Annotated in this window: 51 protein-coding genes and 1 tRNA gene (2 of these 52 only partly in view); 33 read left to right on the top strand and 19 right to left on the bottom strand. The window is 71.3% G+C overall.

Annotated features, from left to right (window positions below; genetic code table 11):
• The 5 genes from ACGFI7_RS34340 to ACGFI7_RS34360 all read right to left on the bottom strand — a co-directional run.
• A protein-coding gene (locus ACGFI7_RS34340; protein WP_393412050.1) for a DUF3107 domain-containing protein crosses the window boundary here: on the bottom strand, positions 1–171 show its 5' portion. It extends 63 nt beyond the left edge of the window; 171 of the gene's 234 nt are visible here — the first part of the coding sequence; it begins with the start codon at positions 169–171; its stop codon lies off the left edge, out of view.
• A gap of 83 nt (positions 172–254) precedes the next feature.
• Complete coding sequence (locus ACGFI7_RS34345; RefSeq protein ID WP_393412052.1) at positions 255–875, bottom strand: TetR/AcrR family transcriptional regulator; 621 nt, start codon at positions 873–875, stop codon at positions 255–257.
• A gap of 61 nt (positions 876–936) precedes the next feature.
• Positions 937–1,149: a hypothetical protein gene (locus ACGFI7_RS34350; RefSeq protein WP_393412054.1), complete on the bottom strand. Its 213-nt coding sequence runs from the start codon at positions 1,147–1,149 to the stop codon at positions 937–939.
• Between the two features lie 33 nt (positions 1,150–1,182).
• Positions 1,183–2,067, bottom strand: a complete 885-nt coding sequence (ligD, locus tag ACGFI7_RS34355) for a non-homologous end-joining DNA ligase (protein ID WP_393412056.1) — start codon at positions 2,065–2,067, stop codon at positions 1,183–1,185.
• Complete coding sequence (locus ACGFI7_RS34360; RefSeq protein WP_393412058.1) at positions 2,064–2,981, bottom strand: ATP-dependent DNA ligase; 918 nt, start codon at positions 2,979–2,981, stop codon at positions 2,064–2,066. Before ACGFI7_RS34360 ends, ligD begins: the two co-directional genes overlap by 4 nt.
• Positions 2,982–3,032: 51 nt before the next feature.
• On the opposite strand from ACGFI7_RS34360, the gene ACGFI7_RS34365 reads away from it, so the two are divergent.
• The gene (locus ACGFI7_RS34365) at positions 3,033–3,974 is read left to right on the top strand and encodes a Ku protein (RefSeq protein WP_393412060.1); all 942 of its coding nucleotides are present in this window, start codon (positions 3,033–3,035) and stop codon (positions 3,972–3,974) included.
• 328 nt (positions 3,975–4,302) lie between these two features.
• Complete coding sequence (locus ACGFI7_RS34370) at positions 4,303–4,557, top strand: hypothetical protein (RefSeq protein WP_393412062.1); 255 nt, start codon at positions 4,303–4,305, stop codon at positions 4,555–4,557.
• Between the two features lie 580 nt (positions 4,558–5,137).
• On the opposite strand, the gene ACGFI7_RS34375 is transcribed toward ACGFI7_RS34370, so the two are convergent.
• Positions 5,138–5,446: a hypothetical protein gene (locus ACGFI7_RS34375; protein WP_393412064.1), complete on the bottom strand. Its 309-nt coding sequence runs from the start codon at positions 5,444–5,446 to the stop codon at positions 5,138–5,140.
• A 613-nt stretch (positions 5,447–6,059) separates the two neighbouring features.
• On the opposite strand from ACGFI7_RS34375, the gene ACGFI7_RS34380 reads away from it, so the two are divergent.
• The 11 genes from ACGFI7_RS34380 (at position 6,060) to ACGFI7_RS34430 (ending at position 22,528) form a co-directional block, all read left to right on the top strand.
• Entirely contained in the window at positions 6,060–6,956 is an 897-nt protein-coding gene (locus ACGFI7_RS34380) for an alpha/beta fold hydrolase (protein ID WP_393412066.1), read from the top strand.
• A 42-nt stretch (positions 6,957–6,998) separates the two neighbouring features.
• The gene (gene moeZ / locus ACGFI7_RS34385) at positions 6,999–8,180 is read left to right on the top strand and encodes an adenylyltransferase/sulfurtransferase MoeZ (RefSeq protein WP_393412068.1); all 1,182 of its coding nucleotides are present in this window, start codon (positions 6,999–7,001) and stop codon (positions 8,178–8,180) included.
• Between the two features lie 56 nt (positions 8,181–8,236).
• Positions 8,237–8,953, top strand: a complete 717-nt coding sequence (locus ACGFI7_RS34390; protein ID WP_393412069.1) for a hypothetical protein — start codon at positions 8,237–8,239, stop codon at positions 8,951–8,953.
• Entirely contained in the window at positions 8,947–10,194 is a 1,248-nt protein-coding gene (locus ACGFI7_RS34395; protein ID WP_393412071.1) for a S8 family serine peptidase, read from the top strand. The genes ACGFI7_RS34390 and ACGFI7_RS34395 overlap by 7 nt, the downstream gene beginning before the upstream one ends.
• 57 nt (positions 10,195–10,251) lie before the next feature.
• Positions 10,252–11,175, top strand: a complete 924-nt coding sequence (locus tag ACGFI7_RS34400; protein ID WP_393412073.1) for a hypothetical protein — start codon at positions 10,252–10,254, stop codon at positions 11,173–11,175.
• 5 nt (positions 11,176–11,180) lie between these two features.
• Positions 11,181–12,329 carry a S8 family serine peptidase gene (locus tag ACGFI7_RS34405; RefSeq protein ID WP_393412075.1) on the top strand — a complete coding sequence of 383 codons (1,149 nt, stop codon included), beginning with the start codon at positions 11,181–11,183 and terminating at the stop codon, positions 12,327–12,329.
• 22 nt (positions 12,330–12,351) lie between these two features.
• The gene (locus tag ACGFI7_RS34410) at positions 12,352–12,711 is read left to right on the top strand and encodes a hypothetical protein (RefSeq protein ID WP_393412077.1); all 360 of its coding nucleotides are present in this window, start codon (positions 12,352–12,354) and stop codon (positions 12,709–12,711) included.
• Complete coding sequence (locus ACGFI7_RS34415; RefSeq protein ID WP_393412079.1) at positions 12,699–13,019, top strand: MGMT family protein; 321 nt, start codon at positions 12,699–12,701, stop codon at positions 13,017–13,019. Before ACGFI7_RS34410 ends, ACGFI7_RS34415 begins: the two co-directional genes overlap by 13 nt.
• Before the next feature lie 94 nt (positions 13,020–13,113).
• Entirely contained in the window at positions 13,114–15,966 is a 2,853-nt protein-coding gene (locus ACGFI7_RS34420; RefSeq protein ID WP_393412081.1) for a CDP-glycerol glycerophosphotransferase family protein, read from the top strand.
• A 185-nt stretch (positions 15,967–16,151) separates the two neighbouring features.
• On the top strand, positions 16,152–19,277 hold the full coding sequence (locus ACGFI7_RS34425) for an ATP-dependent helicase (RefSeq protein ID WP_393412083.1): 3,126 nt from the start codon (positions 16,152–16,154) through the stop codon (positions 19,275–19,277).
• Entirely contained in the window at positions 19,271–22,528 is a 3,258-nt protein-coding gene (locus tag ACGFI7_RS34430) for an ATP-dependent helicase (protein ID WP_393412085.1), read from the top strand. Before ACGFI7_RS34425 ends, ACGFI7_RS34430 begins: the two co-directional genes overlap by 7 nt.
• Before the next feature lie 3 nt (positions 22,529–22,531).
• On the opposite strand, the gene ACGFI7_RS34435 is transcribed toward ACGFI7_RS34430, so the two are convergent.
• On the bottom strand, positions 22,532–24,004 hold the full coding sequence (locus ACGFI7_RS34435) for an IucA/IucC family protein (RefSeq protein WP_393412087.1): 1,473 nt from the start codon (positions 24,002–24,004) through the stop codon (positions 22,532–22,534).
• A 115-nt stretch (positions 24,005–24,119) separates the two neighbouring features.
• Between ACGFI7_RS34435 and nudC the strand changes: the two genes are divergently transcribed.
• A complete protein-coding gene (gene nudC / locus ACGFI7_RS34440) occupies positions 24,120–25,094 on the top strand; it encodes an NAD(+) diphosphatase (RefSeq protein WP_393412089.1) in 975 nt (324 codons plus the stop codon).
• 53 nt (positions 25,095–25,147) lie between these two features.
• Here the strand turns inward: nudC and ACGFI7_RS34445 are convergent, their stop codons facing one another.
• Positions 25,148–25,396 (bottom strand): glutaredoxin domain-containing protein, encoded by a 249-nt coding sequence (locus ACGFI7_RS34445; RefSeq protein WP_393412091.1) that lies wholly within the window; start codon positions 25,394–25,396, stop codon positions 25,148–25,150.
• 75 nt (positions 25,397–25,471) lie between these two features.
• Positions 25,472–26,374 (bottom strand): alpha/beta hydrolase, encoded by a 903-nt coding sequence (locus tag ACGFI7_RS34450; RefSeq protein ID WP_393412093.1) that lies wholly within the window; start codon positions 26,372–26,374, stop codon positions 25,472–25,474.
• A gap of 152 nt (positions 26,375–26,526) precedes the next feature.
• On the opposite strand from ACGFI7_RS34450, the gene ACGFI7_RS34455 reads away from it, so the two are divergent.
• From ACGFI7_RS34455 to ACGFI7_RS34470, 4 genes are all read left to right on the top strand, one after another.
• The gene (locus tag ACGFI7_RS34455) at positions 26,527–28,572 is read left to right on the top strand and encodes an ATP-dependent DNA helicase UvrD2 (protein ID WP_393412175.1); all 2,046 of its coding nucleotides are present in this window, start codon (positions 26,527–26,529) and stop codon (positions 28,570–28,572) included.
• Between the two features lie 150 nt (positions 28,573–28,722).
• Positions 28,723–29,607: an acyl-CoA thioesterase II gene (gene tesB, locus ACGFI7_RS34460; protein ID WP_393412095.1), complete on the top strand. Its 885-nt coding sequence runs from the start codon at positions 28,723–28,725 to the stop codon at positions 29,605–29,607.
• Between the two features lie 517 nt (positions 29,608–30,124).
• Positions 30,125–30,394 (top strand): WhiB family transcriptional regulator, encoded by a 270-nt coding sequence (locus tag ACGFI7_RS34465; protein ID WP_393412097.1) that lies wholly within the window; start codon positions 30,125–30,127, stop codon positions 30,392–30,394.
• Between the two features lie 40 nt (positions 30,395–30,434).
• Positions 30,435–30,632 (top strand): hypothetical protein, encoded by a 198-nt coding sequence (locus tag ACGFI7_RS34470; RefSeq protein ID WP_393412099.1) that lies wholly within the window; start codon positions 30,435–30,437, stop codon positions 30,630–30,632.
• Between the two features lie 224 nt (positions 30,633–30,856).
• On the opposite strand, the gene ACGFI7_RS34475 is transcribed toward ACGFI7_RS34470, so the two are convergent.
• From ACGFI7_RS34475 to ACGFI7_RS34485, 3 genes are all read right to left on the bottom strand, one after another.
• Positions 30,857–31,447 (bottom strand): hypothetical protein, encoded by a 591-nt coding sequence (locus ACGFI7_RS34475; RefSeq protein ID WP_393412101.1) that lies wholly within the window; start codon positions 31,445–31,447, stop codon positions 30,857–30,859.
• A gap of 812 nt (positions 31,448–32,259) precedes the next feature.
• Positions 32,260–33,597, bottom strand: a complete 1,338-nt coding sequence (locus tag ACGFI7_RS34480; protein ID WP_393412103.1) for an ABC1 kinase family protein — start codon at positions 33,595–33,597, stop codon at positions 32,260–32,262.
• Between the two features lie 64 nt (positions 33,598–33,661).
• Positions 33,662–35,197, bottom strand: coding sequence for a ThiF family adenylyltransferase (locus ACGFI7_RS34485; protein WP_393412105.1), 1,536 nt, complete (start codon positions 35,195–35,197; stop codon positions 33,662–33,664).
• A 337-nt stretch (positions 35,198–35,534) separates the two neighbouring features.
• On the opposite strand from ACGFI7_RS34485, the gene ACGFI7_RS34490 reads away from it, so the two are divergent.
• Positions 35,535–36,050: a M48 family metallopeptidase gene (locus tag ACGFI7_RS34490; RefSeq protein ID WP_393412107.1), complete on the top strand. Its 516-nt coding sequence runs from the start codon at positions 35,535–35,537 to the stop codon at positions 36,048–36,050.
• On the top strand, positions 36,047–36,631 hold the full coding sequence (locus tag ACGFI7_RS34495; RefSeq protein ID WP_393412109.1) for a hypothetical protein: 585 nt from the start codon (positions 36,047–36,049) through the stop codon (positions 36,629–36,631). Before ACGFI7_RS34490 ends, ACGFI7_RS34495 begins: the two co-directional genes overlap by 4 nt.
• A 35-nt stretch (positions 36,632–36,666) precedes the next feature.
• Here ACGFI7_RS34495 and ACGFI7_RS34500 read toward each other — a convergent pair whose 3' ends face one another.
• From ACGFI7_RS34500 to ACGFI7_RS34510, 3 genes are all read right to left on the bottom strand, one after another.
• Positions 36,667–37,668, bottom strand: a complete 1,002-nt coding sequence (locus ACGFI7_RS34500) for an endonuclease/exonuclease/phosphatase family protein (protein ID WP_393412111.1) — start codon at positions 37,666–37,668, stop codon at positions 36,667–36,669.
• A gap of 107 nt (positions 37,669–37,775) precedes the next feature.
• The gene (locus tag ACGFI7_RS34505; RefSeq protein WP_393412113.1) at positions 37,776–38,354 is read right to left on the bottom strand and encodes an NUDIX hydrolase; all 579 of its coding nucleotides are present in this window, start codon (positions 38,352–38,354) and stop codon (positions 37,776–37,778) included.
• The gene (locus ACGFI7_RS34510; RefSeq protein ID WP_393412177.1) at positions 38,351–39,556 is read right to left on the bottom strand and encodes a zinc-dependent metalloprotease; all 1,206 of its coding nucleotides are present in this window, start codon (positions 39,554–39,556) and stop codon (positions 38,351–38,353) included. The genes ACGFI7_RS34505 and ACGFI7_RS34510 overlap by 4 nt, the downstream gene beginning before the upstream one ends.
• A 130-nt stretch (positions 39,557–39,686) precedes the next feature.
• Here ACGFI7_RS34510 and ACGFI7_RS34515 point away from each other — a divergent pair, with 130 nt between their 5' ends.
• The 6 genes from ACGFI7_RS34515 (at position 39,687) to ACGFI7_RS34540 (ending at position 45,756) form a co-directional block, all read left to right on the top strand.
• The gene (locus ACGFI7_RS34515; protein WP_393412179.1) at positions 39,687–40,760 is read left to right on the top strand and encodes an NAD-dependent epimerase/dehydratase family protein; all 1,074 of its coding nucleotides are present in this window, start codon (positions 39,687–39,689) and stop codon (positions 40,758–40,760) included.
• A 20-nt stretch (positions 40,761–40,780) separates the two neighbouring features.
• Positions 40,781–41,206: a molybdenum cofactor biosynthesis protein MoaE gene (locus ACGFI7_RS34520; protein WP_393412115.1), complete on the top strand. Its 426-nt coding sequence runs from the start codon at positions 40,781–40,783 to the stop codon at positions 41,204–41,206.
• 10 nt (positions 41,207–41,216) lie between these two features.
• Positions 41,217–42,257 carry a PDZ domain-containing protein gene (locus ACGFI7_RS34525; protein WP_393412117.1) on the top strand — a complete coding sequence of 347 codons (1,041 nt, stop codon included), beginning with the start codon at positions 41,217–41,219 and terminating at the stop codon, positions 42,255–42,257.
• Positions 42,258–42,389: 132 nt separating this feature from the next.
• The gene (locus ACGFI7_RS34530) at positions 42,390–45,353 is read left to right on the top strand and encodes a UPF0182 family protein (RefSeq protein WP_393412119.1); all 2,964 of its coding nucleotides are present in this window, start codon (positions 42,390–42,392) and stop codon (positions 45,351–45,353) included.
• A gap of 53 nt (positions 45,354–45,406) precedes the next feature.
• Positions 45,407–45,480: transfer RNA gene (locus ACGFI7_RS34535), tRNA-Met, on the top strand.
• Positions 45,481–45,597: 117 nt separating this feature from the next.
• On the top strand, positions 45,598–45,756 hold the full coding sequence (locus ACGFI7_RS34540) for a hypothetical protein (RefSeq protein WP_393412121.1): 159 nt from the start codon (positions 45,598–45,600) through the stop codon (positions 45,754–45,756).
• A 22-nt stretch (positions 45,757–45,778) separates the two neighbouring features.
• Here the strand turns inward: ACGFI7_RS34540 and ACGFI7_RS34545 are convergent, their stop codons facing one another.
• On the bottom strand, positions 45,779–46,714 hold the full coding sequence (locus ACGFI7_RS34545; protein ID WP_393412123.1) for a type II CAAX prenyl endopeptidase Rce1 family protein: 936 nt from the start codon (positions 46,712–46,714) through the stop codon (positions 45,779–45,781).
• Between the two features lie 167 nt (positions 46,715–46,881).
• On the opposite strand from ACGFI7_RS34545, the gene ACGFI7_RS34550 reads away from it, so the two are divergent.
• Complete coding sequence (locus ACGFI7_RS34550; protein WP_393412125.1) at positions 46,882–48,474, top strand: peptide chain release factor 3; 1,593 nt, start codon at positions 46,882–46,884, stop codon at positions 48,472–48,474.
• 6 nt (positions 48,475–48,480) lie between these two features.
• Here ACGFI7_RS34550 and ACGFI7_RS34555 read toward each other — a convergent pair whose 3' ends face one another.
• Positions 48,481–49,281, bottom strand: coding sequence for a hypothetical protein (locus ACGFI7_RS34555; protein ID WP_393412127.1), 801 nt, complete (start codon positions 49,279–49,281; stop codon positions 48,481–48,483).
• Positions 49,282–49,538: 257 nt separating this feature from the next.
• Here ACGFI7_RS34555 and ACGFI7_RS34560 point away from each other — a divergent pair, with 257 nt between their 5' ends.
• A complete protein-coding gene (locus ACGFI7_RS34560) occupies positions 49,539–50,153 on the top strand; it encodes a hypothetical protein (RefSeq protein WP_393412129.1) in 615 nt (204 codons plus the stop codon).
• 71 nt (positions 50,154–50,224) lie between these two features.
• On the opposite strand, the gene ACGFI7_RS34565 is transcribed toward ACGFI7_RS34560, so the two are convergent.
• The gene (locus tag ACGFI7_RS34565) at positions 50,225–50,527 is read right to left on the bottom strand and encodes an EthD family reductase (protein WP_393412131.1); all 303 of its coding nucleotides are present in this window, start codon (positions 50,525–50,527) and stop codon (positions 50,225–50,227) included.
• A gap of 292 nt (positions 50,528–50,819) precedes the next feature.
• Here ACGFI7_RS34565 and ACGFI7_RS34570 point away from each other — a divergent pair, with 292 nt between their 5' ends.
• The 4 genes from ACGFI7_RS34570 to ACGFI7_RS34585 are packed head-to-tail and all read left to right on the top strand — an operon-like array spanning position 50,820 to position 54,396.
• On the top strand, positions 50,820–53,063 hold the full coding sequence (locus ACGFI7_RS34570) for a nitrate- and nitrite sensing domain-containing protein (RefSeq protein ID WP_393412133.1): 2,244 nt from the start codon (positions 50,820–50,822) through the stop codon (positions 53,061–53,063).
• Positions 53,056–53,481, top strand: a complete 426-nt coding sequence (locus ACGFI7_RS34575; protein WP_393412135.1) for a roadblock/LC7 domain-containing protein — start codon at positions 53,056–53,058, stop codon at positions 53,479–53,481. Before ACGFI7_RS34570 ends, ACGFI7_RS34575 begins: the two co-directional genes overlap by 8 nt.
• Entirely contained in the window at positions 53,478–53,828 is a 351-nt protein-coding gene (locus ACGFI7_RS34580) for a DUF742 domain-containing protein (RefSeq protein WP_393412137.1), read from the top strand. The genes ACGFI7_RS34575 and ACGFI7_RS34580 overlap by 4 nt, the downstream gene beginning before the upstream one ends.
• The gene (locus ACGFI7_RS34585; protein WP_393412139.1) at positions 53,809–54,396 is read left to right on the top strand and encodes an ATP/GTP-binding protein; all 588 of its coding nucleotides are present in this window, start codon (positions 53,809–53,811) and stop codon (positions 54,394–54,396) included. Before ACGFI7_RS34580 ends, ACGFI7_RS34585 begins: the two co-directional genes overlap by 20 nt.
• Here the strand turns inward: ACGFI7_RS34585 and ACGFI7_RS34590 are convergent.
• Positions 54,393–55,739 (bottom strand): glycoside hydrolase family 6 protein, encoded by a 1,347-nt coding sequence (locus ACGFI7_RS34590; protein WP_393412141.1) that lies wholly within the window; start codon positions 55,737–55,739, stop codon positions 54,393–54,395. The genes ACGFI7_RS34585 and ACGFI7_RS34590 overlap by 4 nt on opposite strands.
• A gap of 193 nt (positions 55,740–55,932) precedes the next feature.
• Here ACGFI7_RS34590 and ACGFI7_RS34595 point away from each other — a divergent pair, with 193 nt between their 5' ends.
• Positions 55,933–56,429 carry the 5' portion of a hypothetical protein gene (locus ACGFI7_RS34595; RefSeq protein WP_393412143.1) on the top strand. Its footprint extends 79 nt past the window's final position, so the window shows 497 of its 576 coding nt (coding positions 1–497); it begins with the start codon at positions 55,933–55,935; the stop codon falls past the right edge of the window.

The raw sequence follows: 56,429 nt of genomic DNA on the forward strand, positions 1-56,429 counted from the left end.
CGATGCCACCGGCACCACCACCCGCCTGCCCTTCACGTCGGTGATGGCGAACACGCCACGATCGGCCGCGAGGGCCTGCCTGATCTCCTCCTCGACCTGCTCGGCCGACAGGTCGGTCTCCACAACGAGCTCACGGTGCACCGAACGCACGCCGATCTTGATTTCCATCATGCTCCCTTTCAACGGGGCCGGGCTCCCCTCATGGTCGCCGCTCAGCGGCGGAAAAACGCAGCTGATCGCGCGCAGCGAACGGGTTAAGCCGTACGCGGAAAACCGCTGATGCCCCGCCAGGCGAGTCGCGCCATGAGCTGCTCGGCCGCGTCCTTGGGGATGGAGCCGTGCTTGGTGACCCAGTAGCGGGCGCTCACCTCGGCCATGCCCACCAGCCCCACGCCCAGCAGGTGAGCTTCGTCACTGGTGCAGCCGGTGTCTTCCTGGATCACCGCGCTGACCATCTCGGCGCACTCGTTGAGCGAGCGCTCCACGCGCTGCCGCACCGGCGCGACGTTGCGCAGGTCGGACTCGAAGACCAGCCGGAACGCCTCGCCCTGGGTGGAGACGAAGTCGTAGAAGGCGCTGAACGTCGCCTGCACCCGGAGTTTGTTCTCGGTCGTGGAGGCGAGCGCCTCCCGGCACCGGTTGACCATGTCGTCGACGTGCAGGTCGAGCAGCGCGAGGTAGAGCTCCAGCTTGCCGGGGAAGTGCTGGTAGAGCACCGGCTTGCTGACCCCCGCGCGGTCGGCGATCTCGTCCATGGCGGCCGCGTGATAGCCGTTCTCGACGAACACTTCCTGCGCCGCGCTCAGCAGCTGCCTGCGGCGGGCGAGTCGGGGCAGCCGGGTGCCCCGGGGCTTGGCGTCCGGGGTAGCGGTCACGCGGGTCTCCATGGGTTTCGTGCCGGGTCTGCCGACATCCTACGTGCGGGCGGCCATCGCCTCAGCGGTAGTCGTCGTCGTCGTACTCGACCACGCGGTCCTGCTCCACGGCGTCGGCCGGGTTGACCTCGAGGGGAAGCTCGCGGCGCAGCCGGTCGTCGTTCTCCCGGAGCGGGCGCTGCTGCTCGGCGGCGTCGGCCGCGGGCGCCTCGATCGGCAGTTCTTCGTCGTCGGCGAAGTTGTCGTCATCGCCGCGTACGTCCATCTCCGACATCTCGGTCCCCCTCTTCGTGTGGACTGCATCAGATTACGCCTCATGGAAAAGGTCTCCGTGCTCCTCCACTCTCGCCAGCACGTCGGACGAGGTGAACACCAGGTCCTCCGGGCTCCCGCAGCTCTCCACCTCCTCCCACAGCAGCGGCGTGGAGACCGTGGGGCGCGCCCTGGCGCGCAGCGAGTAAGGAGCCACCGTGGTCTTGGCGGGGTTGTTCTGGCTCCAGTCGATGAAGACCTTGCCGGGACGCAGCTTCTTCGCCATCACACTGACCACCTGCCCGGGATGCTCCTTGGCCAGGACCTGGGCCAGCCGCTTGGCGTACGCGGACGGCTCCTCCCGGCAGTCCCAGGCGGCGTACAGCTGCATGCCCTTGCTCCCGCTGGTCTTCGGCCTGGCCTCCAGGCCGTCGTCCGCGAGCACCTCGCGCAGCCTCAGGGCCACCGCGCAGCACTCCACGATCGTCGCGGGCGGCCCCGGGTCCAGGTCGAACACCAGCGTGTCCGGCGGCAGCGCCCGCCCGTCGTCGTCCACCCGCCACTGCGGCACGTGCAGCTCCAGGGCGGCGAGGTTCGCGTAGTAGACCAGGCCCGGCAGGTCGTCGAGCACGGCGAAGTCGATGGTCTCGCGGTCCTTGGTGCTGCCGGGCACGGGCAGCCGCGCCCTGCGCACCCAGCCGGGGGTGTGCTCGGGGGCGTTCTTCTCGAAGAACGACATGCCGTCGACGCCGTTCGGGTAGCGCTTGACCGTCAGCGGCCGGCCCGCCAGATGCGGCAGCAGCACGGGGGCGATCCGGCTGTAGTAGTCGATGACCTCGGCCTTGGTGAAGCCGAACTCGGGATAGAGCACCTTGTCCAGGTTGCTCAGCGTCAGCTCGCGTCCGCCCACCCGCACCGGGACCTTGCTCGCCGCACTCATCGGGCCGTCACCTCCGCGGGCAGCTTGTCCGGCCGCAGGCCGCGCCAGACGGGATGGCGCAGTCTCAGCTCGTCGGTCCACATCGTGTACGCCACCTCCCCGACGAGATCGGGTCTAACCCAACGATTGCGCCACGGGACCGGGTTGCGGAACGGGCTTCTCGGGATCTCCATGGGCCCGAGCAGCGCGTACAGCTTCTCCAGGGCCTCGTCGGTGAAGCCGGTGCCGACGTGTCCCACGTACGTCAGGCCCTCGGGGGTGAACGCGCCCATGATCAGTGAGCCGATCCCGCCCGCGCGGCGGCCCTTGCCCGGCTTCCAGCCGCCGATCACGACCTCGGTGGTGCTCAGGTGCTTGACCTTGATCCAGGACCGGGAGCGCACGCCCGGCTCGTACGGCGAGTCGAGCAGCTTGGCGACCACCCCTTCGAGCCCCTGCTCGTGGGTGGCCGCCAGCAGTCCGGACTCGCCGGGGAAGGACGGGGGAGCGCCGATGTCCAGCTCGTCCAGCAGCGCGCGCCGGTCCCGGTACGGCAGGTCGAACAGCGGGGTGCCGTCCAGGCAGAGCAGGTCGAACGGCAGGTACGCGACGGGGTAGTGGTCCAGGATGAGCGGTTCGGGGTCGGTCATGTGCATGCGCCGCTGCAGGCGGACGAAGCTGGGGCGGCCGTTGGGGCCGAGCGCGACGACCTCGCCGTCGATGACGGCTCCCCGCACCGCGTACGCGAGCACCTCGGGATAGCGGCGGGTGTAGTCGGCGCCGTGCCTTCCCGTGACTCTCGGCTCACCGTCCCCGTGCACGATGGCCCGGATGCCATCCCATTTGACCTCCAAGGCATACCGTTCGGGATCGGACGGTAATACCCCAGGTACGGCAAGCATGGGTTCGATGGGGTATGGCATTGGTTGCACCATGACGGGTATGTGCCCATTGGTGAACCGCCCGCTACTGCTGAGGAGTTGCCCATGCGCAGCATCTGGAAAGGTGCGATCTCCTTCGGGCTGGTCACGATCCCGGTGAAGCTCTACTCGGCCACCGAGCAGAAGGACGTCAGCTTCCACCAGGTGCACCGCGACGACGGCGGCCGCATCCGCTACAAGCGGGTGTGCACGCTGGACGGCGAGGAGGTCGCCTACGCCGACATCGCCAAGGGCTACGAACTGGCCACGGGCGAGATGGTCGTGCTCACCGACGAGGACTTCGAGGGCCTGCCCCTCAGCACCTCGCGCCGCATCGACGTGCTGCAGTTCGCCCCCGCCGAGCAGATCGACCCCATCTACTTCGCCAAGTCCTACTACCTGGAGCCCGACGCCCAGGGGGCCAAGCCGTACGTGCTGCTGCGCAACGCCCTGGAGAGCTCCGGCCAGGTGGCCGTGGTCAAGGTGGCGCTGCGCCAGCGCGAGTCGCTGGCGACCCTGCGGGTGCGTGACGGGGTGTTCGTGCTGGAGACCATGCTGTGGCCGGACGAGATCCGCAAGCCGGACTTCGAGTTCCTGGACGAGGACATCGACGTGCGGGCGCAGGAGCTCAAGATGGCCGAGTCGCTGATCTCCACGATGGAGGCCGACTTCGACCCCACGGAGTACCACGACACCTACCGTGAGGCGCTCCAGGAGGTCATCGAGGCGAAGGTGGCGGGCAAGGAGGTCATCGCGCCTCCCGAGGTCGAGGAGGAGGGCGGACCCGCCGTCGACCTCATGGCCGCCCTGCGGGCCAGCGTCGAGGCGGCCAAGCGGGAGAGGGAAGGCGCTCCCGCCAAGCCGAAGCGGGCCGCGTCCGGCGGCTCGTCCAGAAGCTCGTCGGGGAGCTCCTCCAGGAGCTCGTCCGGGAAGGCGAAGGCCAAGGACGACAAGGCCCAGGAAGGCGAGAAGGCCCCCGCCAAGCGGAAGACCCGCAAGTCGGCCTGACGCCTTCTCTCGAAGCAGGGCCGGCGACGTGTCATCGTCGCCGGCCTTTTCGCTGTCCGGCGACGTCCCGCGGGCGGAGAGGGAGCGCTGAACTGCGCCGATCAGCGAATAGGACATACCGGGATAATTCGGGCTATTGTACTTCATAAACGTGGATTATCAGCAACTTCATTGCTAATGCATAGCAAAATGGAGAGACGTCTGTTTGTTCACCCACAGTGACGGGAATGACGCTTACCGGATGACTCATCAGTAATCATCCGAGACCTTTTCTGGTTAACAGGAAAGGTCGAGTACGGGGCAATCGAACCTTTAGGGGGAAAACGCAATGCCCAAGCTCAAGAGTGTTATCGCGGGCCTTGCCCTCAGCACCGCCGTCACCGGTGGTGTCGTGGTCGCGGGCGCGACCATGACCACCGCCAGCGCCAACGCCGCCACCCAGATCAGCGCGGGCACGTCGGTCCTGACCGGCGGGCACTGCGGCAGGCGCTGCAAGCGCAAGCAAGTCCGGATCATCGTCGAGAACTTCAACTTCAACCGGAACCCGGACGAGCACCACCACCGTCGCTGGGACCGCGACTGATCGGTCGGGCGACAACAGCATGAGTGCTCGTTCTCATTGACGGTCGTCCGGGCTCCTTTTCTTGGGGATACGGTTTACGGTCTGTGATGAAATCCCGGGCTCTCGGGGACGGGTCGCGTCGAAGTCGGCGCGGCCCGTCCTGCTTTTCTGTCATATCCGTTCGGCAATCCGAAGGGGCTCCGTCGGCACCACGCCGGCGGAGCCCCTTCGCCGTGCGCCTCCCCGTGTGCCCCCCACGCACGTGCGAGCCGCACCCGCCGGGCAGGGCATTCGGGGTGCTCCCGCGACCTGGGCTTTCAGGCGCGGATCCCCCAGGCCACCCGAGGTCTGCGGCGCCGTCCCGCTGTCACCTGAGGGCCGGGCCGCGCATGACGAAAGGGGTCCACCGGCGCCAGTGCCGGCGGACCCCCCTTTCACGTGCACAGAGGACCTGGTGGAACTAGAACGGGCCGCGCCTTTCGACGCGGCCCGTCCCCCGAGAGCCCGGAATTTCACTACAGACCGGAAACCGTATCCCTATAAGAGGAACTCGGACGACCATCAATGAAAACGAGCACTCATGCTGTTGTCGCCCGACCGACTAGTCGCGGTCCCAGCGACGGTGGTGGTGACGGTCCTGGTTGTCGTTGAAGTTGAAGTTCCTCACGACGATGCACAGCTTCTTGTTGCGGTGACGACCCCAGTGGTGACGGCCGCACTTGTTGCCGTGGTGGTGTCCGAGCCAGAGGTGGTGGTGGCCACCGAAGAAGCCGTCGTCGAAGTCGTCGTTGGTGACGACGGGCGCGGTGGTCGGCATGGCGACGGCGGCGGTCGCACCGCCGACGACCAGGGCGCCGGCCAGCGCGGAGCCGGCGGCGAGGCCTGCGATAACACTCTTGAGCTTGGGCATTGCGTTTTCCCCCTGAAGGTTCGATTGCCCCGTTTTCGACGATTCCGGACTGCTGATGAGCGGTACCGTGAGTCATCCGCTGAATGTCATTTCCGAGCTGATGATCCATTAACGGGAATCGTCCCATTTTGCGATGCATTAAGAGTCTTATTGCTAGGCTTGTAGATCTATCGCGCAGAATGGCCCGATATGTCCGATTCAACGGAAATGGATGCGGCGACAGGGCGTTGTACGGCCCTCCTCCGTCCCGCTCTCCCGTACTGGACTCTCGCGAAAAAAGGCAGGCCGGAGCGCCTTCGAAAAAGGCGAGAACCTGCGAATGAATACGAGCACGACAATTCTGTCGTGCTCGTATCAGAATGGCGACCCGGTGCGCGCATTCATCGCGGAGGCGTCCACGGCCCTGAGGTGATGGAACTGTCCGTAGTGGATCAATGACGCTGAGTGTCGCTGATGTGATGGTTTCCGGTGATGGCCACCACAAACCGGCTCCGAAGCCCTTTTGCCATGCCCTTGGCCTGACGGGCACCGCCGCGGGGTCGTTGAGAGCCGCTTCCCGGGCTACCTATCGTGGAGGGAACGGGAAGAGCCGCGCAGAGATCGAGGAGGGCGCATGGCAGAGCCGGTCCCGCACTGGCCGGGGCGGATGCTCGGGTCCGTGCACGTCAGGTCCACCCCCGACGGCCCGGCCGAGCCGGCGGTCTTCGTGCACGGCCTGGCCGGTTCGGCGACCAACTGGACCGATCTGATGGACGAGCTCAAGGACGTCGTCACCGGCCACGCCATCGACCTGCCCGGCGCCGGGTGCTCGCCCGCCGCCCCCGACGGCGACTACAGCGTGCCCGCGCACACCCGCGCCGTCCTCGGCCTGCTGGAGGAGACCGGCCCGGCCCACCTGTTCGGCAACTCGCTCGGCGGCGCGATCTCCGTGCGGGTCGCCGCCACCCGCCCCGACCTGGTGCGCTCGCTCACGCTCGTCTCGCCCGCGCTGCCCGACCTGGTCCCCCGGTACGGCCCGGTGCGGGTCGCCGCGGCCGCCACGCCCTGGCTGGGGGAGTGGGTGGCCGGCCGGCTCAAGCTGCTCCCGGCCGAGCAGCGGGTCAACGCCACGTTCGCCATGGTGTGGGCGAACGCGCGGGCCGTCCATCCGGTACGGCTGAGCGAGGCGGTCGAGGAGCTGCGCCGACGCGACGACCTGCCGCACACGGTCGCCGCCATGATCGGCTCGGCCCGCGGCATCGTGGCCGAATACCTGCGCCGCGGCCCCGACTCCCTGTGGGCGCTGGCCGCCCGGGTCCAGGCGCCCACGCTGATCGTCCACGGCAAGCACGACCGGCTCGTCAGGCCCGCCACGGCCGCGCGGGCCGTGCGGGCGTTCCGCCAGGTGAGGCTGGTCCTGCTGCCCGGAGCCGGGCACGTGGCGATGATGGAGCAGCCCCGGCTGGTCGCCCTGGAGGCACGCCGTCTGATCGGTGAGACGCGATTGGGGAATGCCCCACTGCCCGGCTAGGTTTCACTGGGAGATAAGACCCCTGAAACGGGAGCGTAGAAAGTGTCGTTGCCACCGCTGGTCGAGCCGGCTGACGAGCTGACCGTTGACGAAGTGCGCCGCTACTCGCGCCACCTGATCATCCCCGACGTGGGGATGGCCGGGCAGAAGCGGCTGAAGAACGCCAAGGTGCTGTGTGTGGGCGCCGGCGGCCTCGGTTCGCCCGCGCTGCTGTACCTCGCCGCGGCGGGCGTCGGCACGCTCGGCGTCATCGACTTCGACGTCGTCGACGATTCCAACCTGCAGCGCCAGGTCATCCACGGCCAGTCGGACGTGGGCCGGCCGAAGGCCGAGAGCGCGGCCGAGTCCGTGCGCGAGATCAACCCGCTGATCGACGTGGTGGTCCACAACACCTCGCTGACCACCGAGAACGTCATGGAGATCTTCTCCCAGTACGACCTCATCCTCGACGGCACCGACAACTTCGCCACCCGCTACATGGTGAACGACGCCGCGGTGCTGCTGGGCAAGCCGTACGTGTGGGGCTCGATCTACCGCTTCGACGGCCAGGCCAGCGTGTTCTGGGCCGAGCAGGGCCCGTGCTACCGGTGCCTCTACCCCGAGCCCCCGCCTCCCGGCATGGTCCCCTCCTGCGCCGAGGGCGGCGTGCTCGGCGTGCTCTGCGCGTCGATCGGCTCCATCCAGGTGAACGAGGCCATCAAGCTGATCACCGGCATCGGCGAGCCGCTGGTGGGCCGGCTGATGATCTACGACGCCCTGGAGATGAAGTACCGCGACGTCAAGGTCCGCAAGGACCCCGAGTGCGTCCTGTGCGGCAAGAACCCGACGGTCACCGAGCTGCTGGAAGACTACGAGGCCTTCTGCGGCGCGCTGTCCGACGAGGCCAGCGAGGCGGTCAGCGGCTCCACCATCACCGCCCGTGAGCTCAAGACGATGCAGGACAACGGCGACGACATCTTCCTCGTCGACGTCCGCGAGCCCAACGAGTACGAGATCGTCAGCATCCCCGGCGCCACGCTGATCCCCAAGGGCGAGTTCCTCAACGGCTCCGCCCTGGAGAAGCTGCCGCAGGACAAGCGGATCGTGCTCCACTGCAAGTCGGGCGCCCGCTCCGCCGAGGCGCTGGCGGTCGTCAAGAACGCCGGGTTCGCCGACGCCGTCCACGTCGGCGGTGGCGTGCTGAGCTGGATCAAGACCGTCGACCCCAGCCTTCCCGAGTACTAGACCAAGGGTCCGGTTTCTGGGGATGGCGGCGGGTCGGCCGCATTAAGGTCGATCCTGTGGACAACGCTCGCCTCTGGCCCATCCTGGTGGTGGCCTCCGCGCTGACCTTGGTCTGCGCGGTGGCCGCCGGGGTCGCGGCGAGCTCGGCGAGCTCCGAGCTGACCCGCGGCCCGACGGCCGCCGAGCTCAAGGCGGCGGCCAAGCGTGAGGTCGCCGAGCGCTGGCGCACCTGGGAGGCCGGGCGCATCTTCCCCGCCACGCTGCCCTACTCCGCCGAGCAGGGCGGCCGGGAGCGGGCCCGCAGGCTGGGCATCTCGCCGCGCACCGGGTGCACCGGCGCGGTCGACGCCGAGGCCGCGCCCGTGCTGGCCGCCTCGGGGTGCCGTGCGGTGCTGCGCGCCACGTACATCGACGCCCTGCGCGGCGTGCTCGTCACCGTCGGCGTCGTCGCCCTGCCCGACGAACGCCGCGCCGTCCGGGCCAAGGCCGCGTTCCCCGCCGGTGGCGCGCCGGTCCCCGGCCTGCGCCCGCTGGCCTTCCGCGGCACCGTGGCCGACCGGTTCACGCCCGCGGTGCGGCAGCAGGGTTCCGTACGGCAGTCCGGCCCGTACCTCGTGCTGACCACGGCCGGTCAGGTGGACGGGCGGCCCGCCCGCGCGGCCGAGCAGCGACCGGCCGTCTTCGCCTTCGCGACCGAGATCTCCGAGCGCGTCCTGGCCGACCTGAGCGCTCACCGGATGCCCGACTGCGCCGCCGAGGAGTGGCAGTGCTGACCCGCGACGGGAGCCGGGCCCGCCGGTCCCCGGCGTGGGCGCGGCGAACCGGGGCGCTGGCCGTGGCCGGGGTGCTGGTGTTCGACGCGGCGCCGGCGTCGGCCGACGAGGTCCGGGGCGGGCAGGAGCGGGTCATCAGGACGCTCGACCTGCCCGCGGCCTGGCAGGTGAGCAGGGGCGCGGGCGTCACCGTGGCCGTGCTGGACTCCGGCGTCGACCCCGGCCACCGCGACCTGGCCGGCTCCGTCATCGTGGGCAAGGACTTCACCAAGGGCGCCAACCCGCCGGGGGTGCCGCCGCGGCGCCTGCACGGCACGTACATGGCGTCGCTGATCGCCGGTCACGGTCACGGCCCCCGCGGCGAGAACGGGATCATCGGCGTGGCCCCGGAGGCCGAGGTGCTGTCGGTACGGGTGATCCTGGAGGACGAGGAGCCGGGGTTCCGCACGTTCAACGTCGACCACCGGTTCGAGGACGTGGTGGCCAGGGGCATCCGTTATGCGGTCGACCGGGGGGCCGACGTCATCAACCTGTCCATCTCGAAGGAGCTGGCCAGCAAGGAGGACCGGGCGGCGGTGCGGTACGCGATCGGCAAGGGTGTCGTGCTGGTCGCCGCGGCAGGCAACGAGGGCACCCGCGAGGTCGCGGGGGCGGCGCCCTACTCCTATCCGGCGGCGTTCCCCGGCGTGGTCGCGGTCGGCGCGACGGATGCGAGCCTGCGGCGGGCGACGTTCTCCAACTGGAACTCCTCGGTGCTGGTGGCCGCGCCGGGCGTCGACATCATGGGCGCGGGCCCCGGCGACGAGTACTGGGTGGGCCGGGGGACCTCGCAGGCGACCGCTCTGGTCTCCGGCGTCGCCGCCCTCATAAAAGCGAAATATCCGGAAATGTCGCCGCCGCTCGTGGCCCGCGCCCTCGCCGCCGGCGCCACCGACCGACCGCCCGGCGGCTACGACACCGGCACCGGCTTCGGCGTCGTCAACGCCGCCAAGGCGCTGACCGAGGCGGCCAAGCTGGCCCGGCACACCGAGACCGCGCCCGCCGGGCAGGCCCACGACCCCGCCCGGCCGCTCGGCGGCGGCGCCGCGGGCCCGGTGAAGGTGATCCACCGCGACGAGCGGCGCATCGTGCTGCACGCCTCGATCGCGGCGGCTTCGGCCGGTGGCGCGGTGGGCTCGCTGATGGTCATCCTGACCTTGGTGAGACGCGTACGCCGTGCGCACAATGACCAGGACGCATGATCCGTCCCTTTAAGGGGACGAATTACACAGAAAGCCGAGCTTGGGAACGAGGCGGTGGTGAAGGCACGTAGGTCCACGACAGGCCTGCCGCGCGCCGGGGGAGACGCCACGCCGGGACGGAGGAACCCGCTCGGCGCCAGCACCGGCCGCAGGTCGCGCGTGCGCGACTGGCCCCCCGCGACCTCCCGCGGCCGGGCCGCACCCGGGCTGAGGCCGGGGAGGGCGGGCAACCGGGCCGAGACCGACGAGCTGCAGCAGGGCGTCCGCTACCGGCGCGTGTTCGTGGCGCTGGTCGGCGTGATCGTCGCACTCTCGGCCGTCGTCGTGCTGCTCGGCACCGTGGGCCTGTTCAGGGAGACCCGCTCCAGGCCGCTGACCGCCGAGGAACAGGACCGCTACAAGCGGGAGGAGATCGCCCGCCGCTGGCAGGCGTGGCCCACCACGGGCATCTTCCCCGAGGAGCTGAAGTACCTCGGGCTCGACCGCGCGCAGCAGTACGCCAGGCGGGTCGGCATCGCCCCCGAGGCCAAGTGCCGCGACGCCGTCGACCCGGCGGTCGGCGCGATCCTGTCCGAGCACGGGTGCGTGAGCATGCTCCGCGCCACGTACGTCGACCAGACCTCCACCTTCGTCTTCACCATCGGCGTGGCCGTGCTGAAGGACGAGGAAGCCCGCGTCTCGGCCGGCGGCGAGCTCACCCAGGACGACCGGGTCGGCGTGCTGCCCGTCGCCTTCCCCGGCACCGTGACCGAGCGGTTCGGCGTCCAGCAGCGCCAGCGCACCGGCTGGGTCGGCGCCGGGCCCTACCTCGTCTTCACCACCGGCGGCTACGCCGACGGCCGCACCCGGGCGGCGATCGCGCCCGAGGAGAGCCTGCACAGCGAGCTGTGGCCGGCCGCCAGGTCGATCGGCAACCAGGTCGCCTACTTCCTGGCCGACCCGCCCAAGGTCCCGCCGTGCACCCAGGGGAACGTGTGCTAGGCGCGGTGCGCGCGCTGACCGCCGCCCTCCTCGTGCTGCAGGGGCCGGCCCAGGCCGCCGCCCCCATCCGCGACCAGCAGCAGTGGGTGCTCGACGCGCTCAACGTCGAGCAGGCGTGGCAGACCACCAAGGGCGCGGGCGTCACCGTCGCCGTCATCGACAGCGCGGTGGACCCGGACGTCGCGGAGCTGCGCGGCCGGGTCACCGTCGGCCCCGACATGAGCTCGGGCGCGGTGCGCCGAGAGGTGGCCCCGGGCCGTCACGGCACCGCGATGGCCGGGCTGATCGCCGCCTCCGGGGCGGACGGCGGCTACGTCGGCGTCGCGCCAGAGTCCCGGGTGCTGTCCCTGCCGCTGGCGGTGTCGGAGGACCCGGACCGGGTGGACCCGCCGCTGGAGGACGACCGCGCGGTGATCGAGAGCCCGCTGGCGCGCGCCCTGCGGTACGCGACCAACCAGGGCGCCCAGGTGGTCAGCATGTCCATCGGCACCTACGGGGCGCACCGGTCGGAACGGGAGGCGGTCTCGTACGCGCTCGGCAAGGGCGTGGTGCTGGTCGCGGCCGTCGGCAACGACGGGCAGACGCAGTACACCAAGGAGCACGGCACCTCCTACTGGAGCTTCCCCGCCGGATATCCCGGCGTGATCGGCGTCGCGGCCGTGGACAAGCGGAGCAGGGTGGCCCCGTACAGCAGTGACAACCTGTCGGTGCTGGTGGCCGCGCCGGGCTCGGAGGTTCCGGTGGTGAAGCTGGGCAGCGGCTACGAGCTGTCGGAGGGCACCAGCTCGGCCGCGGCGCTGGTCTCGGGGGTCGCCGCGCTCATCAAGGCGCGCCACCCGGGCCTGCGGCCCGACCAGGTGGCCCAGGCGCTGGCGGCGGGCGCCAGGGGCAGGCCCGCGACCGGTTACGACGAGGAGACCGGCTTCGGCGTGGTCGACGCGGGGGCCGCGCTGAACGCCGCGGCCGGGCTCGCCGGGCAGCGCCGCAGCATCCCCGTACCGAGTGATCAGCACTTCGGGCAGGGCGAGGACTCGCCGCCGCCGTCGGCGCCCGGACCGGATCCGTGGCGGCTCTGGCTGTACGGGTTCGGGGTTCTGGTAGCGCTTGTCATGTTCTGTGGTGGAATCGTGGTTCTCAACCAACGGAAAGAGTGAAGATCCGCTAAGGTCGCGCCTCATGGGATACGAACTGCGCGTGGTTCGTGAGTCGCCGATTGTCCTCGCGGACCTCGCGAAGGCCGTGGAGGCGACGGGGTTCGAGCTGCGCGGGTCCGACGAGATCGTCGCCAGGTACGGCGACGGCGCCCACGCCGTGGGCGCGTGGCGCGGCCAGGTGGTCGGCGAGCCCGGCTCCGACTGGCAGGTGGCCCAGCTGCTGAGACTGTCCGCCGCGCTCGGCGCCCGGCTCGTGGGCGAGGACGGCGAGGTCTACACGCTGCGCGACGGCGTGGTCGAGGTCCTGGCCGACGGCACCGCGACGGAGATCGGCAAGTTCGACGAGATGCTGGGCGCGGGCCCGGCGGCGTGGACTCCCTGACCCCGTACGCCGAGCGGGTGCTCGACCTCGTCGAGCGGATCCCGCCCGGCCGGGTGATGTCCTACGGCGACGTGGCCGAGTATCTCGGCGAGGGCGGCCCGCGCCAGGTCGGCCGGGTGATGTCCACCTGGGGAGGCGGCGTGCCCTGGTGGCGCGTGGTGCACGCCGACGGCACCGGCGCGCCCGGTCACGAGGCCCGATGCCTGGCGCACTGGCGCGAGGAGAGCACCCCGCTGCGCGGCGAACGGGCCGACATGCGCCGGGCGCGCTGGGACGGGCGTTCAGCGGATTCACAGGAAGCCCATTGACCAGCCTCTTCGCGAACTGTGCGAATTGGCGACATGTGACTCCTATTACCATGGGCAGAACATAGACGGCGGCCTGAAAGGCGGTGCCTACCCGATGGCTAACGGCGTAACAGCCCAGAGCCCGGGCGGCGAAGCGGTCCCCGACCGCCTCAAGGCTGTCCAGGACCTCTGCGACCGCGGCGAGCCGCTCGACGAGATCATGAGCCTGGTCGGGCCCGGCGGACGCGACTCGGCGTTCGACGCCGAGGTGCTCGGCGGACCGCTGGGCGCGCGGATGGACCTGGCGGTCAAGCGCGGTCCCGCGACGCGGCGCGAGCTTCTCACCCTCGTGCGTCCGTACCTCGCCGGGGTGGACCAGAAGGTCAAGCGCGAGCTGCCGGTGGCGCGCCGCCTCATGTGCCACCTCATCGAGACCCGCTCCGACGAGGAACTGGCCGAGGGCGAGACCCTGGCCGAGGTCGTGGCCGCCGCGGCCGAGCCGTCCAGGCGCATCCGCAAGGGCCTGCGCTGGTACGCCGACCTGCCGTTCAAGGACGAGCTGCCCGCCGATCTCTACCGGCTGCGCAAGGCCGACCTGGTGCCCGTCACGCACATCGACGACATCGTCTGGGACGGCGGCAGGCTGCGCATCTCCGGCTACGCCTACCTCGCCGGGCTGTCCGTCCGCAGCCGCCGGTTCAACCGGGCGACCGTGGTCCTGCGCGGCCCGCGCTGGCTGCCGCCGGTCCGGCTGCGCACCAAGCGCGTGCTCGCGCCCGAGGCCACCCACGGCGCCCGCGAGGTCGGCTGCAACTACGACTGGTCCGGCTTCACGGCCGAGCTGAACCCGTTCGCGCTGCGCTGGCGCGGGGCCGCCAGAGGCGTGGTCTCCGCCGTGCGCCGCAGGCTGCGCAGCCGTCCGGCCGTGGCCGACACCACGACGTGGCGGGCCGAGATCGTCTTCTGGAGCCGCGGCGCCCGGGCCACCGGTCTGCTGCGCGGCTACGGCGTCGGGCGCAGCGAGCGGCCCGCAGGCCGCCAGCTCCGGCCCGGCTGGTGGGTCAGGCCGGTGTGGACCTCCGACCGCGCCCTCCAGGTGGCCTTCCAGCCCAACCGGGCCGAGCTCGCCGGCGTCAGCGTGGACGACGAACACCTCAAGCTGAAGATCACCCTGCCCGGCCGGGTGGTCACCAAGGGCCACGCCCGGCTCGGCGGTCACCGCATCGCCGCCGACTTCTCCCCCGGGAGCTCCGGCACCGAGGTCACGCTCGACCTGGCCGTGCCCGCGCTGCTGCAGGAGAAGGACGGCCGCCGCCTGTGGGTCGAGCCCAAGGGCGACCCGGCCGCCACCGTCATGCTCGGCGACCTGGGGGAGACCCGGTTCACCAGCGGCGACCGCGAGATCACCGTGCTGGGCGACCGGCGCGACCGCGTGATCGTCTCCGCCCACCGCATCCGGCCGGTCATCTCCTCGGCCGTGTGGGAGGGCACCACGCTGGTGCTGCGCGGCAGCTACCCCGACGCGGCCGGGCCGCGCGCCGTCTCGCTGCGCCACCGTTCCGGGCTGTCCTACCAGCTGCCGATGACGCGCACCGGCGAGCGGTTCGAGGTGCGGTTCGAGCCCGGCGCGATGGACCGCTTCGGCGAGCCCGTGCCGCTGGCCTCCGGCACCTGGAACATGTCCATGCGGCACCCGTCGGGCGAGATCGTCCCGGTGCGCATGGACCACGCCGCGCTGGAGGGCCTGGACGAGAGCCCGCGCACGGCGGGCGGCCACTGCTTCCGCATCGTCTCCACCCGCTTCGACGTGCCGGTGGTGCTGTCGGAGGAGGACCGGCCCGCCAACGAGAAGGGCCTGGCCGGCACCCACGTGCTGCGCAAGGTCTTCTATCCGCAGCAGCGCACCGAGCCGCTGAACGACGCCACCGTCTACGTGGTCAACGAGGGCCGCCTGTACGCCGACAGCGTCCGCGCCATCTACGAGGAGCGGCTGCGCCGCGGCGACGACCGCGAGCACATCTGGATCGTCAAGGACGGCGCGTTCACCCCGCCCGGCCCCGCCACCGTCGTGCGGACCGGCAGCCGCGAGCACAAGGCGGCGCTGGCCAGGTCCCGCTACATCGTGACGAACTCGTTCCTGCCCGTCTGGTTCCGCTCCCGCGAGGGCCAGGTCGTGCTCCAGACCTGGCACGGCACCCCGGTCAAGCACATCGGCAACGACCAGCCGCACATGCGGCGCGACCCGAGGCCGCCGGTCTGGCACCGGCAGGCCGCCGAGGTGCGCGGCTGGGACGTGCTGCTGTCGCAGTCGCCGTGGGCCACGCCCGTGCTGCGCAAGGCGTTCGGCTACCAGGGCGAGGTGCTGGAGAGCGGGCTGCCCCGCAACGACGTGCTGACCTCGCCCGACCGCGAGGAGCTGGCGGCCAAGGTGCGCGCCCGCCTCGGGCTGGCCGAGGGCAAGCGGGTCATCCTGTACGCGCCGACCTGGCGTGACTACGACCGCAAGAACGCCATGGTCAAGCTCGACCTGGCGAAGGCCAGGGAGGCGCTGGGCGCCGACCACGAGCTGCTGGTGCGCGGCCACCCGATGCAGGCGGCGCCCGCCGTCCCCGACATCGCCCGCGACGTCACGACTTATCCGGATATCGCGGATCTGCTGCTGGTGACGGACGTCCTGGTGACCGACTACTCGTCCGTCATGGCCGACTTCGCCGTGACCGGCAGGCCGATCGTGCTGTACGGCTACGACCTGGCCAAGTACGCCACCAAGCGCGGCATCTACTTCGACCTGCCGGAGATCGCGCCGGGGCCGGTGCTGTCGACGTCGGCCGAGGTGATCGACGCGCTGCGGTCGATCGACGAGGTGGCGGCGGCGCACGCCGACCGCTACGACGCCTTCCGCGCCACGTTCGCGCCCCGCGACGACGGCAAGGCCACCGCTCGCGTCGTGGACCACATCTTCTCCTGACGCTGGTTTCCCGCCCGGCGTGTCGGGCGGGAAAACCCAGATTTGCCCCGATACCCTGGTCGATCGCTCGGGAGACCGGTCAATCCGGCACGATCTACCCCTGTGGTCTGGTGGAATCTAGGGTTGTGAGTGGTCAGACCTGGCGACTGGTGCGCCGTGGCAGTGGGGGGCCTGCTGAGCCCCCAGTGCTGGACGAACATCAGCGTGCCGTGGTGGGCCACCTGGGCGGCCCGCTGCTGGTCCTGGCCGGGCCGGGCACGGGCAAGACCACCACGATCGTCGAGAGCGTGGTCGACCGGATCGAGCGGCGAGGGGCCGACCCCGAGCGGGTGCTGATCCTCACCTTCAGCCGCAAGGCCGCCGAGGAGCTGCGCCGGCGGGTCACCGCGCGGCTGCGCCGCACCACCCGCACACCGGTGGCGATGACCTTCCACTCCTACGCCTACGCGCTGCTGCGCCGTGAGGCGGTGCTGGCCGGCGAGCCGCCGCCCCGGCTTCTCACCGGCCCCGAGCAGCTGCTGGAGGTGCGGCGGCTGCTCCACGGCGAGCTGGAGGACGGCGCGCTCGACTGGCCGGACGACCTGCGCGAGCCGCTCAGGACCCGCGGGTTCGCCGAGGAGCTGCGCGACTTCCTGTCCCGGGCGGCCGAGCGCGGGCTCGACGGGGAGCGGCTGCGTGAGCTCGGCAGGCAGCACGGGCGCCCCGACTGGGTGGCCGTGGGCGCCTTCGCCGACCGCTACGAGACCCGCTTCGACCTCGACCCCGAGCGGACGCTCGACTACGCCGAGCTGATCGCCGAGGCGGGCAGGCTGCTGGCGGAGCCCGACGTGCGGGCGCGGGAGCGGGCCGCGGTCGACGCCGTGTTCGTGGACGAGTACCAAGACACCGACCCGGCCCAGGAGTTCCTGCTCCAGCAGCTCGCCGGCGACGGGCGCGACCTGGTCGCGGTGGGCGACCCCGACCAGTCGATCTACGGCTTCCGGGGCGCCGACGTGCACGGCATACTCAAGTTCCCCGAACGCTTCCGTACCCTCGACGGCCGCGACGCGCCGGTCCTGGCGCTGCGCGTGTGCCGCCGCAGCGGCGCCGACCTGCTGACCGCGTCCCGGCGGGTGGCCGCCAGGCTGCCGGCCGCGCCGATGCCCGACGAGCGCGGCGCGGGCGGGCACCGCGACCTGGTGCCGCTGCCCGAGACGCCGGCCGGCGAGGTGCGCGTGCTGCTGGCCGACAGCACCAGCCAGGAGGCCGCGGTGGTGGCCGACACGCTGCGCCGCGCCCACCTGGTCGAGGGCGTGCCCTGGCACCGGATGGCGGTGCTGGTGCGCTCCGCCAAGCGCCAGGTGCCGCTGCTGCGCCGGGCACTGGTCAACGCCGGGGTGCCCACCATGATCGCCGGCGACGAGGTGCCGCTCGCCCAGGAGCCCGGCGTCCGGCCGCTGCTGACCCTGCTCAAGGTCGCGGTCGACCCCGCGGAGCTGGACGAGAACGTCGCCGAGGAGCTGCTGACCGGCCCGCTCGGCGGCACGGACATGATCGGCGTGCGCCGCCTCCGCCGGGCTCTCAAGATCGCCGAGAACGAGGTGGCCGCCGATCCCCCCGAGCTGCCGTACGTGCCCCGCTCGTCGGGCGAGCTGCTGGTCGCCGCGATCAGGGATCCGCGCGAGCTCGTACGGATCGAGCCGCACGTCGCCGTGCCCGCCGAACGCGTCGCCAAGCTGCTGGCCACCGCCCGCGCCGCGCTCGACGAGCAGGGCAGCGCCGAGGAGGTGCTCTGGGCCGTCTGGCAGGCCAGCGGGCTGGCCACCCGGTGGACCGACACGAGCCTGCACGGCGGCACCAGAGGCGCCCAGGCCGACCGGGATCTCGACGCGGTGGTGGCGCTGTTCGACCAGGCCGCCCGGTTCGTCGACCGGATGCCCAAGGCCGGGCCCGAGGTGTTCCTGGACGACCTGGCCTCCCAGGAGATCCCCGGCGACACGCTGTCCGAGCGGGCCCCCGACGGCGACGCGGTGCGGGTGCTGACCGCCCACCGGGCCAAGGGCCTGGAGTGGGACGTGGTGGTGGTGACGGGCGTGCAGGAGGCCGTCTGGCCAGACCTGCGGCTGCGCGGCACCCTGCTGGGCGTGGAGGACCTGGTCGAGGTGGTCGAGGGCGGCCGCCCGAACGCGGCCTCGCTCGCGTCCAAGCTGCTGGCCGAGGAGCGGCGGCTGTTCTACGTGGCCGCCACCCGCGCCCGCCGCCGGCTCGTCGTCACCGCCGTCGGCGGCGAGGACACCGACGAACGGCCGTCCAGGTTCCTGTCCGAGCTGATGCCGGGCGCGGTGCAGGAGGCCGGCGTCGACGACCGGTCCCGCTGGCTCAGCATGCCCGCGCTCGTGGCCGACCTGCGCAGCGCGGTCACCGACCCCACCAAACCGGCCAAGATGCGCAGGAACGCGGCCAGGCAGCTCGCCAGGCTCGCCGCCGCCGGGGTCTCGGGCGCCCACCCCAACGAGTGGTACGCGCTCACCCCGATCTCCGACGACCGGCCGCTGAGCTGGCCCGACGACGTCGTCACCATCTCCCCGTCCGCCGTCGAGAGCTTCACCAAGTGCGGCCTGCGCTGGCTGCTGGAGACGGCCGTCGGCGCCGCGGGCACCAGCACCGCGCAGGGCCTCGGCAACGTCATCCACGCGCTGGCGGTGCTCGCCGCCAGCGGCCTGCCCGACGAGGACATGCTGGGCAAGCGACTCGACGACGTCTGGAACGAGCTCGACTTCGGCGGCGTCTGGTTCAACCGCAAACAGCGGCAGGTGGCCGAGCAGATGATCGGCAAGTTCCTGCGCTGGCAGGAGGACAACGGCCGCGACCTGGTCGCCCTGGAGGAGTCGTTCGTGGCCACCATCGCCGAAGGCGTCCAGATCAAGGGCCGGGTCGACCGGCTGGAGCGCGACGAGGACGGCCGCGCGGTGATCATCGACCTCAAGACCGGCAGCTCCAAACCCAGGCCCGGCGAGCTCGACCGCCACCCCCAGCTCGGCGTCTACCAGCTCGCCGCGCTGCTCGGCGCGTTCGCCAGGCACGGCATGGACGAGCCTGGCGGCGCCGCACTCGTCCAGCTCGGCAAGGCCGGCGGCAAGAACGACGCGATCGAGCAGACGCAGGGGGCGCTCGCCGACGACCAGAACCCCGGCTGGGCCAGTGACCTGGTCGACACCGTCGCGATCGGCATGTCCGGCCCGCTCTTCCAGGCCAAGGCGAACGACGGCTGCCGCACCTGCGCGGCCAGGTCGAGCTGCCCGGTGAACGACAGCGGGGGACAGGTGTGCTGAACCCGGTCGAACTGGCCGACAAGCTCGGCATCCTCCCGCCCACCCCCGAACAGGCCACGGTCATCGAGGCCCCGCTGGAGCCGATGGTGGTCATGGCCGGCGCGGGCTCGGGCAAGAGCGAGACCATGGCCGGCCGCGTGGTCTGGCTGGTCGCCAACGGCCTGGTCAAGCCCGCGAACGTGCTCGGCCTGACGTTCACCCGCAAGGCCGCCGCCGAGCTGGCCACCCGCGTCAGGGATCGGCTCGCCGGGCTGGTCGAGGCCGGCCTGGTCGAGCCCGAGCTGCTGCACGACGAGCCGACCGTCTCCACCTACCACGCCTACGCCTCGCGCCTGGTCACCGACCACGCGCTGCGCGAGGCGCTGGAGCCCACCATGCGGCTGGTCACCCCGGCCGTCTCCTGGCAGCTCGCCTCGCGGGTCGTCGCCATGTACGACGGGCCGATGGACAAGATCGAGCTGGGCCCCGCCTCGGTCACCGCGGCCGTGCTGGAGCTCGCCGGTGAGCTGTCGGAGCACCTGCGCGGCAGTGATGACGTGCGCAGGATCGGCGAGTGGCTGCACGACCGGCACGGCGCGCTGCCCGGCCGCGTCACCAAGGCGCAGGGCCGGCCGCTCGTCGTGCACGCGGCCAGGGAGCAACTCCTCCCGCTCGTGGAGGCGTACGAGCGGCTCAAGCGCAGGCGTGAGGTCATCGACTACGGCGACCAGATGGCGCTGGCGGCCAGGATCGCCGCCAACCACAAGGAGGTCGGCGAGATCGAGCGCTCCCGCTTCGCGGTGGTGCTGCTCGACGAGTACCAGGACACCAGCCACGCCCAGCTCGTGCTGCTGCGCTCGCTGTTCGGCGGCGGCCACCCGGTCACCGCCGTCGGCGACCCCTGCCAGTCGATCTACGGCTGGCGCGGCGCCTCGGCCGGCAACCTGCGCCGCTTCCCCACCGACTTCCGCACCCCCACCGGCGACCCGGCCCCGACGCGCCGGCTCAGCGTCAGCTTCCGCAACGGCGACCGGGTGCTCGACGTCGCCGCCCGGATCCAGCTGCCGCTGCGCATGGAGGCGCGCGAGGTGCCGGTGCTCGTGCCCGGACCCAACCGGGTGGACCGGGGCCGGGTCACCTGCGCCTTCCACGAGACCGCCGAGGACGAGGCCGCGTGGATCGCCGGCCTGGTCCACAAGCTGCTCGGCGAGGAGGTCGCGCCCGACGGGCTGCCCTGGGGCGAGAGGGAGCGCAAGAAGACCCTCGCCATCCAGCCGCAGGACGTGGCCATCCTGGCCCGCAGGCGCTCGCAGTTCCCCGCCCTGCGCAGGGCGCTGGAGGACCGCGACATCCCGGTCGAGGTGGTCGGCCTCGGCGGCCTGCTCACCGTGCCCGAGGTGAGCGACATCGTGGCCACGTTGCGGGTGCTGTACGACGCGACCGCGGGCGACGCGCTGGCCCGGTTGCTCGCCGGGCCGCGCTGGCGGATCGGCCCCGCCGACCTGCGGGCGCTCGGCGACCGCGCCCGCGAGCTGGTCCGCCAGTCCCGCGAGAGCCGCCACGAGGACGACCCGCTGGAGCAGGCGGTCGCCGACCTGGCCGACGAGCAGGGCAGCCTGATCGACGCGCTGGACGAGCTGCCCGACAGGGAGGAGTGGCTGGCGTCGTTCTCGCCGCTGGCCGCCACCCGGCTGGTCGCGCTCGCGCACGAGCTGCGCCAGCTGCGCGCGCACACCGCGCAGCCGCTGCCCGACCTGATCAGCGAGGTGGAGCGGCGGCTCGGCCTGGACATCGAGGTGGCCGCGCGCAGCGGCACGGCGAGCGCGTTCGCCGCCAGGGCCGACCTGGACGCGTTCCTGGACGCGGCGTCCCGGTTCGCGGGCGACGCCGAGGACCCGACGCTCGGCGCGTTCCTGGCCTACCTGGAGGCCGCCGAGAGCGAGGAGTTCGGGCTGGAGGGCGGCCGGGTCGGCGAGAGCAACAGCGTCAAGCTGATGACGGTGCACGCCTCCAAGGGCCTGGAGTGGCCGATCGTGGTCGTGCCCGGACTGTCGCAGCTGGTCAACTCCACGGGTTCGATCACCACGGGCAGCGTCTTCCCGGCCAACCCGGTGGTCAACGGCCGCTGGACGGAGAACCCGCGCAAACTGCCCTACCCGCTGCGCGGCGACGCCGCGGACCTGCCCAGGCTGACCGGGCTCGGCAAGGAGGACCTGGCCGCCTTCGACGAGCTCTGCCGCGCCAGGGACCTCATGGAGGAGCGGCGGCTGGCGTACGTGGCGGTCACCCGGGCCCACTACCACCTGATCGCCTCCGGCTACCGGTGGGGCACCGCGTCGAAGCCGCTCGCGCCGTCGGACTTCCTGCTGGAGATCGCCGACACCGCCGACCGGGTCGCCGTCTGGGCCCCCGACCTGGAACCCGGCGCCACCAACCCGCTGCTGGCCGAGCCGCCCCAGGCCATCTGGCCGGTCGAGCCCGCCGGTCTGCGGTACGAGTCCGTGCTCGACGGCGCCCGGCTGGTGGAGGACGCGCTGGCGGGCGGCCTGGAGACCGACGAGGAGGAGACGCTCCGCGCCTTCGAGGAGGAGCGGGTGCGGGCCTGGGAGCGCGACACCGAGCTGCTGCTGCGCGAGCGCGAGCTGCACCGGAGGCCCGACTCCACCACCGTCGAGCTGCCCGGCAGGCTCACCGTCTCCTCCCTGGTCACCCTGGCGGCCGACCCGCGCGAGCTGGCCCGCAGGATCCGCCGCCCGGTCCCGATCAAGCCCGCCCCGCTGGCCCGCCGCGGCACTTCCTTCCACCGGTGGCTGGAGACCCGGTGGGACCAGCAGCGGCTCATCGACGACTTCGAGCTCGACCTCGACGCCGAGCCGGAGGAGGCCGACGTGCGGCTGGCGGAGCTGCGGGAGCGGTTCGAGGAGAGCGAGTGGGCCGATCGGCGGCCGGTCGACATGGAGGTGCCGTTCGAGACCATGATCGCCGACCGGCTGGTGCGTGGCCGCATGGACGCGGTGTTCGAGCTGCCCGACGGACGCTTCGAGGTCGTCGACTGGAAGACCGGCCGGCCGCCGAAGGGCAAGGCGGCCAAGGCCGCGTCGGTGCAGCTCGCCGCGTACCGGCTGGCCTGGTCCCACCTGGCCGGCGTCCCGCTGGACCGGGTCGGCGCGGCCTTCCACTACGTGCGGGCCAACCTGACGGTCCGGCCGGTGGACCTGCTCGACGCCGACGGCCTGGTCGCCCTCGTGGAGTCGGTGCCCGTCCACGGCTGAGGGTCAGGGCAGGCGCAGGTAGTTCGGGCCGCTCACCCGGGGCGGCCCGGCGGTCGGCCGCTCCCGCGACGCCAGCGTCCCCGCCGTCAGCCACGGCCTGCCGGTGAGCCGGGCCGCGTCGAGCGTCCTGGCCCGCAGCAGCCTGGCCGCCGGATGGCCGCCGTACGGGCGCAGCGCCTCCTCCAGCGTGCGGCGCAGCAGCGCGACCGCCTCGGCGCGCGGCAGCACCGCGAACGCCACCGCTGCCGCGCCCAGGTGCAGCACGCCCGTCACGAACGCGTCAGTCAGCGCGTGCGGGTCGTCGGTCAGCATCCGCTCGGGCAGCCCCGGCTCCGCGATCCCCGCCGCGGCCAGCCTCGCCGGCGAGACCAGCAGCCCGTCGTACCCCTGCACCAGCACCCGCACCCCGTCGGCCGCGGGCGCCAGCGCCAGGTCGTGCCAGCCGACCAGCGGCACGACCCCGTACTCCACCAGCGACCGCACACTCCACCGCAGCAGCCCGCGCACATAGGCCCGCACCAGCCCGTCCGGCGGCGAGCCCGGCGGGGACCCCGGCACGGTCAGCGCCGCCACCGGGATCCGCCCGCTCTCCGGGAGCCTGCGCACCATCCAGGCCAGCTGGTCGTGCCCGGCGCGCGCGTACTCCCGCTCGTCCGCGACCACCACCTCCGGCCCTGACAGCGCGCGCAGCAGCCGCTCCGCGCGGGCGCCGGCGCCCAGCCTGTCCGGCGCGATCCCGAGCCGGTCGCGGGTGCCGAGCACGCTGACGGGCAGCGGCAGCACCAGGTGCGTGTCCGTCCCGACCGTGACGGCCCGCATGGACGCGGTCGGCCGTACGGTGCCGCGCCCCTCGCCGAGCACCCGCGCCCCGGCCCGCCGCGCCTCGTCCACCGCCAGCGGATGCACCGGGAACAGCACCTCGTCCGGCCCGGGATCCGCGGGCCCGAGCCGCTCGAGCACGTCGGGCGGCAGCCCACCGGCCGAGCCAGGATCCAGCATGCGCCGCGGCACCGAGGCCCAGCGCAGCTCGAAGGCGGGGCCGAACTCCGGCGCGTACGCCGCCGGGTCGGGCACCCCCGGCCGGGCCCGCGCCGTCGGATAGCCGGGATGGTCGGCGAACGCCGCCAGCGTCTCGTACGGGAGATCCGGCGACGGCGGCCCGGCCCGATGCGCGTCGTGCAGCTCCAGCGCGGCCAGCGCCGCCACGCACTCGTCGAAGAACGCCTTGACCCCCTCGGCGTCCTCCTCGGGGGCGATCTCGGCCAGGGTGTCCAGCACCTGTTCCAGGCCCAGCACCTGTCCGGGCGCGACCACGAAGTCCTGGAACGGCACCCCCGGCGCCAGCCGCACCAGCCTCCCGTCGGCCAGCGTCAGCCCGACGCCGCCCCGGCCCCTGGCGACCTGGGCCGACAGGTCGCCGTAGTTCTCCCGCAGCAACGTGTCCAGCACCCGGGCGGCCAGGTAAGACTCCCGCACGCGCGGCCCCCACCCCTGCAAGTAAGGTCTGCCTGACAAACCCCAAGATCCTAGCCCGTTCGAAGATCTTCCCGAAGCCGCCATAGGATGACAGCGGATTTGGAAGGGTGGACCCGTGGAAACGCGAGCGGATGAGCAACTGATCGGACCGCTGCTCCTGGCACGGGGCACCATCGACAGATCGGCGGTGCTGAGATCCAACCCCGCGTGGTTGGAACGTGCCTGGCACGATCCCACGAGCCGGGTCCTCGTCATCGACAACGGCCGCACCCTCGTCGAACGCGTCGGAGACGAGGTGCGGGCGGTGCTCTACCCACCCGCCGACGCCCCGCCGGGCGAGCGCTTCCTGCTGGGCGTGGCCGACGGCGTCGCCTACTTCGCCGTGTCCGCTCCGCTGCCCACCGGCCCCGGGGGCGACGTCAACGGCCGCGTCACCGTGCCGATGCACCCGCACGAGGCCCCCGAGGGCCGTCCGGTGCCCGCAGGGCTGCGCCAGGCGGGCGGGCTGCTCGGCGACCGCGACGCCGGTCTGCTGGTCTACGCCGTGGCCCTGGAGGCCTGGCACAGCACCCACCAGTTCTGCCCGCGCTGCGGCACCCGCACGACCGTCGAGGCGGGCGGCCACATCCGGGTCTGCCCGCACGACGGCAGCCAGCACTTCCCCCGCGTCGACCCGGCGGTCATCATGCTGATTCGCGACGCCGACGACCGCTGCCTGCTGGCCCGAGGCCCGCAGTGGCCGGAGGGCCGCCTGTCGATCCTGGCCGGGTTCGTCGAGCCCGGCGAGTCGCTGGAAGCCGCCGTCATCCGCGAGGTGGCCGAGGAGGTGGGCATCATCGTCACCAGCCCGCGCTACCTCGGCAGCCAGCCGTGGCCGTTCCCGCGCAGCCTCATGCTCGGCTTCTTCGCCAATGCGCTTTCCACCGAGCTCACCCCCGACTCCGAGGAGATCGTCGACGCCCGCTGGTTCTCCCGCGAGGAGCTGGCCCACGCGCTCGAAACCGGCGAGGTCCGCCTCCCGCCGGCGGTCTCCATCGCCCGCCGCCTCATCGAGACCTGGTACGGCAGCCCGCTGACGGGCGACTGGTAGCCCGCACACACGAAAGACCCGGGTGATCGGTCACCCGGGTCTCACGAAATCTCTCAGGCCGCTTCCATGAGGGCCTTGACCTCACGGGCGGACGGGTTGGTGCGGACGACGCGTCCCTTGGGGGTCTCGATGACCACCGTCGGCACCACCTGGTTGCCGCCGTTGACGCTCATGACGAAGGCGGCCGCGTCCGGGTCGCGTTCGATGTCGACCTCGTTGAAGCTGATGCCCTCGCGGGCCAGCTGGGACTTGAGCCGCTTGCAGGGGCCGCACCACGTGGTGCTGTAGACCGTGAGCGCCATCTCTGAGGAATCCCTCCCAGGTCAGGGGAAATATCAGGCGATCCGTGCAACACCACGGACCGCCCGGTTAATCCCTCACCCGATGCGCTCGGCGATCCACGCCTGGACGCGCTCGGCCACGCCCGGCTCGCGGTAGAGGGCGGAGCTGTGCGACAGGCCCGGCATGGTGATCGTGTCGACGGTCACGCCGACCTTGCCGAGCGCCTGCTTGAGCAGCTCGCTCTGAGCCGGCGGCACGAACTCGTCCTGCGCGTGCACGGTCAGCATGGGGGCGTCCTTGCGGCTGGCGTGCCAGGCGACCTCCATGCTGGCCCACACCCGCGAGCACTTGCCCTTGGGGTGGCAGCCGCCGGCCAGCCGGATCGCCGCCTTGCGCAGCCGGATCTTGTTGATGTCGACGGCCGCGGCCCCGTCGGTGTAGGCGCGCAGCGGCGAGGTGATGGGGGAGAGCCCGACCACGCCCTTCAGCCCCTGCATGCCGTTGCCGAAGGTGCCGACGGCGGCGGCGATGTGACCGCCCGCCGAGAACCCGACCACCGCGTACTTGCTCGCGTCGAACGCCCACCGGTCGGCGTGGCGACGGGCGGCGGCGATCGCGGCCAGCGCGTCGGTGCGCTGCGCCGGCCAGGCGGCGTGGGTCGACAACCGGTAGTTGATGTTGAAGACGGTGTAGCCCAGGTCGGCGAACGACCGGGTGATCTGGGTCATGCCACGCTTGTCGCCGCTGGACCACCAGCCGCCGTGGATGATGAAGACGCCCGGCCGTTCCATGCCGTCGGGGGTCCACCACACGTCCATCTGCTGGCGGTGGTGCTTGCCGTAGGCGATGGTCTCCTTGGCCAGGCCGCCGATGCCGTCGGGGTCGGTCGTCATGGTCGCCGCAGGGCCGGGTGTCGGATCCTGCGCCGCCTGCGCGCTCGCCGGGGCGAGCGCGACACAAGCGAGCGCGAGGACGCTCACGGCAACCGCTGTGCGCACGGCTTTCCTTCCTCCCCATCCAAGTGACGGGGCCCATTGTGATGGAAGAAACTAGTTGTTTGCATCTTGTTGGCTGTGAAACGGGTGACACCGCCGGTTGACACAATGGCGTCCGGACCGCCACCGGCTGGGAGGATAGACAGGTGAGCAGCGTGGACGACGTGCTGTCCGGGCTCGACCCCGAGCAGCGCGAGGTGGCCGAGACCGTGCGCGGGCCGGTGTGCGTGCTGGCCGGCGCCGGCACGGGCAAGACCAGGGCCATCACGCGCAGGATCGCTCACGCGGTGCGCAGCGGGGTGGTCGACGCGCAGAGCGTGCTCGCCGTGACATTCACCACACGCGCCGCGGGCGAGCTGCGCCAGCGGCTGCGGCAGCTGGGCGCGCCGGGGGTGCAGGCGCGCACGTTCCACGCCGCCGCGCTGCGGCAGCTCACCTACTTCTGGCCGCGGGTGATCGGCGGCTCCGCCCCGTCGGTGATCGAGTCGAAGCTGCCGGTGCTGATCGAGGCCTGCCGCGCGATCCGCAAGAGCCCCGAGCGCTCCGAGCTGCGCGACATCGCCGCCGAGGTCGAATGGGCCAAGGTCACCCAGGTCGGGCCGGAAGACTACGTCGCCGCCGCCGCCAAGCACCACCGCACTCCTCCGGTCCCCGCCGAGGAGGTGACGCGCCTGTACGAGGAGTACGAGCGGATCCGGCGCGAGCGCCACCTCGTCGACTTCGAGACGATCCTGGAGCTGACCGCGGCGGTGATGACCGAGCACGCCGAGGTCGCCGCCCAGATCCGTCAGCAATACCGTTACTTCGTCGTCGACGAGTACCAAGACGTCAACCCGCTGCAGAAACTGCTGCTCGACACCTGGCTCGGCGGCCGCGACGACCTCTGCGTGGTCGGCGACCCCAACCAGACGATCTACTCCTTCACCGGCGCCACCCCCCGCTACCTGACCGGCTTCGCGGTCGAGTTCCCTGACGCCGCGGTCATCAAGCTGGTGCGCGACTACCGCTCCACCCCCCAGGTGGTCAACCTCGCCAACCTCGTCATCGCCAAGAGCAAGTCGCCGCACCGCCTGGAGCTCGTCGCGCAGCGCCCCGACGGTCCCAGGCCCGTGTTCGCCGACTACGACGACGAGCCCGCCGAGGCCGCCGGAGTCGCCCGCGGCATCCGCAAGCTGATCGACCAAGGCGTCCCGTCCCGCGAGATCGCGGTCCTCTTCCGTACCAACTCGCAGTCCGAGGCCTACGAGGAGGCGCTGTCGAAGGCGGAGATCCCGTACGTGGTGCGCGGCGCCGAGCGCTTCTTCGAGCGGGCCGAGGTGCGGCAGTCCGTCGTGCTGCTGCGCGGCGCGGCCCGATCCCACTCCGGTGAGCCGCTCGCCTCCGAGGTCCACCACATCCTGGCCGGGGTCGGGCTGACCCCGTCGCCGCCCGGCGGCGGCAAGGCGCGCGAGAAGTGGGAGTCGCTCAAGGCGCTGGCCGACCTCGCCGAGGACCTGGCGGCCGAGGGCGCCGACCTGCCCGCGTTCGTGGCCGAGCTGGAGCGGCGCGCCGCCGAGCAGCACGCGCCGCCCGTCGAGGGCGTCACGCTGGCCTCCCTGCACGCCGCCAAGGGTCTGGAGTGGGACGCCGTCTTCCTCGTCGGGCTCACCGACGGCATGGTGCCGATCATCTACGCGGAGACGCCGGAGCAGATCGAGGAGGAGCGCCGCCTGCTGTACGTCGGCGTCACCCGCGCCCGTCACCACCTGTCGCTGTCGTGGGCGCTGGCCAGGGCGCCGGGCGGGCGCAAGAGCCGCCGCCCGTCCCGGTTCCTCGACGGGCTGACGGGGCGCCCGTCCACGCCCGCGCGGGCCGCCTCGCCCGTACGCGAGCGCCGGGAGATGGCGGCCCCGGTCAGCTGCCGGATCTGCGCCAAGACCCTGGTGGCGGCCGCCGAGCAGAAGCTGGGCCGGTGCGCGACCTGCCCGGCCGACTACGACGAGGCGCTGCTGGAGAGCCTGAAGGCGTGGCGGACCGCCACGGCCAAGGAGTCCAAGATCCCGCCGTACGTCGTGTTCACGGACGTGACGCTGCAGGCCATCGCCGAACGGGTGCCGACGACCGAGCAGGAGCTCCTGTCGATCGCGGGCATCGGCAGGGTCAAGCTCGACCGCTACGGGGAGGCGGTGCTCGGCCTGTGCCGCGGCGGCTCCGCGCCTTGACCCCGCATATTCTGTGCTGTCGTCTCCGGCCCAGGACGAGATCGTCGTAACCACCGCGAAACCGCGGGGTGCCACTATGTGCGCGGGGTGCCACTATGTGCGGGGCGGGCCCGGGGAGCTGCTCGCGCGTGCCGGTGTGAAGGGGGAAGGGTGAACGAGGCCCTGAAGGAAGTGCTCGACCTGCTCGACCTGGAGCAGCTCGAGCAAGACATGTTCCGCGGCCGGAGCCCCGAGGAGCGCATCCAGCGCGTCTTCGGCGGGCAGGTCGCCGCGCAGGCCCTCGTCGCCGCCGGCCGCACCGTGCCGCCCGGCAAGAACGTCCACTCGCTGCACGCCTACTTCATCCGGCCGGGTGACCCCGCCATCCCGATCGTCTACGACGTGGAGCGCGTCCGCGACGGCCGGTCGTTCACCACCCGGCGGGTGGTGGCGATCCAGCACGGCAAGGCGATCTTCACGATGTCGGCCTCGTTCCACGTCGACGAGCCCGGCATCGAGCACCAGGCGTCGATCATGCCCGCCGTGCCCGCTCCCGAGAGCCTGCCCACCTTCCAGGAGCAGATGCTCGCGCTCGTCGGCGAGGAGCACGAGATGCGCGAGTGGCTGTCCCGGCCGCGCCCGGTCGACGCCCGCTACGTCTCGCCGCTGGTCTGGGAGGCGCACCTCGACCCCGACCTGCGCAGCGCCGAGACCAACGTGTGGTTCCGCTACGACGCCGAGCTGCCCGACGACCCGCTGCTGCACGTCGTGCTGGGCGCCTACGCCTCCGACTACACGCTGGTCGACACGATCCTGCTCGCCCACGGGCTGGCCTGGGGCACCAGCGACATCATGGGCGCCTCGCTCGACCACGCCATCTGGTTCCACCGGCCGTTCAGGGCCGACGAGTGGCTGCTCTACGCGCAGCAGTCGCCGTGGGCCGGCGGCGCCAGGGGGCTGGCGCGCGGGGAAATGTACAACGCCTCCGGTGAACTCGTGGTGTCCGTGGTTCAGGAGGCCATGATCCGCACGAGATTGTCACAAAATCGCAGGTAGAAAATACGTTGCCCAATCCCCGGATCCCGGTTTAGGGTCTTGGACAAGCGAGTCGGGCGTCCCTGCCCGACGATCCCAGAGCGGAGGTGAGTCCCGGTGATCAGCATCAACACGACGCAGGCCACGAAGTGGCTCGCTTTCGCATGCCGTGACTCGGTGAGGCTCGTCGATGGGCCGGCCAAGCTGCGGCAGGACGAGTCTGCCCGTCGCCAGGAGTCCCCGATGTACGCGCGCGCCCACCGCGGCGGCGTCGTCCCGAGCGCTCCCGTCTTCGGTGCCGCCTCTCTGGGCGTTCCTGCCTACGCCGCAGGCGCCGAAGTGCCGACCCAGCCGATTGCCAAGCGTGGAGTGGGTCCGCAACCCTGGAGGGATGCTCCGGTCATAACCTGACCGGCACACAGCAGCCCCCAGGCCGCGGATCCGCAATCAGGATCCGCGGCCTCTTTGTTTGTCCGTGATCCCGATCACCCACGAGGTGTGTCAGACCCAAACAAGGTTCGATCAAAGGAGAAAGCTGATGGGGGCGAAGACGATCATGGACCTGATCGACGAAGCCGAGATCCCCTGTCGTACCGACCCTGACCTGTGGTTCGCCGAGTCGCCGGAGGACGTCGAGTTCGCCAAGGCGCTCTGCACCGGGTGCCCGATCCAGAAGGCCTGCCTCGACCGCGCGCTCGAGCGCGAGGAGCCGTGGGGCGTCTGGGGTGGCGAGCTCATCCTCCGCGGGACCATCGTGCCCCGCAAGCGTCCGCGTGGCCGCCCGCGTAAGCACCCCGTCGCGGCCTGAACCACCGATCCAGCAGTAACCACCAGAAAGAGGAAATCCGATGAACCTGGTCCCGACGAGCGGCGACTTCTCGGCCCCGTATCTCTACCATGAACTGGTCAACGACCGAATACGGACCCTCCACCGCGAGGCGGAGGAGCACCGCGTGGCCACCCGCATCGCCCGCGTCCGCAAGGCCCGACGCGGCGTACGGCGCGCCAACGAACGCCTCAACAGAGCGTTGAGCCTGGTGCTATGACCGGGGAGATCCTGCCGCCGGCGCAGGATCTCCCACCCGAGAATCCCCGACCCGCGCGGAACGACGGTTCCGCGCGGGTCTCCGCATTTCCGTACGGCTCCCGCGGGCTCGCACGCCCGGAGGTACGGTCCGCAGACTGTCGTGTCCCGGCGTACAACTGTTCCGCAGGTCATCATTTCGTACGTTTCCCACGAGGTCTTGACGTGGAAGGGCGCCGACGTCTTCTACGCGGGCTGACCGGCCGGCCTGCCCAGAGGATCACCTGGGCTGTCGGCCGCGCAAAGACGGGCGGCCATCCAGGCGACCCCCGCCGCCGCGACGACCAGCCCGCCGAGGTAGGCCCACTCAGGCACGACCCCACGCAACGACCCGGGCACCATCCCCACGGCATAGAACACCACCGCGACGACCGGAAGCGCCCCCGACCGGATGGCCGCCACGCCGAACAGCAGCACCCCCGACATCAACACCACCGAGGTCACCAGGAACGCCATCCCCGTCCCACCGGCCAGCAGGCTCTTCACCGTCGCACCGGGAAGCGCCGGGAAGACGAAGTGCAGCGCGTACTCGACGGCGAACGCCCCGGCCAGCCCGGCGGCGTTGAGCACGTATCCAGCCAGCCCGAGCCCGCCCGCCCGGCTCCGGATGAGCAGATAGAGCCCCGTGATCGCGAACAACCCGGACAACGCCGCGAACGGCGCGACCGCGTGCGTGACCGCCGTCTCGGGCACCAGCCCGCCCCGCCGGAACACATTGAAGACCAGCAGCACGGCGCACGCATAACCGGCGATCCCGGCCATCCGATAGAGACCCATCCGGATCCCACCTCTCCTCGGCGTCGATGAGCGATTGCCGCCATCATCGGCTTGCTGACCCGCCAAGCAGAGCCCCCGAAGGCTTCCGTAAGAACCACGAAAGACTCCAGCACAATCAGAAAATCACCGCCTGCCCACCCAGGACCCTTCGCGCCCAGGACCCTTCGCGCCCAGGACCCTTCGCGCCCAGGACCCTTCGCACCCAGGACCTCTCGCACCCAGGGCCTCTCGCACCCAGGGCCTCTCGCACCCAGGACCCCCGCGCGCGGGGCTCCGCATCCAGGACCCGCCAGGACCCGCCCCGCATCCAGGACCGCCCCGCATCCAGGCCCCGCACGCACCCAGGATGCAGCAGACACCCCTGAGCGGAAGCCCGCCCGGGGGACGATGTGGAGTACGCGCACCGTACGCCCAGAACCCGAGAACCCCACATCCAATCGGGAACCAAGCTCCTGAACATTCGATCGCCGGTGGCAACCGGGGACGCCGGGGCCCTCGGGTTAGCGGTCACCTGAGACGCGAGACACTCGATCGGTGGAGACCCAAGACGCGGGGCACTAGATCAACAGGACCGCGAAGAACTCCCTCTCGACCAGGGCCCTCCCCACGCGTTCACCCACAAGGACCAGGGCAGGCGCACCCAGGCAGGCGTCGATACCCATGCTGACACCGGGGAGCGGCAACCCATCAGATGGCGGCAAGGTGGTGTCGGGGCTGGGCAACCCGAAAGGACTCGATGACGACCGCCGTCAGGCGGGACCAGGTGCCGCCAAGGAGCCGGGCAACCCGGAAGGCCTCAACGCCAACCCCCGTCAGGTGGTGGCGAGGGCCTTGTCTTCCGGGTCGATGGTGTCGTCGGAGAAGCCGGGGACCCAGCGGATCACCTCGTCGCGGAAGCGCGCCGTCGTGCCGAGCTGGCAGAGAACGCCGATGCCCGCGATGTGGACCCGGTGGATGAGCACGTACGAGGGTGGCAGGTTGAGCTGGCGGACCACGTTGCCCGGCCGCAGGTCGGTCACCGAGGCGGCCTGCGCCTGCAGCCATTCGCGGCTGAAGGTGAACTCCTCCACGGCCGTCGGCTCCACGTAGGGAGCGAGGAAGGCGCGCAGGGCGTCGGGGTCGACCTCGATGCCGGGCCGGATGAACCCCTCCTCGCGCAACCCGGCGATCACGGTGTCCATGTCACCCTGGTTGAAGATGCGGGTGAGCTGGCCGAACGCCACGGGGTAGCCGCCCCGGTTGACCGCGCCGAAGTCGAGGACGCCGAGTTTGCCGTTGGGCAGCATGCGGAAGTTGCCCGGGTGGGGGTCGGCGTGCAGCATGGCGACCCTGGCGGGGGAGCAGAACAGGAAGCGCACGAACAGCAGCCCGGCCCGGTCGCGCTCCTCCTTCGAGCCCTCGGTGATGACGCGCGACAGCGGGACGCCGTCCATCCACTCGGTGACCAGCACGGTCTCGTTGGCGGCGATGACGTCGGGCACGTGGAAGTCGGGGTCGTCGTGGAACTCCAGCGCGAACGCGTGCTGCGCCTCGGCCTCGCGGAGATAGTCGAGCTCCTCGGCGATCCGCTCACGCAACTCGGCGAGCACCGACTTGATGTCGAGGCCAGGCATGAGCACCCCGAACAGCTTGCCGAGCCTGGCGAGCTGGGTGAAGTCGCCGAGCAGGGCCTTCCCGGCGCCGGGGTACTGGATCTTGACCGCGGCCTCGCGGCCGTCGTGCCACACGGCGCGGTGGACCTGGCCGATGGAGGCGGCGGCGGTCGGCTCGTCGTCGAACGACTGGAAGTGATCGCGCCAGTCGTCGCCGAGCTGGTCGGCCAGCACCTTGTGGACCGTGGCGACGGGCAGCGGGGGCGCCGCGTCCTGCAGCTTGGTCAGCGTCGCGCGGTAGGGGGCGACGATCTCGGGAGGCAGGGCGGCCTCGAAGATGGACAACGCCTGGCCGAGCTTCATCGCCCCGCCCTTGAGCTCGCCCAGCACCTTGAAGATCTGTTCGGCGGTGCGCTGCTGGATCTCCTCGGCCACCATCTCCGCGGACTTGCCGCCGATGCGCTTGCCCAGCCCGAGCGCGGTGCGTCCGGCGAATCCGAGGGGCAGGGTGGCCAGCTTGGCGGAGCGCGTCACAGCGCGGCGAGGAAGATCGCTCATCCTGATCTGCGGAATCTCTGCCGAGATGCCGCTTCCCCCCTTCGGCGGTCGTTACCTGTGCAGGTCACTCGCAGGTAGCTGACATGACCATTGTTAGCGGATATGGATTGGTTCGTATACAACGACATTGCGCGTGGATTGCCCAAGACCGGTACTTCCAGTGTCGATCAGGCGATATGTCGGTTGTGCCGTTCATCACAGCAGAGGCGTGTCCGTCGAGGTAGTCGAGGGCATGACCGGTCACCGAGGCGGCGACCGAGGCCGCCAGGGCGGCGTCGCAGGCGATCTCCCCTGGGGGATAGCCGCCGAGTCTGGCGGTGACGATCGGCCAGGCCGGATCGTGATCTCGTCGGGTCAAGTCTAGGCAGTGCAAACAGGCGGTTTGTCCAGGTATAACGAGCGGACCCGTGAATCCATGCCCTTCGAACGCGGATCCGAGCAGATGCGGGATCCCCAGCGCCGTCAACTCGTTGACCAACACCATGTCGAGCGGCCGTACGGGGGTGAGGATCACCAGGTCGGGCCGGTCGGTCCCGTCGCCCAAGTACGGCCCACCCGCCAGCACTTCCACCGTCACCCGTTCGCCCCCGGCGCGACCCCGTCTCCCCACCCGTCCCGCCGCTTCTGCCCGCCTCGCCTCTTCCGCCGGTCGCGCCTGCCCTGTCCGCCCAGTCGTTCCTGCCCGCCTCGCTCCTTCCGCCGGTCGCGCCAGTCCTGCCCGCCCTGCCTGCCCTGTCCGCTCCGCCGTATCGCCGTCGCCGAACTGGGCCTGCCGCCCTGCGGCACCCCCACCGGACTGAGCCTGCCGTCCCGTTGTACGACCGCCGGAGTGCGCTCGCCGCCCCGCGGCAGCGCTGCCGGATGGAGCCTGCCCCGAGGCAGCGCTGCCGGGGCGCCCTTGCTGCCCCGCCACACTGCCGTCGGGTTGATCCGGCCGCCCCGCCGCATCACCGCCGGGCCGGGTCGCCCGTCCGACCACATCCCTGCCAGGCTGAGGCAGCGGCCCCGACACAACACCCCCCGGAGGGGACAGCCGCCCCGCCACCACAGCCGCGCCCTCCTCCCGAGTCATCCCGACCTCGGCCCACGTCAGACCGCCCGGCGTCAGGTCGCGCGGCCGGGTGGGCTCGGGGTCGAACACCCGGATGCGGCCCACGCCCGCCGCTGCCAGCAGCGCCACCACCTGAGCCCCCACGCGCCCCGCCCCGTACACCCGCACACGCGAGCCCGCACGCCGCCGCAGCGTCTCGCGCCCGGCGCCGGCGGCGGACCCGGCGAGGTCCATCGCGTCGAGGTCGGGCCGCATCCGGTCGAGCGCCGCCAGGGGCAGCGGGACCGCCGGACCGCCCGCGTCGTCGAGCACGCCGGACCGGGCCAGCCGGTCGAGCAGGGCGCGGGCGGAGGACTCCGGCACCCCCGCCGAGCGTGCCTCGCGCAACGCCCCGGCCAGGTCACGGCTGCCGTCGAGGCCGCCGAGCCACCGGCGGGCGGCCCGGCTGAGCCCGGTCAGGACGACGGCCCGCCGCGGATGGGCGCCGAGCTGGACGGTCTGCTCGTCGCGGTCGACGAGGGGGAGGGCGGGATGCAGACGTGGCCTCATGGCCCGAAGATTTGCACGGGCATTCAAGATCCCGCACCCCAAAGCCCGCCCCTGTGGATAACCTGCCAGGTCCCAGCCCCTCTTGTGGATGGACGGAAACACCCGTTAAACCTTAAAGATTGGGTAAACCAGGACCCTGAGAACGATCATCCCCAAAGCTCTTGACCAGGAGTCACCATCTTCTTGAAGCAACGCTCAGAACGGGCCTTCCGGCGTGCCGCCGTCATCGCGATCAGGAAACCGCGCGTGCCCAAATTCACCGGCTCTTAATCATCTGACCAGCAGAAACATGTCTCGCCCTCTGGGGAATTCCGTTCGTGTCGGCTACCGTGCATATGTGCCCCCCGAGACAGTCGAGGTCCGTCGCAGTTCTCGTCGCCGGCGTACGGTCTCCGCTTACCGCGACGGCGACAAAACGATCGTGCTCCTGCCCGCCTGGCTCAGCGGCGAGGACGCGGATGAATGGGTGAGCCGGATGCTCGATCGGCTCGCGGCCAAGGAGCGCAAACGGCGGCCGACCGACGAGGCGCTGCTGGAGCGGGCGAAAGAGCTGTCCGCGAAGTACCTCGACGGCAAAGCCCGGCCCGCGAGCGTGCGGTGGGTGGACAACCAGCAGCACCGGTGGGGGTCGTGCACACCCGAGACCGGCACCATCCGGATCTCGACCCGGCTCAAGGGCCTGCCCGAATGGGTGATCAACTACGTCATCGTGCACGAGCTGGTCCACCTGCTCGTGCCCAGCCACGGCCCGCGGTTCTGGGGCCTGGTGGAGCGTTATCCCAAGGCCGAGCGCGCCCGCGGCTACTTGGAGGGCTTCTCCGCCGCCGCCCAGAGCGCCCCGGAGGAGTGTTGACGCGCACTGTCGCGGTTCTCGTACGGGAGAGCATGGCGCGGTCCGCGCCCCGAGGCGTCGACCCGGGCCGCTGGCTGGAGGCGATCGCGGAAGACACGTACGAGATGGTCGCCGGTCTGGAGCTGGTCACCCCCGTTCTCGCGACGAGCGTCACCGGCCTGGACGAGATCGTCTGGCCCGGCACCGAGATCATCGAGATCGGCGAGGACGAACCGGTCAAGGACGTGCTCAAACGGTTGAAGGGCGAGCAGGCCGCGCTCGTCGCCGCCGACGCGCCCGACCTGCCTCCGCTGCTGATCGGCAAGCTCTTCCGCGAGCTGGGACGCGCGCAGATCACCGTCAGCCCCGCCGAAGGGGGCGGCGCCGTCGCGCTCGCCTGTCACCTGCCGCCGCCCGGCTGGGCCGACCCCGACCTGGACGAACCCGACCTGGTGGCGACGCTGCGCGCGCAGGCGCCCGGCCGCCGGATGGTGGCGACCACGCCGGGCTGGCACCGCCTGCGTCACCCCGAGGACGCCGAGCGCCTCGACCACGGCCTCGAAGGCTGGGAGAGCACCCGCGCCCTGCTCACGGCACGCTGAGCTCCGCGAACACCGCCCAAGCACCCGCGCCCTGCTCACGGCACGCTGAGCTCCGCGAACACCGCCCGGTGGTCGGTGCCCGGGACGTCGTGGACGCTGACCGCCTTGACCCCGGCCCGTCCGTCGACCAGCACGTGGTCGATCGTGATGATCGGCGGGATCCGCCTGTTGGCCGGCCAGGTCGGGATCAGGCCCGCGCCCACCTGGTCGGCGGCGTCCTTGTAGCCGCGGGCCAGCAGCCGGCGCATCGGCGTGTGGTCGAGCGAGGCGTTGAAGTCGCCGGCCAGGATGCGCACCGGCCCGTCGGACGTGCCGGGCAGCGCCTCCAGGGCGGTCTGCCAGGCCCCGGCGTGCCGCCCGATCGGCGGCACCGGGTGCACGTCGTAGAACTCCACCGGCGCCCCGCCGGGCAGCGCCAGCCTGGCCACCGGCATGTTGTGGCCCTCCAGCTCGGGTAGCGCGTCGGGCAGCGGCTCCATGGGATGGCGGGAGAAGATGCCGCTGCCGCTCGCGTTCCATTCGGCCATCAGCACGCGGTGCGGCATGAGTTCCTTCAGCCCGGCCGAGTCCAGCTCGTCGACCGCCCCGGGCGTCAGCTCCTGCGTGTTGAGCACGTCCGGACGCAGCTCCCGTACGAGGTCCATGACCGCCCGCGCGTCAGCCCTGCCGAACAGCAGGTTGACGGTCAGCACCCGGAACGGCCTGCCCTCCGTCGCCTCCGCCACGCCGAGCGTCCGCGGCAGGACGCTGAACCCGAGCATGGTGCTGGTCAGCAGCGCGACCGCGGCGGCGGCCCGCCGCCGGCCGAGTGCGGCGATCATCAGCGGGATCAGCGAGCCCGCGGCCGCGTACGGGGTCGCGGTCATGATCTGGGTGGGGATCGCTCCCCGTTCGAGCCCCGCCAGCCTCGTCACCGCCCACGCCGCGAACGGCGTCACGGCCAGCCACGTCAGCGCGGTCCCGGTGCGCCCGCTGCGCCTGCGGCGCGCGGGCGTGACGATCGTCCCTCCGACGGGACTCTCGGCGGACACGCCCACCGGTACCTCCTTCGAAACCGTACGAACCTTCAGCGGCGACCGCGTGAGGAAGCCCCGCTCACCGGCGGACGGCGACCACGGACGGAAGCCCTACGACGGTGACCCGCTCATCGGCCCGCGGCGCCGCGGTCGTGCGGTGTGAGGGCGTCGGCCAGCGCCGCGCGCCCCCGGGCCGCGAGGCGCCGGGTGGCCTCGTCGGACAGCTCCGGGATCTCCTCCACCGGGAACCAGCGCAGATCCAGCGACTCCTCGCTGATCACCGCCTCGGCCCCCTCGGGCGCCACGGCCGCGTACTCGACGTCGAGATGCCAGCTGTGCGGCGGATGGCACCACACCCGGTGGCGGTCCAGCGCCAGCGGGCCGGGCAGGAGCTGCAAGCCCGCGATGCCGGACTCCTCCACGGCCTCGCGCAGCGCCACCCCGGCCAGCGTGGTGTCGGAGGGCTCGCAGTGGCCGCCCATCGGCAGCCACATCCCCGCCTTGGGGTGCAGGGTGAGCAGCACCCGGGCGCCGTCGTGCGACAGCACGGCCGTGGTGGCCGTCAGGTGGCCGGGAACGCACGCGCGCAGCATCGCGTCGTCGTGGGCCGCCAGATGGTCGAGGAACTCGGCGCGCAGCCGCTCCTCCCCGGCGGTCGGGGCGGTCCACGCGGTGAGCACGGCCACCGCGTCGTCGTGCAGGCTCAACTCCGGTCGTCCCCGTCGTCCGGCTTGGGCTCCAGCTGAGAGATGTCCCACTCGCTCTCGCCGCGGACGAACGCCTCGGGATCGTCCAGGTCGTCGGCCGTCGGCATGAGGTCGGGGTGGGACCAGAGCGCGTCACGGCCGTCGACGCCGCGCGCCTCCTTGACCACCTGCCACAGCTTGGCCGCCTCGCGCAGCCTGCGCGGGCGCAGCTCCAGGCCGACGAGCGTGCCGAAGGTCAGCTCGGCGGGCCCGCCCGTCGCGCGGCGGCGCCGGACGTTCTCCGCCAGCGCGACCGCGGACGGCAGCTTGCCCTCGGCGGCGGCGTCGACCACCGTGGCCACCCAGCCTTCGACCAGGGCCAGCATCGTCTCCAGGCGGGCCAGCGCGGCCTTCTGCCGCTCCGTCTCCTCCGGCTTGAGCAGCGCGCCGCCGCTCAGCGCCTCCTGGAGCGCCTGGGGGTTGTTGATGTCGAGCCCGCGGATCTGCTCCTCAAGGGCGGAGGTGTCGACCGTGATGCCCTTGGCGTACTCCTCGACGGCCCCGAGCAGGTGGCCGCGCAGCCACGGCACGTGCTGGAACAGCCGGTGGTGAGCCGCCTCGCGCAGCGCCAGATAGAGCCTGATCTCGTCGGCGGGGTGTTCGAGGCCGGAGCTGAAGGAGGCGACGCCGCCGGGCAGCAGCGCGGCCGTGTCGGACAGCGGCAGGCCGATGTCGGTGGTGCCGATGACCTCCCGCGCCAGCGAGCCGATGGCCTGGCCGATCTGCTGGCCGACCATCATGCCGCCCATCTGCTTGAGCATGCCCATCAGCGGCCCGGCCATCTGCTGGGCCTCGGGCGGCAGGCCGGACCCGCCGAGGGCGCCGCCCATGGTCTCGACCATGCGTTCGGCGATCGGCTCGGCCAGCTTGCGCCAGACCGGGATCGTGTTCTCGATCCACTCCGACCGGCTCCACGCCTGCGGGTTGGACACACCGCTGGGCAGCGTGGTCGCCTCGTTGAGCCACAGGTCGGCCAGGCGGAGCGCCTCGACGATCTGGCGGCGCTCACCTTCCATGACGCTTGGATCACCCTGCGCTACGACGGCGTGACGGGCGATGTTCTTGGCCATGTCCCAGTTGACAGGGCCGGAGCCCTGCGGCGCCGACAGCATGTCGGCGAACTGGCGCATCGCCTGAGCCATCTGCTCAGGGTCGCCGAACATGGCGAACGGGTTTTCGTTGGGGTCGTTTTCGCGACCTGGCAGGTCAGTCACCGCTCTACCTCGTGCAGGATGGAGGAGTCCACATCCGCCACGTTAGTCGTCCTGTGGCGGATCAGTGCAAAGTGAGGACCTGGTGCCTACCTCGAAACGCCCGCGCCGACCCGTCGTAGCCGTCACCGGTGCCGCATCCGGCCTGGGCCGCGAGCTGCTCGCCAGGCTCGTCACCTCGGCGGATTTCCGCAGAGTGGTGGCCATCGACGAGGAGCGCGGCGACGTCCAGGAAGCCACCTGGCGAGTGATCGACGTACGCGATCCGCTCTTGGCGAACCGGATCTCCGACATCGACGTGGTGGTCCATCTGGCCGGTGACTACGCCGTCGACTCCGACCCCGGCGAGCGTCGCGCGTACAACCTGAGAGCCGCCCAGACCGTGCTCACCGCCAGCGCGGCCGCGCGCGTCCGGCGCGTGGTGCTCGTCACGAGCGCGATGGTGTACGGAGCCGCGGCCGACAACGACGTGCCCCTCGCCGAGGACGCCCCGGTGGCGGCCGAGCCCGACACCGGCGTGGTCGGCGACTATCTGGAGATCGAGGCGCTGGTGCGCAGGTCGCTGCGCAGCCATCCCGGCCTGGAGGTCACGGTGCTGCGCCCGGCCGCGGTCGTCGGGCCGGGCGTCGACACGGTGATCACCCGCCACTTCGAGTCGCCGCGGCTGCTGATGGTCAAGGGCTGCGCGCAGCGCTGGCAGTTCTGCCATCTCGACGACCTGCTCTCCGCGCTGGAGCTGGCCGCCAAGGGCGCCGTCACCGGCGTGGCGGCCGTCGGCTGCGACGGCTGGCTGGAGCTGGAGCAGGTCGAGGAGTTGTCCGGGATCAGGCGGTTCGAGCTGCCTGCCGGTCTGACGTTCGGCACCGCCCAGCGGCTTCACCGGCTGGGCGTCACGCCCGCGCCGGCCACCGACCTCCACTACGTCGTCTACCCGTGGGTGGTCGACTGCGCCGGCCTGCGCGAGGCCGGGTGGAATCCGTCGTGGACCAACGAGGCGGCCTTCAAGCAGCTCCTGGAGCTGCGCGAGAACCGCACCACCGTGGTCGGCAGGCGGCTGCCCGTCAAGGAGGCCACGCTCACCGCGGCCGGCGCCACCGTCGCCGTCATCGGCACCGCCGCGATCGTCCGTCAGGTGCGCAAGAAGCGCCGCCAGTGAGAAATCTGTAGGCTCTTTACGTGGACGTCATCCGGTTGCTCGCCATTCGTGACACCTCGCTCTCCGTCGACGAGGTGCTGGCCGCGGTGGGCGACCATGCCGCCGGCGGCACGACCGTGTTCGTGGGCACCGTCCGGGAGCAAGATCATGGCAAGCCCGTGACCAAGCTTTCCTACTCCGCCCACCCGTCCGCCGAGCGCGAACTCCGCGCCGTGGCCGAGAAGGTGGCCTCCGACTTCCCAGTGACCGCGCTCGCCGCCGTCCACCGGGTCGGCGACCTGGCGCTCGGCGACACGGCGGTGATCGTGGCCGTGGCCTGCCCCCACCGCGACGAGGCGTTCAAGGCCGCGCGCCGGCTGATCGACGACCTCAAGTCCCAGGTGCCGATCTGGAAACACCAGGAGTTCGCCGACGGGTCGACCGAGTGGGTCGGCGCCTGCGAATAAGCTCGGATCCATGTCGCGACGTGCCTTGACCCTGCTGGTTTCGGGCTTCCTCGTGCTCGCGCTCGGCATCGTCGGCGCGGTCGTGGACGTCCCGTACGTCGTGCTGAGTCCCGGCCCCACGGAGAACACCATCGGCGAGATCGACAAGCAGCCGGTGATCAAGATAACCGGGCGCCAGACCTATCCGACCAGCGGCGCGCTCCGGCTCGTCACCGTGGCCTATCAAGGCGGCCCCACCTCACAGATCGACCTGCTCACCGCGCTGCGCGGCTGGATCGACCCCACCATCGCCGTGGTGCCGCAGGAGACCATCTTCGCCCCCGACCGCAGCCAGAAGGAGGTCGAGGAGGAGAACACGATCGAGATGACCAACTCGCAGGACGACGCCACGGCAGCCGCGCTGAACGAGCTGAAGATCCCGTACGAGACCGTCATCACGGTCGCCTCCACCATGAAGGGCAAGCCCGCCGACGGCAAGATCCAGAAGGGCGACCGGATCATCTCCGTCGACGGCAAGCCGGTCACCAAGACCGACGAGGTCGGCGAGGCGGTGCGGGCGCGCAAGCCGGGCGATCAGGTGACGTTCGGCGTCACCAGGGGCGGGCAGGAGCTCGACGTCACCCTGTCGACCGTGGCCGCCGGGGGAGAGCCGATCGTCGGCATCAACATGCAGCCGGGCTACAAGTTCCCGTTCGAGGTCGACATCAACGTGGGGGAGGTCGGCGGGCCGAGCGCGGGGCTGATGTTCTCGCTCGGCATCGTGGACAAGCTCACCGAGGGCCAGTTGACCGGGGGCAAGCAGGTCGCCGGCACGGGCACCATCAAGCCCGACGGCAAGGTGGGCCCGATCGGCGGCATCGCCCAGAAGATGGTGGGCGCGCGCAACGCCGGCGCCACGATCTTCCTCACTCCGGCGAACAACTGCGCCGAGGCAATGAAGGCCGTGCCCGACGGGTTGCGGCTGGTCAAGGCCGAGACGCTGCACGGAGCGAAGCTGGCGCTGGAGGCGCTCGTCTCAGGTAAAGGCGAGGTCCCGGCTTGCTCCGGATGAAACTTCCCGCAATCGCCGCGCGTTAGCCGTAGTGGTGACACTGCGGTGTAGGTTGCCAGACACGGACCGTTTCTTCATCACGACGAGGGGTTGGCCTTGAGCTTCCGGACCCCAGGAGCCGGCGGCAGGGCGATGCGCTTGCCCCGCCGACCGCGACTGCTTCTGCCTGTCGCGATCGCACTCGTGGCGATTGTGGCGCTTTTCTTCCTATTTTCCGGGATTTATACCGACTATCTATGGTTTGACGCGGTCGACTACACGCGGGTCTTCTCCAGTGTGCTGCTGACCCAGATCGTCCTGTTCATCATCGGGGCGGCCCTCATGGCCGGCATCGTCGGCGGCAACATGCTGCTCGCCTTCCGGACCCGGCCGCTGTTCGGGCCCGCGGTCTTCGGCGGCGGGGGCAGCGGCGCCGACCGCTACCGCCAGGCACTCGACCCGCACCGCAAGCTGATCTTCATCGTCGGCATGGCGCTGCTCGCGCTCTTCGCGGGCTCCTCGACCGCCGGCCAGTGGCCGACCTGGATCGAGTTCGCCAACGGCCAGCCGTTCGGCACGACCGACGCCGAGTTCAAGCTCGACGTCTCGTTCTTCATGTTCGAGCTCCCGTTCATCAGGATGGTGCTCAACTTCCTGTTCACCGCCGTGATCATCTCGATCATCCTGGCGGCGATCACTCACTACCTGTACGGCGGGTTCCGGCTCCAGTCGCCCGGCGTGCACGCCTCCAAGGCCGCGCGCGTCCACCTGTCGGTGCTGCTCGGCGTCTTCGTCCTGCTCAAGGCCATCGCCTACTGGTACGACCGGTTCGACCTGGTCTTCTCCGAGCGGGGCTTCGTGCACGGCGCCTCCTACACCGACATCAACGCGGTGCTGCCCGCCAAGAACATCCTCGCGATCATCGCCCTGATCTGCGCCGTGCTGTTCTTCGCCGGAGTCATCCGGCCCGGCGGCATGCTGCCCGGTGTCTCGTTCGGCCTGCTCGCGCTCTCGGCGGTGCTGATCGGCGGCGTCTACCCGATGCTCGTCGAGCAGTTCCAGGTCAGGCCCAACCAGCAGGGCAAGGAGTCGCCCTACATCGCCCGCAACATCGAGGCCACCCGGCTGGCCTACAACGTGGCCGATGCGAAGGTCGAGCCCTACAGCGCCGAGGCCGACCCCACCAAGGTCCAGGCCAACGCCGCGGGCGACGCCTCGGTGACCGGCGTCCGGCTGCTCGACCCCGGCCTGGTGTCCGCGACCTACGAGCAGACCCAGCGCATCAGGGGCTTCTACGAGTTCGCCGACCAGCTCGACGTCGACCGCTACCCCGACGCCGACGGCAAGCTCACCGACCACATCGTGGCCGTGCGCGAGCTGAGCGGCCCGCCGGAGGGCCAGAACAACTGGATCAACCGCCACCTGGTCTACACCCACGGCTACGGCTTCGTCGCCGCGCCGGGCAACCAGGTCGACTCCAGCGGTCTGCCGGCCTACGACGCCAAGGACATGCCGGTCACCGGCTCCCTGGCGGAGCGCACCGGCCTCAAGGAGTCGCGCATCTACTTCGGCGAGACCACCGGCTCCGACTACGTGATCGCCGGCGGCAACCCCGAGCGCCCGCAGGAGCTCGACTACCCGGAGACCGGCGGCACCGGCCAGAAGAACACCACCTACACCGGCAAGGGCGGAGTCCCGGTCGGCTCGTTCCTCAACAGGTTGTTCTACGCCGCCAAGTACAGCGAGGTGAACATCCTGCTGTCCGGCGACGTCAACGACAACTCCAAGATCCTGTACGAGCGCAGCCCCCGTGACCGGATCGCCAAGGTGGCCCCGTTCCTGACGCTCGACTCCGACCCCTATCCCGCGATCATCGACGGGCGGGTCACCTGGATCGTCGACGGCTACACCACGTCCAACGCCTACCCGTACTCGCAGAGCGAGAGCCTGCAGGACATGACCCGCGACACGGCCACCGACCGGTCCCGGGTGATCGCCCAGCAGCCGCAGGACAAGATCAACTACATCCGCAACTCGGTCAAGGCCACGGTCGACGCCTACGACGGCACCGTCACGCTCTACGCCTGGGACCCCAACGACCCGGTGCTCAAGACCTGGAGCAGCGCGTTCCCCGGGATCATCCAGCCGAAGACCGCGATGAGCGAGAGCCTGCTCGCGCACGTGCGCTACCCCGAAGACCTGTTCAAGGTGCAGCGCTACACCCTGTCGCGCTACCACATCACCGACGCCGCGGCCTTCTACAGCGGCCAGGACTTCTGGAACGTCCCGAACGACCCGTCGCAGGGCGACCAGAACGTCAAGCAGCCGCCCTACTACCTGACCACGACGATGCCGGGCGGCGAGCCGACGTTCTCGCTCACCACCACGTTCGTGCCGAGGCAGGGCCCCAACCTGGCGGCGTTCATGGCCGTCGACTCCACGGCGGGCGACGGCTACGGCAAGCTGCGCATCCTGCGCATGCCGTCCAACACCCCGATCCCCGGCCCCGGCCAGGCGCAGAACGCCTTCCAGAGCCGGTTCGCGGGTGAGCTCAACCTGCTGGGCGTCGGCGCCTCCTCGGTCCGCTACGGCAACCTGCTGACGCTGCCGTACGCGGGCGGGCTCGTCTACGTCGAGCCCGTCTACATCCAGGTCGCGGCGGGCGGCGGCCAGGAGCCGTACCCGATCCTGCAGCGCGTCCTGGTCTCCTTCGGCAGTGAGATCGGCGTCGCCCGGACCCTCAACGAGGCGCTGGGCCAGGTCTTCGGCACCGAGGACACACAGAACGACCAGCAGCAACAGCAGCCCAACCAGGAAAACCAACAGCAGCAGCAACAGGGCACCTCTGCCCTGCAGGCGGCGATCGGCGAGGCCCAGAAGGCCTACGACGACGCCACCAAGGCCCTGCAGAGCGACCCGCCCAACTGGGAGGAGTTCGGCAAGGCCCAGCAGCGCCTGGACGAGGCCCTGGAGAAGCTCCGCACCGCCGGGGTCACCCCGTCGGTCTCGCCCACCCCCGCCCCGACCGGGTCCCCGGCACCGAGCCCCAGCGGGTCACCCAGCCCGACCGGGTCACCGGCGCCGTCGCCGAGCCAGTCACCGGCGGGAGGGTCTTAGCCCGTCGATTTGCGCAAGCCCCGTGTCAGGGATAGTCTTTAGACACACACCGACGCGGGGTGGAGCAGTTCGGTAGCTCGCTGGGCTCATAACCCAGAGGTCGCAGGTTCAAATCCTGCCCCCGCTACAAAGAGGAAACGCCCTCCGGGATCATCCCGGAGGGCGTTTCGTATGTCGGGCCTCAGACGCCGACCGGTCACGAATGAAGAAGCGCCGGGCACGGGGTCTTCGTACCGTGAGTCGTATGTGCATGTTTCCGCATCTGCGCGCGAATTCCGACCTGAACGACCACGTCCGCGACGACGACCTGGCCGACCAGCTCGGCCGCGACCTCCCGATGGTGACCACCGGAGCCGGGGCCGACCGGCCGGACATGGCGCCGGCGCCCTCCAGAGCTGCCTGAAGGGCGCCGCGCCCCCCACGGGTCAGCCCCGGTGGTCGGCGGCCTCCGGCGCGGGGTCGTCGGCCGGCCGGTAGCCGAGCCGCCCGCGGGTCGCGACGAGCACCACGAGCGCGGCCGTGGCGCCCGCGAGCAGGGTCACCCGGGACGCGTGCTCGATGGAGGCGATCGACGGGAACATGTCCTCGTACAGGACCGACATGAAGTTGTTGACGCTGACGTGCAGCAGCATGATCAGCGGCAGGCTCTGGTTGGTCCGGTTGAACACCCAGGTGACGACCACGCTGAAGGCGCAGCAGAAGACGACGAACTCGCCGATCCGCGTCCAGGTGACGTCCGGCCAGCCGCCCCACTCGCTCAGGTAGAGCGGCAGGTGCCAGAGGGCCCACAGCGGGCCGAGGACGAGCGTGCCGCCCAGCGGCCCGTACTTGCGCTGCATGCGGGGCAGGGCGAAGTCACGCCACCCGGGCTCCTCCGCCAGGCCGGTGGTCACCATCTGGATCACCAGGGCCGGCAGGTAGCCCACCAGCAGGGCGGCCGACGGCATGCGGACGTCCCCGTCGGACAGCGCCAGACCGGCGGCGATGATCGCCGCGGGCACGCCGAGGCCCGCCAGGGCGTACCAGCCCCAGTTGACCCGCCAGTTCGTCATCCGCCGGACCCAGCGGCGGATGCCGTCCCTGCCTTCCGTCACCGCCGTCACGATGAACGCGGACAGGATGGGACCGAGATAGGCGCCGGGGAGGACCCCGAGCAACTGCGTGCCGCCGAGCAGTGAGGGGTAGGCGAAGTCCAGCACCCCCAGGCCGGTCGCCGACAGGATGTAGGGCAACCAGGCGATCCAGCTCATCAGGTTGGCCAGGACGAAGAAACTGAGCAGCGGGCGGCGGCTGATGAGGCCCCGGATCCCGGACTGGCCCGGTTCCCGCCGGGGGGCGTCCAGCCGGCTGTTGACTGCCATGACGAGGTCTCCTTGGGGAGTGTTTGACTGACGGCGATCAGCACACCAGTCATGGCCTCGTCAGTCGCTCCCGCGTACGCCCCAAGGCGGAGTACAGCCAGCGGTACCAAGCTGATTTCCGGCTACCCTCTCGTAGTGACACGGGTGGGAAGGGCAGAGGCAGAGCGATGATCGACATCACGGGGGAAGGCGCGCGCCGCAGGACGTTCGCCGTCATCAGCCATCCCGACGCGGGCAAGTCCACGATGACCGAGGCGCTCGCCCTGCACGCCTCGGCGATCACCCAGGCCGGGGCGGTGCACGGCAAGGCCGGCCGGCGCGGCGTCACCTCCGACTGGATGGAGATCGAACGCTCGCGCGGCATCTCCATCACCTCCGCCGCGCTCCGCTTCGACTACCGGGGCCACGTGTTCAACCTCGTCGACACCCCGGGCCACGCCGACTTCTCCGAAGACACCTACCGGGTGCTGGCCGCCGTCGACTGCGCGGTCATGCTCATCGACGCGGCCAAGGGCATGGAGCCGCAGACCATGAAGCTGTTCCAGGTCTGCCGCCACCGCCGCATCCCGGTGATCACGTTCGTCAACAAGTGGGACCGTCCCGGCCGCGACGCGCTGGAGCTGCTCGACGAGATCGAGGAGCGTACCGGCCTGCGCCCCACCCCGGTCACCTGGCCGATCGGCGCGGCCGGTCACTTCCTGGGCGTGGTCGACCGGCCGGCCGAGCGGGCGGTCCGCTACGAGCGCACGCCCGGCGGCGCCACCAAGGCGCTGACCCGCGAGCTGACCGCCGAGCAGGCCGAGGCCGAGCTGGGCGACGACTGGCGGCAGGCCGGCGAGGAGGTCGCGCTGCTGTCGGCCATCGGCGCCGACCACGACCAGAAGACCTTCGAGGCCCACGAGTCGACGCCGGTGCTGTTCGGCGCGGCGCTGTCCAACTTCGGGGTGGCGCGGCTGCTCGACGCGATGGTCGAGCTGGCGCCGCCGCCGGGCCCCCGCCCTGACGTGGCAGGCGCCGACCGCCCGCTGGACGCGCCCTTCTCCGGGCTGGTGTTCAAGGTGCAGGCCAACATGGACCGCGCGCACCGCGACCGGATCGCGTTCGTCCGGGTCTGCTCCGGGCGGTTCGAGCGCGGCATGGTGCTCACCCACGCCGCCACCGGGCGGCCGTTCGCCACCAAGTACGCGCAGAGCGTCTTCGGCCAGGACCGCACCACCCTGGACGAGGCCTTCCCCGGCGACGTGGTGGGCCTGGTCAACGCCGGGGCGCTGCGGCCGGGCGACACGCTCTTCGAAGGCCGGGCGGTGACCTTCCCGCCGATCCCGAGCTTCGCCCCCGAGCACTTCGCGGTCGCCCGGGTCCGCGACTCCGGCAAGGCCAAGCAGTTCCGTCGCGGCATCGACCAGCTCGACGCCGAGGGCGTCATCCAGGTGCTCCGCTCCGACCTGCGCGGCGACCAGGCGCCGGTGCTGGCGGCGGTCGGGCCGATGCAGTTCGAGGTGGTGCAGCACCGCATGGCCGCCGAGTTCGGCGCCGAGATCGGCCTCGACCGGCTCGACTACACGCTGGCCCGGCGCACCGACGCCGCCTCCGCGCCGGCTCTCGACCGGGAACGCGGCTGCGAGGTGCTCACCCGCGCCGGCGACCAGGCGCTGCTGGCGTTGTTCACCGACCAGTGGCGGATGCGCACCATCGCCCGCGACCAGCCCGGCCTGACCCTGGAGCCGCTAATCGCCGACACCAGCCAGGAGCCGCGCTGACCGCCGCTACCCGTTCTCCTCGGCCCAGCGGGCGTACTCCTCGCGGTCGCCGCTCAGCTCCGGCATCCACAGCCCGGCCTCGCGGGGGTCGAGCGCCAGCAGGCCCGGGACGTCCTTGTTCCAGCCGTCGGCCATCTCGGCGACCATCTCGCGAAACTTGACCTCCAGCTTGCGCCGCACGAACAGCAGGCCGACCGCCGCGAACGGCCGCACCCAACCGCGTCCCCGCACGACCACCGTCAGCCCGAGCCGCCACTTCCCGCCTTCGGCCGCCGGGCTGATGCGCAGCTTCGCCTGCCCGTAGTGATGGCGGATCAGCACCGTCGCCGGCGTCTGCCGCCGGCCGCCGGCCACCTGGTCCCACCACTGCCGGCAGTCGAGCTTGGCCGCCCACGACCACCGGTGCAGGCGGCCGGCGGCGTGGTGCGCGCCGCCGGTCGTGACCGACCGCAGCGCGTCGGGGCCGGACAGCTTCACCGTCCAGGCGGTCTTCTCGTCGTCGGCGTGCCAGGTGGTGACGGCCGCGCTCACCTCGCTCGTACGGTCCCATGAGGTGATGACCAGCTCGGTGGTGGTGCCGTTGCCGCCCTCGTCCTGCGCCGGGTCGGTGTGGCGCTGGTAGCGGGCGCCGGCGGTCAGATGGTCGCCTGCGACGAGCGTGACGTCGGCGAGGTCCTCGTCGCCCTGGATCCATCCCTCGTCGTCCAGGGTGAGTTCCTCCGCCTGGTCGAGCAGGGCGCGTACGTAAGCCTCCAGCCAGTCGCGGGGGATCGCCTCGACGACGGCCTGGGCTTCCAATCGGGCCATGCGCATCATGGTCGCCGCCGGGCCGACCCCGTGTCCAGACAAGCCGACGCCCTCCAGGGCTTCTCCCGTGGAGGGCGCCGATCAGGGCATTGGGGGTCCTTACGCCATCAGCACCTCCTGCCGCTGTCGAGGGTGTCTCTCGGAAGTCCCGGTTCGTGAAGAGGTACGGGGGAGCGGGCGGTCAAGTTCACCCGAGATCGCGCGGCCGCGCGGCCCGGCCGCGGGTGGGGTTGACTGGCGTCGGAGGTGAGCGCCGGATGAGCCTGGCTGATCGGCTGCGGCTGTTCGAGCCGATGCTCGACGACCTGATGAGCACGTTCGGGGTGGACCCGGACCCCGGGTTGGAGGACGACGACGACCCGGTCTCCGCCGCCTACCGCCGGTGCGAGGTCAAGCGGCTGCGGCTCGGCCGGGCCTGTGAGGCGGACCCCGAGGGTGTCGGGCGGCACGCGGACGCCCTCCTGCGCGCGATCGTCCACGACCACTGCCCCAGCGGTGACCGCCAGCTCGTCGAGCCGCTCGCCGCGGTGCTGGGCGGCCAGGAGGTGACCGAACGCGTCCTCGACCGTCTGGAGAGGGGTCCGGCCGTCGAACGGCTGGGGGCCGCGATGGCCTACTACTGGTCCTCCATGTCCCGGCACGACCCACCGGGCGAGGAGGCGCGGGCCGCGTACGAGACGAGGTACCGCCACGCCTGCCTGCGCGCGTTCGTCGCGTCGGACGACCCGGCAGACAGCCTCTACTTCTCCTTCCACTTCACGCTCGACCCGGCCGGCTATCCCGACGCGCTGCGCGGAGAGGTCGAGGCGGCCACCCGGATCGCCCGCGCCCACCCCGACCGCTACCGCGGGGGCGAGGCGACCGGATCATGAGCGCCCGGGACGACCGGTAGACCGGCCGGAGGCCGCCCCGGTGCTGTGACCGGACGGCCTCCTGCGGACGGTCAGACCACCAGGTCCGCCGGGCCGGTGAGCATCGTGACGCCGCCGCCGGCGAAGTTGGCCAGGTCGGCCACCGCCTGCTGGCCGACGTCGCTGCCCATGGCCGCGTTGAAGGCGGCCTCGTCCTCGAACGTCAGCACCGCGACCAGGTAGTAGGCCGGGTCCTTGCCCCCGGGCCGGATGGCGGTGTAGGAACGCAGGCCGGGCAGCCGGGCGGCGAGAGGGGCGTGCACCTCGTCGTAGTGCTTGTCGAACGCGGCGGTGCTCTCCGGGTGGTGGTACAGCGCGAGGAGCTGGTACGCCATGACGCCTCCAGATGTCGAGTTGCCTCGATCAAACATCGGCTGGAGGGCGAGCGGTAGTCCCCGCCCGGCGTGTCGCCTGGTGCCGCGATCATGACAAACGGTTGTAAACCTCAGTATGTGGCGAATTAGATATCAAAATCTCAACTTTCGTGATGCCGGGTTGTAGCGCATGATGCTCAGCGGCATAGTGGGGCAAATCACAGCGCGCATTCGTCGCGGGAGTGCTCTGCAGGCACTTGCCGCCCCTCCGGCATCGACTATGCGCAGGCAACGCGCGGATTGGATGAAGCGTATGAGAGCCGCCCCGCCGATCCGTGCCAAGATCCTGCGCATCCTCATCGTGCCGCTGGTCTCGCTGATCGGCTTATGGGGGTACATCGCGTACACCATGGTCAGCGAGACCTCCGGCTTCGCGAACAGCCGCAGTGAGTGGGACGCCATCGGCATCCCGGCCCGCGACCTGATCGCCGAGTTGCAGCAGGAGCGGCAGCTGACCGCCGAGGCGGCCGGCAACACGGCCGGCGACGCCCAGCTCGGCACCCAGCGCCAGCACACCGACCAGGCCGTCGCCCGCATCCGCGACGTGGCCGCCACGGTGACCGGGGACGTCAGCACCCCGCCCGCGTCCGTGCGCGCGCTGCTCGACGAGCTCGACGGACTGCCCAGCCTCCGGGCCGGCGCCGACCTGGAGCAGGTGCCCCCGCTCGCCACGACGGAGAAGTTCGGCACGATCATCACCGCCGCCAACCGCCAGTTCACCGGCGCGGAGAACATCACCGCGGTGTCGTCGTACCGGGTGCTGCGCGGCCTCGGCTACTACGGCGCCGTCGACGAGTACCTGGCGCGGGAGAACGCCATCCTCACGCCGGCGCTGCAGCGCGGCGAGATGACCAGGTCCGAGCACAGCGCGTTCGTCGCCGCGATGGCGGGCCGCCGCATCCAGCTCGCCAACGCCGACCGGGACATGGGCCCCGAACTGCGGGTCTGGCACGAGGATCTGCTGTCGTCGCCCGCGTACCAGCGGTTCGTCACCGCGGAGGACGCCGTCTTCCACTGGAACAAGACCGGCAAGCCGCCGATCCTCGCCGAGTCCTGGCGGCGCGACATCGGCGCGGTGCACGCCACGCTGAGCGGTAACTACACCAAGGAGCTGGCCCGCGCCACCGCCAAGGGCGAGGACCTGGTCCTCGCCGGCCTGCTGCGCATCGTGCTGGTCGTCGGCCTGGGTCTGCTGGCCGTCATCCTGTCGATCGTGCTGTCGTACCGGTTCGGCCGCTCGCTGGTGAACGAGCTGAAGAAGCTGCGCGGCTCGGCCGTCGAGCTGGCCGAGGTGCGGCTGCCCCGGCTGGTCGAACGGCTGCGCCGCGGCGAGGACGTCGACCCGGACGAGACGCCGGAGCTGGAGCGCGCCCGCACCGCGGAGGTGGAGGGCGTGGTGCAGGCGTTCTCGGCCGTGCAGCGCACCGCCGTCGAGGCCGCCGTCGGCCAGGCCACCCTGCGCAAGGGCGTCGGCCAGGTCTTCCTCAACCTGGCCCGGCGCAACCAGGCCCTGCTGCACCGCCAGCTCTCGCTGCTGGACGCGATGGAGCGCAAGGCCGAGGACCCGGACACCCTCGAAGGCCTGTTCAAGCTCGACCACTTCACCACTCGCATGCGCCGCCACGCGGAGAACCTCATCATCCTGTCGGACGCCGCGCCCGCCCGCCGGTGGCGGGACCCGGTGCCCGTCTTCGACGTGGTGCGCAGCGCGGCGCTGGAGGTCGAGGACTACACGCGCGTCACCATCCAGCCGATGTCGGACGGCCCGCTGCTCACGGGCAGCGCGGTGACCGACGTCATCCACCTGGTCGCCGAGCTGCTGGAGAACGCCACCGCCTTCTCGCCGCCCAACACCGGCGTGCAGGTCCGCGGGCTCACCGCCGCCAACGGCTTCGCCCTGGAGATCGAGGACCGGGGCCTCGGCGTGAACCCCGCCACCATGGATGAGCTGAACGCGCAGCTCGCCACCCCGCCCGAGTTCGACCTGGCCCGCAGCGACCGGATGGGCGTCTTCGTGGTGTCCCGGCTGGCCGCGCGGCACGGCATCAAGGTCACGCTCCGCCCGTCCCCGTACGACGGCACGACCGCGATCGTGATGCTGCCGGTGAGCGTGCTCGCCGAACGCGCGCCCGTCCAGCCGCCGCCGCTCGGCTACTCGCTGTTCGAGCCCGGCCGCCCGGTGCCGCCCCCGCCGCCGCGGGAGGTGCGCCCGCCCACCCCGTCGCGGACGCTCACCCCGCCCGCCGGCCCGATCCCGCAACAGGCCAAGGCAGCCGAGCCGGACGACGACCTCGACGGTCTGCCGGTCCGGGTACGCCAGGCACATCTCGCACCACAACTACGGAAAACACGCACAGAGCAGGAGACGGACGTCTCCACCCGCGCCCCCGAGGAACTGTTCAGCCTGATGACCTCCATGCAGGAAGGCTGGCGGCAGGCACGCAGGGAGACGGACGGCGACCGTGACGTGCGCGACGAAAGGGATTCCCATGGCTGACGCGAGATCTGAGCTGAGCTGGCTGCTCGACGACCTGGCCAACCGGGTCGCGGGCGTGCGGCACGCGGTCCTGCTGTCCGCCGACGGCCTCACCATGGGCGGCTCCCAGGGGCTGACCAGGGAGGACACCGAGCACCTCGCGGCGATCGCGGCAGGCAGCCACAGCCTGGCGATGGGCGCGGGCCGGCACTTCGGGATGGGCGGCGTCCGCCAGACGATCATCGAGCTGGAAGGCGGCTTCCTGTTCGTCACCGCCGCAGGTCAGGGCGCCCGGCTGGCGGTGCTGGCCGCCGGCGACGCCGAACTGGGTCTGATCACGTACGAGATGGCCCTGCTCGTCCGGCGCGTGGGCGAGCACCTGACCGCGCTGCCGAGAGGCGCGGCCCCCGCGCCGGTGTGGAACGGGATGACACCGTGACAGAAGACGATCCAGGGCCTCTGATCAGGCTGTACGGGCTCACGGGCGGCCGGGCGCGGCCCCAGGGCGAGGCGTTCGACCTGGTGGCCATCGTCGCCACGGTCCGCCTGCCCCAGGAACCGTCCGTGCTCAACCCGGAGCATCACACGATCCTGCACGTCTGCCGCAGACCGACCCCCGTGGCCGACGTCGCGGCCGGCCTCGGCCTGCCGCTCAACGTCACCCGCGTGCTGCTCGGAGACCTCCGCCGCGAGGGACTCGTGAGCATCACCCCGCCGAAGCCCGCCAACCAGTCGATCGACGAACGTACTTACAGGGATGTACTGCATGGAATTCGCAGGCTTTGATCGCCCCCGGCCATCCGGAGGGACGCTCACCGCGACCGCCCTGAAGATCCTGGTGGCCGGCGGCTTCGGCGTGGGCAAGACGACCATGGTCGGCACGATCAGCGAGATCCGCCCCCTGCACACCGAGGAGCTCCTCAGCGACCGCGGCGTGGGCGTGGACGACGTGTCCGGGGTGGAACGCAAGGTCGCCACCACGGTGGCGCTCGACTTCGGCCGCATCACCATCCGCCAGGACCTGTGGCTCTACCTGTTCGGCACGCCCGGCCAGGACCGGTTCTGGTTCATGTGGGACGAACTCGCGCTCGGCGCGCTGGGCGCCGTCGTGCTCGCCGACACCCGGAGACTGGCCGACTGCTTCCCCGCCGTCGACTACTTCGAACAGCTCAAGCTGCCCTTCGTGGTCGCGGTGAACTGCTTCGACGGGGCCCGCCGGCACGATCCTGGGAAGGTGCGGCGGGCCGTCGGGTTGGACGAGAAGACTCCTGTCGTCATGTGCGACGCGCGCAACCGGTCCTCGGTCAAGGACGTGCTGACCACGCTCGTCACGCATGCGATGGAGACCCGCTAGCGAGTGGTGCAGGTGATCGGTGTCGGCGAGGCCGCCTGCCCGTTGGCCAGGAAGCCGAACGTGGTGCTGGCCCCGCCGGCCACGTTGCCGTTCCAGCTGAGGTTGCCGACGGTCACGGACGAGCCGGAGGAGTTCAGGTCGCCGTTCCAGAGCTGGGAGATCGACTGACCGCCGCCGAAGGACCAGCCGACCTGCCAGCCGCCGATGGCCGCCGCGCCGGTGTTGCGCACGGTGACCTCGGCCTGGAAGCCGCCCTGCCAGCTGTTGATGATCTTGTACTCGGCCGCGCAACCCTCACCGACGGTGGGCGTGACGGTCGGGGTCACGGTGGGCGTCACGGTGGGCGTCACCGTGGGAGTCACCGTGGGCGTCTGGGTCGGCTCGCCGGCCGCGATGGCCAGGTCGTAGGCGCGCTGCGGCACGAACTGCCCCGCCGACGCGATGCAGCCGTCGGCCTCACCCGGCGGCTTCACCCACAGGAACGCGTCGATCATCGAGTCGCCCGTCTCGGTCGTGCTCCAGGTGCCCGTGGCACGGCCGGCCGGGTCGCACCACTCGCTGCCCGACGGGCCGTTGCCGTTACGACTGGTGTCGATCACCGCGCGCAGGCTGGAGTCGCCGGTCGCCGAGATCACGCTCTTGGCGTACGAGACCAGGCCGGGGGTGGAGCGGTAGTTGGAGGTGTTGACCGCGATGCCGTCGGCGCTGGTGGACACGTTCGCGCCGCGCAGCCGGTTCGCCGCCTCCCCGGCCGACAGCCAGGCGTCGTGGCCGATGTCGTAGTACACCTTCACCTGCGACGACGTCGCCTTGAACCGCTGGCCCGCGTACGCCATCGACGCCTGCACCTGGGCCTGCTCGCCGGAGTTCATGCAGTTCGACATGATGGCCAGGGCGTCCGGCTCCAGCACGATCGTGGCCGGCCGGCCGCCGAGCCCGGCCGCGATCTGGTCGATCCAGGCCCGGTAGGCCGTGTGGTCCGGCGCCCCGCCCGCGCTCGGGCCGCCGCAGTCGCGGTTCGGCATCGCGTACACGGACATGATCGGGATCTTCCCCGCCGCCGCGGCGGCGCCCACGTAGGCGTCGACCTGGGCGCGGACGGTCGAGGGGTTGTACGTGGCGAACCAGCGCCCCTGCGGGACGGCGGCGATCCGGTCCCTGATCACGGGGGCGCGGCTGTCACCGGGGTTGGCGGCCACCCACTTGGCGGCGTTCGTCTCCGGGTCCACGTAGAACGCCGAGTCGGCGGCCTGGACGGCGGACGAGGAGAAGATCGCCGCCCCCGCCGCGGCGGTGGCGACCGCGGTGAGGAGGGTGGCGAGCACGGGTCTGCTGCGAGACATGGATACTCCGTCCTGGTATGGGAGCGCTCCCACGCATGGTAGGGAGCAGCCGCCCCCGGCCAGAAGCGCGTTCGGCCCACCGGAACGCAAAGGCACAGGCGGGAGGCCCGGCATCGGCTGAAACTTTCACCCAGGGTTACGACTGGTCGCGATCCTGCCGGTCAACGGGCCCGCTCTTGCTATGGTCCCGTGTGTGCGTGTCCCCGTGACGGGTTCTACCGGCAGGGTGCGGTGGCTCTGGCTCGTGGTGCCGGCCACGCTCGCGGCCCTACTCACCCTCATCGGGATGGTCTTTCCCGGCGGCAGCCTTTATGTCCTGTCTTACGCCGTCCTGTTCTGGATCCTCGCCGCGGCCGTGTGGACCGTCCTGCTCTGCGTCCCCCGCTACCGCAAGAACGCCGGCATCGCGGTCGCGCCGCTCCTGGCCGCTCTCACGTACGCGACGGTCGCGGCCGACCTGCCGATGCGCGCGGCGTTCGCGGTCTCCGAGCCCGCGCTGACCGCGTACGTGCGCTCGCTGCCGCTCCACCCCGACCACGTCACGGTGGCCGACGCCGAGAGCGGGCTCGGCGTCGAATGGGTGGGTCTCTTCCCGGTCGGCCGCGCCGTGCGCCACCTCGACCGGGCCGACCTGGGCGTGATCGGCTCGGGAGGATGGCTGGAGTTCTGCGGGCTGACGTACGTGGACGG

The organism is Nonomuraea sp. NPDC048826 (assembly GCF_043198225.1).
Taxonomy (GTDB): domain Bacteria; phylum Actinomycetota; class Actinomycetes; order Streptosporangiales; family Streptosporangiaceae; genus Nonomuraea.

Excerpts from the sequence above, each read along its gene's own strand:
- ACGFI7_RS34350 (WP_393412054.1), bottom strand. The coding sequence starts at position 1,149 with ATGTCGGAGATGGACGTACGCGGCGATGACGACAACTTCGCCGACGAC.
- ligD (WP_393412056.1), bottom strand. The coding sequence starts at position 2,067 with ATGAGTGCGGCGAGCAAGGTCCCGGTGCGGGTGGGCGGACGCGAGCTG.
- ACGFI7_RS34360 (WP_393412058.1), bottom strand. The coding sequence starts at position 2,981 with ATGGTGCAACCAATGCCATACCCCATCGAACCCATGCTTGCCGTACCT.
- ACGFI7_RS34365 (WP_393412060.1), top strand. The coding sequence starts at position 3,033 with ATGCGCAGCATCTGGAAAGGTGCGATCTCCTTCGGGCTGGTCACGATC.
- ACGFI7_RS34370 (WP_393412062.1), top strand. The coding sequence starts at position 4,303 with ATGCCCAAGCTCAAGAGTGTTATCGCGGGCCTTGCCCTCAGCACCGCC.
- ACGFI7_RS34375 (WP_393412064.1), bottom strand. The coding sequence starts at position 5,446 with ATGCCCAAGCTCAAGAGTGTTATCGCAGGCCTCGCCGCCGGCTCCGCG.
- ACGFI7_RS34380 (WP_393412066.1), top strand. The coding sequence starts at position 6,060 with ATGGCAGAGCCGGTCCCGCACTGGCCGGGGCGGATGCTCGGGTCCGTG.
- ACGFI7_RS34410 (WP_393412077.1), top strand. The coding sequence starts at position 12,352 with ATGGGATACGAACTGCGCGTGGTTCGTGAGTCGCCGATTGTCCTCGCG.
- ACGFI7_RS34420 (WP_393412081.1), top strand. The coding sequence starts at position 13,114 with ATGGCTAACGGCGTAACAGCCCAGAGCCCGGGCGGCGAAGCGGTCCCC.
- ACGFI7_RS34445 (WP_393412091.1), bottom strand. The coding sequence starts at position 25,396 with ATGGCGCTCACGGTCTACAGCACCACGTGGTGCGGCCCCTGCAAGCGG.
- ACGFI7_RS34465 (WP_393412097.1), top strand. The coding sequence starts at position 30,125 with ATGGGGGCGAAGACGATCATGGACCTGATCGACGAAGCCGAGATCCCC.
- ACGFI7_RS34470 (WP_393412099.1), top strand. The coding sequence starts at position 30,435 with ATGAACCTGGTCCCGACGAGCGGCGACTTCTCGGCCCCGTATCTCTAC.
- ACGFI7_RS34475 (WP_393412101.1), bottom strand. The coding sequence starts at position 31,447 with ATGGGTCTCTATCGGATGGCCGGGATCGCCGGTTATGCGTGCGCCGTG.
- ACGFI7_RS34480 (WP_393412103.1), bottom strand. The coding sequence starts at position 33,597 with ATGAGCGATCTTCCTCGCCGCGCTGTGACGCGCTCCGCCAAGCTGGCC.
- ACGFI7_RS34485 (WP_393412105.1), bottom strand. The coding sequence starts at position 35,197 with ATGAGGCCACGTCTGCATCCCGCCCTCCCCCTCGTCGACCGCGACGAG.
- ACGFI7_RS34510 (WP_393412177.1), bottom strand. The coding sequence starts at position 39,556 with ATGTTCGGCGACCCTGAGCAGATGGCTCAGGCGATGCGCCAGTTCGCC.
- ACGFI7_RS34525 (WP_393412117.1), top strand. The coding sequence starts at position 41,217 with ATGTCGCGACGTGCCTTGACCCTGCTGGTTTCGGGCTTCCTCGTGCTC.
- ACGFI7_RS34530 (WP_393412119.1), top strand. The coding sequence starts at position 42,390 with ATGCGCTTGCCCCGCCGACCGCGACTGCTTCTGCCTGTCGCGATCGCA.
- ACGFI7_RS34540 (WP_393412121.1), top strand. The coding sequence starts at position 45,598 with ATGTGCATGTTTCCGCATCTGCGCGCGAATTCCGACCTGAACGACCAC.
- ACGFI7_RS34545 (WP_393412123.1), bottom strand. The coding sequence starts at position 46,714 with ATGGCAGTCAACAGCCGGCTGGACGCCCCCCGGCGGGAACCGGGCCAG.
- ACGFI7_RS34550 (WP_393412125.1), top strand. The coding sequence starts at position 46,882 with ATGATCGACATCACGGGGGAAGGCGCGCGCCGCAGGACGTTCGCCGTC.
- ACGFI7_RS34555 (WP_393412127.1), bottom strand. The coding sequence starts at position 49,281 with ATGGCCCGATTGGAAGCCCAGGCCGTCGTCGAGGCGATCCCCCGCGAC.
- ACGFI7_RS34560 (WP_393412129.1), top strand. The coding sequence starts at position 49,539 with ATGAGCCTGGCTGATCGGCTGCGGCTGTTCGAGCCGATGCTCGACGAC.
- ACGFI7_RS34565 (WP_393412131.1), bottom strand. The coding sequence starts at position 50,527 with ATGGCGTACCAGCTCCTCGCGCTGTACCACCACCCGGAGAGCACCGCC.
- ACGFI7_RS34570 (WP_393412133.1), top strand. The coding sequence starts at position 50,820 with ATGAGAGCCGCCCCGCCGATCCGTGCCAAGATCCTGCGCATCCTCATC.
- ACGFI7_RS34575 (WP_393412135.1), top strand. The coding sequence starts at position 53,056 with ATGGCTGACGCGAGATCTGAGCTGAGCTGGCTGCTCGACGACCTGGCC.
- ACGFI7_RS34585 (WP_393412139.1), top strand. The coding sequence starts at position 53,809 with ATGGAATTCGCAGGCTTTGATCGCCCCCGGCCATCCGGAGGGACGCTC.
- ACGFI7_RS34590 (WP_393412141.1), bottom strand. The coding sequence starts at position 55,739 with ATGTCTCGCAGCAGACCCGTGCTCGCCACCCTCCTCACCGCGGTCGCC.